Origin of the sequence: Streptomyces thermocarboxydovorans, assembly GCF_039524635.1 — a bacterium.
GTDB classification, from domain to species: Bacteria; Actinomycetota; Actinomycetes; order Streptomycetales; family Streptomycetaceae; genus Streptomyces; species Streptomyces thermocarboxydovorans.
The window spans coordinates 1-46,307 of the sequence record NZ_BAAAGU010000054.1; the positions used below are offsets into that span (position 1 = coordinate 1).

Consider the following 46,307-nt stretch of genomic DNA (forward strand, 5'->3'; position numbering starts at 1 on the left):
GGTGCCGGAGTCGAAGATCGTGGAGACGCTGATCGAAGAGGCCATGAAGCTGGCCGGGCAGATGGAGAAGGACGGCGCCGCGGCGGGGGAGCCGGCCGTCACCGTGAGCTGAACAGCACGGAAGTGAAGGGGGCCCTAGCGTGACGATCCTGGAGAGCATCCGGCAACCACGCGACCTGAAGGCGCTGTCCGAGGGGGAGCTCGTAGAACTGTCCCACGAGATCAGGGAGTTCCTGGTGAACGCGGTCGCCCGCACCGGCGGTCACCTCGGGCCCAACCTGGGCGTGGTGGAACTCACCATCGCCCTGCACCGGGTCTTCGAGTCACCGGTGGACCGCATCCTGTGGGACACCGGCCACCAGAGCTATGTCCACAAGCTGCTGACCGGACGTCAGGACTTCTCCAAGCTGCGCGGCAAGGGCGGCCTGTCCGGCTACCCCTCCCGCGAGGAGTCCGAGCACGACATCATCGAGAACAGCCACGCCTCCACCGCCCTCGGCTGGGCGGACGGCCTCGCCAAGGCCCGCGACGTGCTGGGGGAGAAGGGCCATGTGGTCGCCGTGGTCGGCGACGGAGCGCTGACCGGCGGCATGGCCTGGGAGGCGCTGAACAACATCGCCGTCGCCAAGAACCGGCCTCTGATCATCGTCGTCAACGACAACGAGCGCTCCTACGCCCCCACCATCGGCGGCCTCGCCAACCATCTGGCCACCCTGCGCACCACCGACAGCTATGAACGCGTGCTGGCCTGGGGCAAGGACGTACTGACCCGCACCCCCGTCGTCGGCAACACGCTCTACGAGGCGCTGCACGGCGCCAAGAAGGGCTTCAAGGACGCCTTCGCACCGCAAGGTCTCTTCGAGGACCTGGGCCTGAAGTACGTCGGCCCGATCGACGGGCACGACATCAAGGCCGTGGAGTCCGCGCTGCGCCGCGCCAAACGCTTCCACGGTCCCGTCCTGGTCCACTGCCTCACCGAGAAGGGCCGCGGCTACGAGCCCGCCCTCGCCCACGAGGAGGACCACTTCCACACCGTCGGCGTGATGGACCCGCTCACCTGCGCCCCGCTCGCCCCGTCCGGCGGACCGTCGTGGACGTCGGTGTTCGGCGAGGAGATGGTGCGCATCGGCGAGGAGCGGGAGGACGTGGTGGCGATCACCGCCGCCATGCTGCACCCGGTGGGCCTCGGTCCGTTCGCCGAGCGGTTCCCGGACCGGGTGTGGGACGTGGGCATCGCCGAGCAGCACGCGGCCGTCTCCGCGGCCGGACTGGCGACCGGCGGACTGCACCCCGTCGTCGCCGTCTACGCCACCTTCCTCAACCGCGCCTTCGACCAGCTGCTGATGGACGTGGCGCTGCACCGCTGCGGGGTCACCTTCGTGCTGGACCGGGCCGGTGTCACCGGCACCGACGGCCCCTCCCACAACGGCATGTGGGACATGTCCGTCCTCCAGGTCGTCCCCGGCCTGCGCATCGCCGCACCCCGCGACGCCGACCAGCTGCGCGCCCAGCTGCGCGAGGCGGTCGCCGTGGACGACGCGCCCACCCTGGTGCGCTTCCCGAAGGAGTCCGTCGGACCGGCGATCCCGGCGCTGGACCGGGCCGGCGGCATGGACGTGCTGCACCGGGCCGACGAGGCGCAGGTGCTGCTGGTGGCGGTCGGCGTGATGGCGCCCATCTGCCTGCAGGCCGCCGAGCTGCTCGAGGCGCGCGGCATCGGCTGCACCGTGGTCGACCCCCGCTGGGTCAAGCCCGTCGACCCTGAACTGCCCCGGCTGGCGGGCCGGCACCGGCTGGTGGCCGTGGTGGAGGACAACAGCCGGGCGGCGGGCGTCGGCTCGGCGGTCGCGCTGGCGCTGGGGGACGCCGAGATCGACGTGCCGGTGCGGCGCTTCGGCATCCCGGAGCAGTTCCTCGCGCACGCCAAGCGCAGCGAGGTGCTCGCCGACATCGGACTGACGCCGGTCGAGATCGCCGGCCGGATCAGCGCGAGCCTCGCCGTGCAGGAGGAGCTCGTGCAGGAGGGCGTGACAAGAGAGCTCGTCAAGGGAGAGTTGTCCGCGCCGTCACCGGACGGGCCGGCCGGCCGGGACCGACAGGAGCATCAGGCATGACCACCGCCCAATCCCCGTCGGAGTCCTCGCGGGCCGGGGACTTCGACCTCGGCGCGCTGCTGGCCGAGCGCGGGGCCGAGCGCTACGAGCTGCACCAGAAGTACCTGAACCACCAGCTCCCGCGCATGCTGCACACCATCGGCTTCGACAAGGTCTACGAGCGGGCCGAGGGCGCCTACTTCTGGGACGCGGACGGCAACGACTACCTGGACATGCTCGCCGGGTTCGGGGTGATGGGCCTCGGCCGCCACCACCCCGTCGTCCGCAAGGCGCTGCACGACGTGCTGGACCTGAACCTCGCCGACCTGACCCGCTTCGACTGCCAGCCGCTGCCCGGACTGCTCGCCGAGAAGCTGCTGGCGCACAGCCCCCACCTGGACCGGGTCTTCTTCGGCAACAGCGGCACGGAGGCCGTGGAGGGCGCGCTGAAGTTCGCCCGCTACGTCACCGGCCGGCCGCGCGTGCTGTACTGCGAGCACGCCTTCCACGGGCTGACCACCGGCTCCCTGTCGGTCAACGGCGAGACCGGCTTCCGGGACGGGTTCGCCCCGCTGCTGCCGGACACGGCCGTACCGCTCGGCGATCTCGACGCGCTGGAGCGGGAGTTGCGCAATGGCGACATCGCCGCGCTGATCGTGGAGCCGATCCAGGGCAAGGGCGTGCACGAGGCCCCGCCCGGCTATCTGCGGGCCGCGCAGGAGCTGCTGCACCGGCACAAGGCGCTGCTGATCGCGGACGAGGTGCAGACCGGTCTGGGCCGGACCGGCGACTTCTACGCCTACCAGCACGAGGAGGGCGTCGAGCCGGACCTGGTGTGCGTGGCCAAGGCGCTCTCCGGCGGCTACGTCCCGGTGGGGGCCACCATCGGCAAGGACTGGATCTTCAAGAAGGTCTACTCGTCCATGGACCGGGTGCTGGTGCACTCCGCCAGCTTCGGGGCCAACGCCCAGGCCATGGCGGCGGGCCTCGCGGTGCTGTCGGTCATGGAGAACGAGCAGATCGTCGCGGGCGTCCGGGCCACCGGCGAGCTGCTGAAGAACCGGCTGACGGCGCTGAAGGACAAGTACGAGCTGCTCGCCGATGTGCGGGGCCGGGGCCTGATGATCGGCATCGAGTTCGGCCGGCCCCGCTCGCTGAAGCTGCGCGGACGCTGGACCATGCTCCAGGCCGCGCGCAAGGGGCTCTTCGCCCAGATGGTCGTCGTCCCGCTGCTGCAGCGGCACCGGATCCTCACCCAGGTCTCCGGGGACCACATGGAGGTGATCAAGCTGATCCCGCCGCTGATCATCGGCGAGCGCGAGGTGGACCGGTTCATGGCGGCGTTCACCGCGGTGATGGACGACGCGCACGACGGCGGCGGCCTGATGTGGGACTTCGGCAAGACGCTGGTGAAGCAGGCGGTCGCGCAGAGGTGAGGCGGTCCGCCGCGCGGAGGTGAGGCGCGGTCCGTCGCGCGGAGGTGAGGCGGGCGCCGGGGTCGGGTCGGACTCCAGGGGCTTTGCCTGTGAGGCAAAAGATTTGCCCCACGGGCAAACCTCCGGCTGAATGGAGCCATGAGCTCCCCCGAGACGGGGCGGCCGGCCGGACCGGCCGCTGCCTTTCCCGCGGTCGCGCCCCAGCTCCGGGCGCTGCGGCGCCGCGCCTCGCTGACGCTGGAGGCCGCGGCCCGTGAGGCGGGTCTGTCGCCCGCGCATCTGTCCCGGCTGGAGACCGGGCAGCGCCAGCCCTCGCTGCCGGTGCTGCTTTCGCTGGCCCGCATCTACGGTACGACGGTCTCCGAGCTGCTCGGCGAGACGGCCGCCGGCCGGGACGCTGTGATCCGCGCCGCCCACATGGAGCCCACCGCCGCCGGCGGCTGGACGTACTGGCAGGCCGGTGCCCCCGGGCGCGGCATGCAGGCGCTGCGGGTGCGGGTGCCGTACGGCTCCCAGGGCGACATCGTGCGCGTCCACCCCGGCGAGGAGTGGCTGTACGTCCTCAAGGGGCGGCTGCGGCTGCGCCTCGGGGACGGGCTGCACCGGCTGGCGCCGGGCGACAGCGCCCACTTCGACTCGCTCACCCCGCACCGGATCGCGGCCGAGGACCCCGACGGGCTCGAGCTGCTGTTCGTCCACACCCTGCTGCAGAGCCCCACGGCCGCACTGTGCCTGGGCCCGACACGTGAAGAGGCACCGTGACCGACAAGAACACGAAGGACGCAGGCCGGAACACCAAGGACATGGAGGAGAGGTTCCCGCGCGCGCTGTGGGTGAGGCTGTTCATCTACATCGCGGTGGGGCATGTCTTCGCGGCCTTCATCTACCTGCTGTTCGAGGTGGGCGCCAAGTAGCGGGCGCCGGGGCCGACGGCACGTGCGCCGGGTGGCGGGCGGCGCTCAGTCCAGCAGGCGCTCGCGCAGCCGCTCCCGGTGCTCGGGGCTGAACGACAGCCCCTGCTCCAGGTAGGCGTCGACGCCGCCCCAGGTCTCGTCGATGGTCTCCAGGGCGGCCGACAGGTACTCGGCGCGGGCGTCGAACAGGGGGCTGAGCAGCTCCATCACCTCGGGCGAGTGGGCCGCCGGGGCGTCGCTGCTGCGGCGCACCTTGTAGCGCCGGTGCTTGGCGTTGGACTTCAGATAGTCCTCGTAGATCGCGTCCCGCTCGACGCCCAGCGCGAGCAGCGTCACCGCCACCGACAGGCCCGCGCGGTCCTTGCCCGCCGCGCAGTGCATCAGCGCGGGGACGCTGTCCTCGGCGAGCGAGTGCAGCACCCGGGAGTGCTCGGCGGTGCGCGTGACGATCATGGTCCGGTAGGAGTGGATCATCCGGGCCGCGCCCTTGCCGTCGTCGAGGATCTCGCGCAGCTGCTCCAGGTCCCCGTCGCGGACCATCTTCCAGAACTCGGCGCCGTCGGCCGGGTCGCTCAGCGGCAGGTTCACATTGCGCACGCCCGGCAGCTCGACGTCCGGCCCCTCCAGCTTCTGGTCGGCCGCGTTGCGGAAGTCGAAGATCGTGTGCAACCCCAGGGAGGAGAGGAAGGCCGCGTCCTCGGCCGTCGCGTGCGCCAGATGACCGCTGCGGAACAGCACACCGTGCCGCACCCGTCGTCCGTCCACGGTCGGCAGGCCACCCACGTCGCGGAAGTTGCGTACTCCGGCCAGCTCGGGCTCGGTCGACGGGATGTGCTGCGTCACGGGGGCTCCTCCCACTCTGCGCCGCCGCGCGGCTCGGCGGCGGGTTCTGTCGACGATACGACATGGCTGCCCTGGGCAACGAGAACGAGCTACCCCGTCGATATGGGCGATATGCCCTGATATGTCTGGCCGGGCGGGTGAGCTTCGCATGCCCTGTCGCGACGCCGGCGACACGGCGGCCAAATCACCTCTTAAGCCGTTCTGTCCGTTTAGACAATTTCGCCATAACGTGCCCCGAAAGAAAGGGAGATGGGAATGGGGTGCGTGAGCATCGTCATATTCGTGACGATGCGTTGTCGCCATGTTCACGTAATTCACGAGCTTTACAAGGGAATTCGCGGCCCGCGCGGATCCCGGTGCGACGCTCGGTGACCGCATTTGTGCCTGTGGATCACGGAAAAACGGCTTCGCAGGGAACCTCGTGCTTGTCCCATTGCGTCTTGCTCGCTTACGTTCCACACCGATCCGGACGGACGCCTAATCCTGCCGCCGTCCGGGGCCCGCACAGACCACTGACCCGTGTTCGGCAGGAGCGGGGGACCCACAGGTAAGACTGCCTGGACCGGTCTCCGGAACAGGCTTGGGGTTAAGTCGCGTTGAGGCGCGGCCGGGCATCTCCAGCCCGAACCCGACAGCTCACCTCGCAGGCGCCGGAGAGGAATTCGTCATGCCCGCGAAGGGTAAGCACCGTCGTCCCAGGACGCTTAGTTTCACCCGATCCATCGCCGTCGCCGGTACCGGTGGCGCCGCACTCGCGCTGCCGCTTCTCGGCGCCACCGGAGCCAACGCCGCCACCGCGCAGGTGGCCCCGGAAAAGACCGTCCAGACCCTTTCCGTCGCCGGCCAGAAGGCCGACGGCGACCAGGGCGGCGAGGCCCGCACGTACATCGTGAAGGCCGGCGACTACCTCGTCAAGATCGCCGAGAAGGAGGGCGTCGAGGGCGGCTGGAAGAAGCTGTACGCCGACAACCGCGAGGCCGTCGGTGACGACCCGTCGCTCATCCACCCGGGTCTGAAGCTCACCATCGACGGCAAGGCCGCCGAGAGCGCGCCGGAGAAGTCCACCGCCGCCGACCCGGCCGCCGCCAAGCCGGAGTCCAAGCCGGCCGCGAAGCCCAAGGCCGAGAAGGCCCCGGAGCAGTCCGCCCCCAAGGCGACCGGCGCCCAGCAGGCCGCCACCACCTCCGGCTTCACCTCGCCGGTGCCCGGCGGCGGCATCGGCACCGCCTACAAGGTGGCCGGCAGCATGTGGTCCAGCGGTTACCACACCGGTGTCGACTTCAGCGTCCCGACCGGCACCTCCCTGAAGGCCGTCGGCTCCGGCACCGTGGTCTCCGCCGGCTGGGGCGGCGCCTACGGCAACCAGGTCGTCATCAAGCTCAACGACGGCTACTACGCCCAGTACGCCCACCTGTCCTCGCTGTCCGTCTCGGCCGGCCAGACGGTGAGCGCCGGGCAGCAGGTCGGCCTCTCCGGTGCGACCGGCAACGTGACCGGCCCGCACCTGCACTTCGAGATCCGCACCACGCCGGACTACGGCTCCGACGTGGACCCGATCTCCTACCTGCGCTCGAAGGGCGTCGCCATCTGACGCCCGCGGCAACCGCTGCATCTCCCTGACACGCCGCCGAAGGCCGGACCCCGATCCCCGGGTCCGGCCTTCGGTGTTGCGCGGAGCACACCCGCCCCGTATTCCGGGGTTGGCGGATTCTTTGAGAGTGGCTTATCTCACCGCCCGTCAAGCTCTGCCTACGGTCGCGTAGGTCACATTCGAAGGTGAATCATGAGGGGCTGTGGCAGACGATTCGAAGAGTGACAGCGCAGCAGTGATCGGGTCGTACGTGGCGGTGGGGGACAGCTTCACCGAGGGCGTCGGGGACCCAGGCCCCGACGGGGCGTTCGTCGGCTGGGCCGACCGGCTCGCCGTGCTCCTCGCCGACCGCAGGCCCGAAGGCGACTTCCAGTACACGAACCTCGCCGTGCGCGGGAAACTGCTCGACCAGATCGTCGCGGACCAGGTGCCGCAGGCCGTGCAACTCGCCCCCGATCTGGTCTCGTTCTGCGCGGGCGGCAACGACATCCTGCGGCCGGGCACCGACCCGGACGAGGTGGCCGAGCGCTTCGAGCGCGCGGTCGCGCGGCTGACCGAGGCGGCCGGGACCGTGATGGTGACGACCGGATTCGACACCCGCGGCGTGCCGCTGCTCAAGCATCTGCGGGGCAAGATCGCCACCTACAACGGGCACGTCCGGGCGATCGCCGACCGGTACGGCTGCCCGGTGCTTGACCTGTGGTCGCTCAAGAGCGTGCAGGACCGCAGGGCCTGGGACGCGGACCGGCTGCACCTCTCGCCCGAGGGGCACACCCGTGTCGCGCTGCGGGCCGGGCAGGTCCTGGGGCTCGAGGTGCCGGCGGACCCGGAGCAGCCGTGGCCGCCGCAGCCGCCGCGCGGAACCCTGGAGGTCCGGCGGGACGACGTGCACTGGGCGCGGGAGTACCTGGTGCCGTGGATCGGCCGCCGCCTGCGGGGCGAGTCCTCCGGCGACCACGTCACACCCAAGGGCACGCTGTCCCCGGAGGACATCCGCTCGCGCATCGGCGCGGTGGCCTGAGTCCGCTGAGCCGGCCGCCGGTAGCGCGGGCGGCCGGCGCGGCCGGGGCCGTCGAGGTGGCGTCCGGGCACTTCGGCAGCGCCGTGGTGTCGTCCGCGCACGCCGGGGGCGCCGTGGAGTCGTCCGCGCACCCCCGGGGCGCCGTGGTGCCGTTCGCCGGACCTGAGCCAGCCGCACAAGCCGGACGTGCGCCCACCGCAGGAATCGGGGGCGGGCCACGCGGCCCAGGGTCGTCGAGGTGTCGTCCGGGCACTCCGGCAGCGCCGGGATGTCGTCCGTGCCCGCCCGCACGCCGGGCGGATCACCGGCCCGGCCCCGGAAGCTCCAGCTCCCGTGCCAAGGCCTCCTCGGCCCAGGTCCTGGCGCGGGAGCGCGGGATCGTTCCCGTGTAGGAGGTCAGCTGGACGGCGAGGCCGTCCAGCAGGGCGGTCAGGCGCAGGGCCGCCCCCGCGGGATCGGGGCAGGTGAACTCGCCCGCCTCCACGCCCTCCTCGATGACCTCCGTCAGCGCCGCCTTCCACTGACGGTCCAGGTCCCGGGCAACCTCGCGCAGCGCCGGATCGCGCAGGGACACCGCCCAGCCCTCGATCCACAGGCGCCAGCCCTTCGCCTGCCCGGTCGGCGCGTACCAGCGCACGGCCGCGCGCAGCCTGCGCAGGGCCGTGGTGCGGCGGCTCAGCAGCTTCCGCAGCCGGGCCAGGTCGGCCTCGGCCGCATGCGCGAACGCGGCGGCGACCAGCCGCTCCTTGGTGGCGAAGTGGTACAGCACCAGCGCGTTGCTCACCCCGAGCGCCGAGGCCACGTCGGAGATCCGTACCGCGGCCACACCCCGTTCCTCGATCTGCTCGATGGCAGCCCGCAGCATCTCCTCGCGCCGCTCCGCCACGCTCAACCGCACCCTCGTCACGGCGGTCACCCTAGCCCGTACATGTCACGGCGAGGGACGCCCGTACCAGCCGAACAGCACCGCCTCAGCCGATCAGCACCGGGTCGCCGGGACCGGCCGCACATAATGGAAATCCTGACCCATCCCAGCTGGAGGCACCGTGGCCGGATTCCGTACCCACAGCTCCGGGCTCCGCGCGCTGCGGCCCCCGGCCTTCGGCGCGGACCCCAGCGGTGAGCGCATGGCGCGCATCCGCAGATCCCCGCACTTCAAGGACGGCGTCTTCGTCAACCCCGGAGGCCCGGCGCGCACCCGCCCCGCGGGCTCCTCCCGGGACCTGGCGAAGGCCCTGCTCGACAAGGAGAGCCGCGCCCGCCGCGCCCCCAAGGGCACGGTGCCGGTCCACCCCACCACCCTCGCCGACATCGCCCGCCCGCCCGCCACCGGGCTGCGCCTGACCTGGATGGGGCACGCCAGCGTGCTCGCGGAGATCGACGGGCAGCGGGTGCTGTTCGATCCGGTGTGGGGCGAGCGCTGCTCACCCTTCCCCTTCGCCGGACCCCGGCGGCTGCACCCGGTGCCGCTGCCGCTGGCCGCCCTCGGCCCGGTCGACGTCGTGGTGATCTCGCACGACCACTACGACCACCTGGACCTGCCCACCATCAAGGCGCTGGCCGGCACCGACACCCTGTTCGCGGTGCCGCTCGGCGTCGGCGCCCACCTGGAGCGCTGGGGCGTGTCCGAGGGGCGGCTGCGCGAACTGGACTGGCACGAGTCCACCCGGATCGGCGGCCTCACGCTCACCGCGACCCCCGCCCGGCACTTCTGCGGCCGGGGCCTGCGCAACACCCAGCACACCCTGTGGGCGTCCTGGGTGGTCGCGGGCGAGCAGCACCGCGTCTACCACAGCGGCGACACCGGCTACTTCACCGGCTTCACGGACATCGGTTCGGCCCACGGGCCGTTCGACGCGACGATGATCCAGCTCGGCGCGTACTCGGAGTTCTGGCCCGACATCCATATGACGCCCGAGGAGGCCCTGCGCGCGCATCTCGACCTCCAGGGCGGGCAGCCGGGCGGGGTGCTCCTGCCGATCCACTGGGGCACCTTCAACCTGGCACCGCACGCCTGGGCGGAGCCGGGGGAGTGGACCAAGGACGTGGCCGAGGAGGCCGGCCAGGCGGTGGGGTTCCCGCGTCCGGGCGAGCCGTTCGAGCCCGCGGGCAAGCTGCCGGTGGAGGCCTGGTGGCGCGGGGTGTCCGGCCCGGTCGCCCGCCACTGGCGCAGGCCGGAAGGCGCCGCCGCCGAGTCCGGCGAGCCCGCGGAGCCGCCGGGGCGCGACCTCGACCTCGCGGGCGAGCGGTGACGGCGACCGGTCTCAGGCCTTGGTGACGCCGGCCGGGCGCAGGTTGTGGTGACGTCGGCCGGGCGCAGGCCTCGGTGACGGCGGGCGTGGCTCAGTTCCCGCTGCCGTGCTCGCTTCCGTGAGCCGAGCGGCCCGCGCCGCCCGGTGTGGAGGCGCCGGCCCGGTCGCCGTGCGGAAGGCGGCGGGCCAGCAGGCCGACGGCCGCCGCCAGGGCGAGCAGCAGCCAGGAGCAGCCCATCAGGGCCGCGGTGAAGTCCCGCTCGTCCAGCCCTGCCCCCGCTTCCTGGGGATCCGCGCCCAGCAGGGCGACGAACAGCGCACCGAGCACGGCGACCCCGAGCGAGGACGCGAGCTGGTTGGCGGTCAGCACCATCCCGGATCCGGCCCCGGCGTCTTCCCGGCGGACGGTGGCCAGGACCACCCCGATGAGCGGCGCCGACACGATGCCCTGCCCCGCCCCGGACACCAGCAGCGCGGGCGCGAGCAGGAGGGCCATGACCGGCCCGGAGTACGCCGGGTGCGGCGCAAGGGTCGCGATCAGGATGACGTAGCCGGCCACCATGACCGCGGCGCCGATGAGCAGCACCCGGCTGCCGTAGCGGTCGGTGAGGCGGCGGCTGAGCAGGGACGCGGCGGCGAAGCCGACGCCCAGCGGCAGGAAGCCGATGCCGGAGGCGAGCGGCGACAGGTGGAGCCCGTCCTGGAAGACATAGGCGAGCAGCAGGAAGAGCCCGTAGTTGCCGCTGTAGAAGATCAGGGCGATGGCAAGCCCGGTCCGGAAGCCGGAACCGCCGAAGAGGGACGGCGGAATCAGGGGCGAACCGCCCGCCCGCTCCCGCCGTCGCTCCACGAACCACAGCGCGACCAGGGTCAGGGCCGACCCGGCGAAGGCCGGCCACACCCAGGGGGGCCAGCCTTCGGCGCTGCCCTGGATCAGCGGGAAGATCAGCAGAGTCATGGCGACCGCGGTCAGCAGCAGCCCGGGGACGTCCAGCGGGCGGCGCTCGGCGGGGCGCCGCCGCGGGAGCAGGGCCGGCGTGCAGGCGGCCACGGCGAGTCCGATGGGCACATTGACCAGGAACACCGTACGCCACCCCAGCCCGAGGACGTCCGCGCGGATCAGGGCACCGCCGATGATCTGCCCGAGGACCGCCCCCAGCCCCAGCGTCGCCCCGTACAGGGCGAGCGGCCGCGCCCGCTGCTCCTTCGGGAAGAGCACCTGGATCAGCGCCAGCACCTGCGGCAGCATCAGCGCCGCCGCCAGGCCCTGGCCCAGGCGCAGGGCGATCAGCACGGCGGCCGAGGGCGCCGCCGCGCATCCGGCGGACAGCGCCGTGAACCCCAGCACGCCCAGCAGGAACACGCGCGCCGGTCCGTGCGAGTCGCCGAGCTGCGCCCCGGTGGTCAGCATCACGGCGTAGGCCAGGACGTAACCGCTGATCACCATCTGGATGGCGGAGAAACCCGCGTCCAGGTCCCGCTGGATGGAGGGGGCGGCGACATTGACGATCAGCACGTCGAGGATGCCCATGAAGGACGCGAGCAGCAGTACGGTCAGTCCGCCGCGTCGTCGCCGGGCCGCCGGGGCGTGCGTCATGGGAGCCTCTTCCGGATGCGCCGGTACCCGTCACACGCGTGTGATGCGCAGCGGGACGACATAGAAGGAGCGGGCCTCGGCGAACGCGAAGACCTGGGGCTCGTGGGCGTAGGAGCCGGGCGAGCCCAGGACCGTCGCGAACATGGTGTTGAAGTCGTTGGCGGGGATGTCGGTGTGCACCACCGTCACCGGGGTGTCCTCCCCGGTGCGTCCGCGGATCCCCTCCACCACCAGGCGCATGGGGTCCAGGGAGTTGGTCCCGGCCGCCACCCCGAGATCCGCCACCCGGAAGGGCTCCCCGTCCGGCGGGAGGGAGCCGCGTCAACGGCGCGGCGCAGCAGGGGCATTCCGTAGTCGTCGGCGTGGCGCTGTACCCGTGAGTGCCGTGCATAGCCGCGTCCCATGGCACCCTCGGCGCCGCGCGGAGTCGATCCGGTCATAGAGACCTCGCTCACCAGGTTCACCAGCAGTCGCGGCCCCTTCGACCACGATAGCCGCGGCCCGCATCCCCGCCACCTGCGCAACGGACGGCGGAACCTTGGCCTGATGATTACTGAAAGTGATGTCCACAAGGTGGTCGGGTCGGGGTCTCCTGGCGGGTTTCCCTCCCGGCCCCGCGCGCCGTACGGCCGGAACGAGGGAGTGAGGGGCGCGAGCCTCCTCGATCGCATCGATCGCCCGCGACCGTTTCTGAACAGGGCTGATCGGTTCGTGATCGAGCGTCGGTCGCCGGTCGACCGGGTTATCGGTCTGTCGTACGAGGCCTCATACCAGAGCGGGACGTAGGCCGGGGGAGTTTGTCAACTGCCCACCGCACATGATGCGGTGACGACTACGGTGAGTGTCGGTCGACAGCGTCGCAAGAGGGAGCGGGGACCGGTACGTGCAGGCACAAGTCGGACGAGGGAACCGGCCGGGAGGCATGAGTGCCGAGTCGGAGACCGGGCCGGCCGTGCGCGGGCGCGTGCCCCGGCGCGAGGGCACGCCCCGGCGCGAGGGCGGACGGCACGGGCGCCCGGGCGCCAGACCCGCCGCGCCCCTGGCCGAGACGCACATACGGCCGCAGCTGCTGCGGCTCGCCGTGCTGCCGCCCGTCGCCGTCGCGCTCAGCGCCTGCGCCGCCGTGCTGTTCATGGTCCGGTCCACCGGGGTGCGGCCGAGTCCCGCCCTGTGGGCCGTGCTCGGCGGCGCGGTGTGCGTGGCGCTCGCCGGCATCGTCCTCGCCGCCGTGGCCGCCGGCCGCACCGCGCGCGCCGTGCGCAACCGCATCGCCCTGCTGCGCCGGAGCACCGCCCGGCGCGAGGGCGAACTGCGCGCCCTCGTCGAGACGCTGCGCCGCGGCGACGGCCCGCCGCCCCGGGCCCGCTACGGCGGACCGCCCCGGGACGCCGACGACTTCGACCTGCTCGCCGCCGACCTGGCGCGCGCGCACGACGGTGCCGTGACCGCCGTGGTGCAGGCCTCCCGGCTGTCCAGCCAGGCGGGCAGCGAGCAGAAGCTCGAGGTGTTCGTCAACCTGGCCCGGCGACTGCAGTCCCTGGTGCACCGGGAGATCTCGACCCTCGACGAGCTCGAGAACGAGATCGAGGACCCCGAGCTGCTCAAGGGCCTCTTCCACGTCGACCACCTGGCCACCCGCATCCGCCGCCACGCGGAGAACCTGGCCGTGCTCGGCGGCGCCGTCTCCCGGCGGCAGTGGAGCAACCCCGTCTCCATGACCGAGGTGCTGCGCTCGGCCATCGCCGAGGTCGAGCAGTACTCGCGGGTCAAGCTGGTGCCGCCCATCGAGGGCACCCTGCGCGGGCACGCCGTCGCCGACGTCATCCACCTCCTCGCCGAACTCGTCGAGAACGCCACGGTGTTCTCCGCCCCGCACACCCAGGTGCTGCTGCGGGCCAACCGGGTCACCTCGGGGCTCGCCGTCGAGGTCGAGGACCGCGGGCTCGGCCTGCCGGTGGACGAACAGGAGCGGATGAACGCCCTGTTGAGCGACCCCGACCAGGTCAATGTGGCCAGTCTGCTGGCAGACGGGCGGATCGGGCTGTTCGTGGTCTCGCAGCTCGCCAAGCGGCACGGCATCCAAGTGAGGCTGCAGACCAACATCTACGGCGGTGTGCAGGCCGTGCTCGTGGTGCCGCAGACCCTGCTCGGCGCGCAGCCGGGCGCGGACCCGGCGGGCGGGCAGGACCACACGGGCGACACCGGTACGGGGACCGGCCCGGCCGGCACCGGTACCGGCCGGGCGACGCCGCCCGCCGGTGTGCCGCTGACCCCGGCCGCCACCCCGTCCGTACCGCAGTGGCAGCGGCCCGGTCCGGGCGGCAAGCCCTCGCCCTCGCCGGTGTCCGCGCCCGCCTCGCCCGCCTCATCCGCCGGGCACACCCGGTCCGCGGAGCACACCCGGTCCGCGGAGCACACGCGGCCGGCGGCGGCGTCCGTGACGCACGCGACGCCCTCCGCGCCCGCGCCGGCTGAACAGCCCGCCCCGGCCGCCCCGTTCGTGCCCTCGGCCCGGTCCGCGAACGGCCGGTCCGTCGCCCCGCCGCTGCCCGTGCGCGGCGCACGGCAGACGCGGCCCACCCCGGCCGAGGCCGTGCCCGGCATCAGCGCGGAGGACCGGCAGGTCCTCGCCGAGAAGGAGAACGAGCCGCTCACCCCGCGCACCGGCACCGTGCGGGGCACCATGGGCCGGCCCCAACTGCCCCGCCGCCGCGCCCAGGAGCACATCGCACCCCAGCTCCGCGACGGCCCCGTCCCGCGCCAGGACCCCGAGGAGGTCCCCGGCCACGACCCCAACCTCATGGCCGCCTTCCGGCGTGGCATCAGCCTGGCCGAGACCCAGCAGCACCCCGACGGCACCCACTCCGTCGAGCCCCGGTCCGCCGAGCGGGCCGCCGAACCCGACCGCACACCCCTTCCCGCACGGGACCCGGAACGTATCGAGCACACCCCCCGGCACGACGGGAGCGCATCCGCCGGATGACCACCTCCACCCCCGGCCCCAGTCCCAGCGCTCCCGCAGACCTTCGTACGACAAGGAGTCGATCCACCATGGCGAGCGATGCGCCGACCGCCCATGTATCCGATCTCGACTGGCTGATGAGCGGCCTCGTGCAGCGCGTACCGCACACCAGCAGCGCCGTTCTGCTGTCCTGCGACGGACTGGTGAAGTCCGTGCACGGCCTCGACCCGGACAGCGCCGACCACATGGCCGCCCTGGCCTCCGGCCTGTACTCGCTCGGCCGCAGCGCCGGCATCCGCTTCGGCGACGGCGGCGACGTGCGGCAGGTGGTCGTCGAGCTGGACTCCACCCTGCTGTTCGTCACCACCGCCGGATCCGGCACCTGCCTCGCGGTGCTGGCCGGCCGGGAGGCCGACGCGGCCGTGCTCGGCTACGAGATGGCGATGCTGGTCAAGAGCGTCCGGCCCTACCTGGTGACCGCACCCCGGCAGCACGCCGCCGAGCCCCAGGCATCTCCGGGTTCGCCGGCTTCCCCGGCGATGAGGTCTTGAGCGCGACGGCGGCCGGCGACGGACCCTGGTTGGACGACGCCGCCGGGCGGCTGGTGCGCCCGTTCACCGTCAGCAACGGCCGCACCCGTCCCACCGTCGCCCTCGACCTGCTGTCGCAGGTGATGGCCACGGGAGCCACCCCCCTCGGCTATCTCGGCCCCGAACACGCACAGGCCCTGGACCTGTGCCGCGCCCCCGTCCCCGTCGCCGAGGTCGCCGCCCATCTCAAGCTGCCGGTGGCCGTCACCAAGGTGCTGCTGGCGGATCTCGTCGACTGCGGGGCGCTGACCACCAAGCCCCCCGCGTTCCACCACACCCCGACGGACCGGGCCCTTCTGGAGGCAGTGCTCGATGGACTACGACGACAGCTCTGACTACGGCAACGGCACCGAGCACGGCGCCGACGTCTTCCCCACCGCGCTGAAGATCCTCGTCGCGGGCGGGTTCGGCGTGGGCAAGACCACCTTCGTCGGCGCGGTCAGCGAGATCGCGCCGCTCAGCACGGAGGAACTGCTCACCACGGTCAGCGCCGCCACCGACAGCCTCGACGGCATCGAGAACAAGGTCGAGACGACCGTCGCCATGGACTTCGGCCGGATCACCCTCGACCCGGAACACGTGCTCTACCTGTTCGGCACGCCCGGACAGGAGCGGTTCTGGTTCATGTGGGACGAGCTCTGCGAGGGCGCCCTCGGCGCCGTCATCCTCGTCGACACCCGGCGCCTGGAGGAGTGCTTCCCGGCCGTCGACTTCTTCGAGCAGCGCGGGCTCGGATTCATCGTCGCCGTCAACGAGTTCGACGGCGCCTTCCGCTACGACCCCGAGGAGGTGCGTGCCGCACTCGACCTGCCGGACGAGATCCCCGTGGTGTGCTGCGACGCCCGGATCTCCAGCTCCGGCGTCCAGACCCTGCTCACCCTCGTCCGGCACCTCATCGCCTACGCGCCGGCCACCGCCACCGGACATGGCGCCCACATGTGATCCCCGCACACCGTCACGGAGCCCGTACATGACTCTCGCCCACCTACAGGGAGCCCGCCCATGAGCTACGACCCGCCCCGCCCGGCCGGTCGTCTGCTGCTCACCCCCGAGGACAAGGAGGCACCCGCCCGCAGGCGCAGGCTGCAGCTGCTGGGACTGGGGGAGCGCCCCGAGCCCGCCCTCGACGCCTTCGCCCACCGGCTCGCCGAGCTCACCGGCGCCCCGTACGCCATGGTCAACTTCCTGCACGAGGAAGGGCAGTTCTTCGCCGGCCTGTACACCCCGTCCGTTCCGCCCGCCGTGCGCAGCGACGGCACAGGCACCCTGCTGGGCCGGTCGCTGCCGCGCGACCACGGCTTCTGCCCCCATGTGGTGGCGCGGCGCAAGGCGCTGGCCCTGCAGGACGTCGGCGACTACCCGCGGTTCGCGGGCAATCCGGTCGTCGACGAGTTCGGCATCCGCTCCTATCTGGGCGCCCCGCTGATCGACAGCACCGGCATGGTCCTGGGCACCGTGTCGGTCTGCGACATCCGGCCGCGGGCCTGGGGGCAGGAGGGCCTCGCCGCGATCAAGGAGCAGGCGGCCCGGCTCGTCGTACGCCTGGAGGGCCGGGAGGACGGCGGTCTGCTGCTCTGACCCGCCCGGAGCGGGCCTCGAACGCCCTGAGCGCGTTGCACCGCCGATGAGGTGACGCGTGAAGGAAAGCTGTGGCTGAGCTTAAGAAATCCTCGATGGACCGGTGATGGTGTTGTACGGCAGATTGCAGTGCGATTCCACTCCTCTCCCCGGTGCCGGGCCTCCTTCGCATGCCCTGGTGCCGGGACACACCCACAGGAGCCGTTGCGTTGAAGGCGCTCGTCAAGGAGAAGGCGGAACCCGGGCTGTGGCTCGCGGACGTTCCGGAGCCCGCCGTCGGACCCGGCGACGTACTGATCAAGGTGCTGCGCACCGGTATCTGCGGCACCGATCTGCACATCCGGAACTGGGACGGCTGGGCCCAGCAGACCATCAGCACCCCGCTGGTCCTCGGGCACGAGTTCGTCGGCGAGGTGGTGGAGACCGGGCGGGACGTCCCCGACGACATCAAGAACGGTGACCTGGTCAGCGGCGAGGGCCATCTGGTGTGCGGCAAGTGCCGCAACTGCCTGGCCGGCCGCCGCCACCTGTGCCGGGCCACCGTGGGTCTGGGAGTCGGCCGCGACGGCGCCTTCGCCGAGTACGTCACGCTGCCCGCCTCCAACGTCTGGGTGCACCGCGTCCCCGTGGACCTGGACATCGCCGCGATCTTCGACCCGTTCGGCAACGCCGTGCACACCGCGCTGTCCTTCCCGGTCGTCGGCGAGGACGTGCTGATCACCGGGGCCGGACCCATCGGTCTGATGGCCGCCGCCGTGGCCCGCCACGCGGGCGCCCGCCACGTCATGATCACCGACGTGAGCGAGGAGCGCCTGGAGCTGGCCCGCAAGATCGGCGTCAGCCTCGCCCTGAACGTCGCCGAGTCGAGCATCGCCGACGGCCAGCACACCCTCGGCCTGCGCGAGGGCTTCGACATCGGCCTGGAGATGTCCGGCCGCCCCGAGGCCATGCGGGACATGCTCGCCAACATGACGCACGGCGGCCGGATCGCGATGCTCGGCCTGCCCGCCGAGGAGTTCCCCGTCGACTGGGCCCGGATCGTCACCTCGATGATCACCATCAAGGGCATCTACGGCCGCGAGATGTTCGAGACCTGGTACGCGATGTCGGTGCTGCTGGAGGGCGGCCTGGACCTCGCCCCGGTCATCACCGGCCGCTACGGCTACCGCGACTTCGAGGCCGCCTTCGACGACGCGGCCAGCGGCAAGGGCGGCAAAGTCATCCTGGACTGGACCGCCTGACGCCCTCGCGGGCCGCACCGCCGCCCGCCCGCCGCGCCGACCGCTTCCGCGCCACCACCCTCAGGAGCATCCGCCATGTTCGCTTCCGTCCGCGACGACCTCCGCGCCACCCTCGACGAGATCCGCGCCGCCGGCCTGCACAAGCCGGAACGCGTCATCGGCACCCCCCAGTCCGCCACGGTGAACGTCACCGCCGGCGGCCGCCCCGGCGAGGTCCTCAACTTCTGCGCCAACAACTACCTCGGCCTCGCCGACCACCCCGAGGTCATCGCCGCCGCCCACCAGGCCCTGGACCGCTGGGGCTACGGCATGGCCTCGGTCCGCTTCATCTGCGGCACCCAGGAGGTGCACAAGGAGCTCGAGGCCCGGCTGTCGGCCTTCCTCGGCCAGGAGGACACGATCCTGTACTCCTCCTGCTTCGACGCCAACGGCGGCGTGTTCGAGACGCTGCTCGGCCCCGAGGACGCCGTCATCTCCGACGCGCTCAACCACGCGTCCATCATCGACGGCATCCGCCTGTCCAAGGCCCGCCGCTTCCGCTACGCCAACCGTGACCTGGAGGACCTGGAGCGGCAGCTGAAGGAGGCCTCGGACGCGCGCCGCAGGCTGATCGTCACCGACGGCGTCTTCTCCATGGACGGCTATGTGGCGCCGCTGCGGGAGATCTGCGACCTCGCCGACCGCTACGACGCGATGGTGATGGTGGACGACTCGCACGCCGTCGGCTTCGTCGGCCCCGGCGGACGCGGCACCCCCGAGCTGCACGGCGTGATGGACCGCGTCGACATCATCACCGGCACGCTCGGCAAGGCCCTCGGCGGCGCCTCCGGCGGCTATGTCGCCGCCCGCGCCGAGATCGTCGCGCTGCTGCGCCAGCGCTCGCGGCCCTACCTGTTCTCCAACACGCTCGCCCCGGTGATCGCCGCGGCCTCGCTGAAGGTCCTCGACCTGCTGGAGTCGGCGGACGACCTGCGCGTCCGGCTCGCCGAGAACACGGCCCGCTTCCGCCGCCGGATGTCCGGGGAGGGCTTCGACATCCTGCCCGGCGACCACCCCATCACCCCGGTGATGATCGGCGACGCGGCGCGGGCCGGCCGCATGGCGGAGCTGCTGCTGGACCGCGGCGTCTACGTCATCGGCTTCTCCTACCCGGTGGTCCCGCAGGGCCAGGCCCGCATCCGCGTCCAGCTCTCCGCCGCCCACTCCACCGAGGACGTCGACCGCGCCGTGGACGCCTTCGTCGCCGCCCGAGCGGAACTGGACGCGGCCTGAGCGGGAGCATCCCCCGTTCCCCGTTTCGCGTTTCGCGTTTCGTGACGATCGGAGCGCTTCGCCCTGCCCAGGGCGGGGTGCTCCGTCACGTTTGAGACAATCGGCCACATGATCGAGGCACGGCGGCTGCACATCCTCCGTGCGGTGGCCGACCACCGTACGGTCACGGCGGCTGCCGCCGCGCTCTACCTCACCCCGTCGGCGGTCTCCCAGCAGCTCACCGCGCTGGAGCAGGAGACCGGCCACAAGCTGGTGGAACGCAGCGCCAAGGGCGTACGGCTGACCCCGGCCGGCGAGATCCTGCTCAACCACACCAACGCGATCCTCGCCCAGCTGGAGCGGGCCGCGGCCGAGCTCGCCGCCTACAGCTCCGGTTCGGCCGGCACGGTCACCGTCGCCTCCTTCGCCACCGGCATCGCCGAGGTCGTCGCGCCCGCGGTGGCGAGCCTCGCCGGGTCGGCGCCCGGCATCCGTATCCGCGTCCAGGACGCCGAGGGCGACGCCAGCCTGCCGATGGTGCTGGACCGGCAGGTCGACGTGGCCGTCGCGGTCGAGTACCGGGGCGCACCGCCTGCCGACGACCCCCGGCTGGCCCATGTGCCGCTGTACGCCGAGCCGTTCGACGCGGTCGTCCCCGTCACCCACCGGCTCGCGGAGACCGCCGAGGTGCCGCTGTCCGAGCTGGCCAAGGACCCGTGGATCGGCCCCTACCCCGGCAACCCCTGCCATGACGTGGTCGTCCTGGCCTGCGAGAACGCCGGGTTCCAGCCGCGCCTTGAGCACTCCTCGGACGACTTCCGCGCGGTGGTCGCGCTGGCCGCCGCGGAAGCCGGGGTGGCGCTGGTGCCGCGGTCGGCGCTGCGCGGCATGGATCTCGCCGGTGTGGTGGTGCGGCCCGTCGACGGAGTGGCGCCCACCCGCCGGGTGTTCGCCGCCGTGCGCCGGGGCGCGGAGGAGCACCCGCTGATCAAGCCCGTCCTCGACGCGCTCCAGGAGGCCGCCCCCGCCTCTCCCACCAGGTGATGGTCAGTGGCGGGCGCTACGGTGCCTGCCATGCCGGATGCCGAAGACGTACGACGGATCGCGCTGTCCCTGCCGGACACCACGGAGAAGATCGCCTGGGGCATGCCCACCTTCCGGGTCGCGGGGAAGATGTTCGCCACGCTGCCCGAGGACGAGACGTCCATCGCGGTGCGCTGCCCCAAGGAGGAGCGCGACGAACTGGCCCTCGCCGAGCCGGAGAAGTTCTGGATCGCCGGCCACGAGGCGCAGTTCGCCTGGGTCAGGGTCCGGCTGGCCGCCCTCGAGGACGAGGGCGAACTGCACGACATCGTCGCCGACTCCTGGCGCCAGACGGCCCCGCCCCGCCTGCTGGAGGCCCACCCGACGCTGGGGCTGCCGCCCGCGAACCGACCTCCCGGCGGGGCCGCCTGACGCCAGGAGCCGCCTCACACACCCGCCGGTGCGGGCCGTCCTGCCAGGAAGCCGGTGATCCGCTCCCGCAGCGACCGCGCGTCGAGGCCGTGCGCGGCCACATGCTCCTCGATCGTGCCGTAGCGGCGCAGCTCGGCCCGGCCCACGCCCAGGCCGAGCACCCGGTGCGGCACGTCCGGCAGCGCGTCGTTCGCCGCCCTCGTCGAGGTGCCGACCAGGCAGGGCTCGACGAGCACCACGTCCGTCCCGGCCCCCTCGGTGGCCCAGCGCAGCGTGGCGGCGTCGAAGGGACGCACGGTCGTGGCGTAGAGGACGGTGACGTCGAGGCCCTCCGTCGCGGCGAGCACCGGGCCCAGCATCGGCCCGACCGCGACGACCACGCCGCGGCTTCCCTCGCGCACCGTGAGGAACCGCTCCCCGTCGACCGGCATGGCCTGCCCGTTGGACTGCACCGACAGCCGCACGTACACCTTGTCGTCACCGGCGCCCACCGCCTGCCGCAGCAGCGTCTCGGCCTCGTCCGGGTGCCCCGGCACATGCACGGTCCAGCCGTCCAGCGTGTCCAGCAGCGCCACGTCGCCCGGCGCCATGTGGGTGTAGCCGCCGGCCGGCCAGTCGAAGGACGCGGCGGCGCTCACCAGTACCGCCCCCACCCCCTGGTGCCCCAGGTCCAGCTTGACCTGCTCGAAGGGCCGCTCCACCAGGAAGCCGGCGAAGGTGTGCACCACCGGGCGCAGTCCCGTGAGCGCCATTCCGGAAGCGGCCCCCACCAGCAGCTGCTCACGGATGCCGACGTTCACCACCCGGTCGGGGTGCCGGCGCCGGGCGGCCTCGAATCCGGCCATGCCGACCTCGGCGAGTACCACGGCGACCCGGGGGTCCTCGTCGAGCAGCCGGGAGACGACAGGGGCCAGACGATCACGCATGGTGTCCACGGGGATCGCTCCTCTTCTGGTAAGCGTGTTGGGTGAGTCGGGCGGGTCGATCGGGCGGTGGTGGGGGGGCGTCAGGCGGGCTTCGGCTCGACCCGGGCCACCACCGCGTGCGGCCGGCCCGGGTGCGGTGCGGTGAACGCGGCGTACAGCGCCTCGTGGTCGCGTCCGTCGACGGTGCGCGTCGACCAGCCGGCCGCCTCGAAGCGGGCCGCGATGCCGCCGGGCCGGGCGTGGCTGGCGGAGGCGTTGTCGATGACGACCACGTGCAGCCGCTCCAGGCCGGCCGGCCCGGCGAAGGCGATCGCCTCGTGGTTGCTGCCCTCGTCCAGCTCGGCGTCCCCGATCAGCGTCCACACGCGCGGCTCGTTCAGCCCCTGCGCCCGCAGCCCCAGGGCCGTCCCCACCGCGATCGGCAGTCCGTGCCCCAGTGAGCCGCTGCCGATCTCCGCGCCCGGCACCAGCGTCCGGTCGGGATGGTGGCCCAGCGGGGAGTCGAAGGAGCCGAAGCCCGGCAGCCACTCCACCGGCAGGAAGCCTTTGGCGGCCAGCACCGCGTAGTACGCCATCGGCCCGTGTCCCTTGGACAGCAGGAACCGGTCGCGCTCCGGGGCGTCGGCCGTCTGCGGACTCACCCGCAGCACGCGGTCGTACAGCACCCACAGCACGTCCAGCGTGGAGGTGGCGGCCGGTCCGTGCTTCTCGTCGCCGGTCATGAGACTCATCAGTCCGGGCACGTCCGCGTAACCGTACACACGCCTGGTTTCCTCGGTCGTCGTCATGCCGACGATGCTGCAACCTCAACCAAACTTGAGGTCAAGCGCGAAAAGGAGTGCGCGATCACCATCGCGAGTGCGGTATGGTTTCCGTGCGCGTTCGGCCGGGGGAATTCCCAGGTCAGACGGGCAACGGGACGTGGCGCAGCTTGGTAGCGCACTTGACTGGGGGTCAAGGGGTCGCAGGTTCAAATCCTGTCGTCCCGACTTGCGAGAGTCGCAGTTCAGAGGCCGTACCGGAGTCTTCCGGGCGGCCTCTTCGCCGTTCCCGGGCGCACCGGTTCTTCGTTCTCCCGCCTGCCGGGGCGGGCAAGCCCTCTGCTGCAACCACGGTTGAGCCGGCCCGCCGGCATACCGCGAAGGTTTACCCCGACGATCAAACGGAGGTTTGACGATCCCGGGCGGCCGGCGGCGTAGCTTCTGTGGCGAGCGAGGGGAACACCTCGCCGACGGGGGGCCGCAAGGGGGGCGGGCATGTACTCGACCGTGAAGAGGAACGGGGGATTCAGGGCGAGGACACTGCTCGCCCCGCTCTGCGCGGCGCTGACCATGAGCACCGTCGTGCTGGCGGGGTGCGGTGGGCCGGCGGACCGGCCCCCGGCCGGGAAGGGGACGGCGGCCGCGGCAGCGCGTGCGGGGGAGGCCCGTGATCTGACGGACGCCGAGCGGATCACGGTCGAACGCGCCGAGGAGATCCTGGTCGCCAGGTGCATGCGCGAGCGCGGCTTCCGGTACTGGCCGGGCCCGGTCGCCGGTCTCGCGGACCGGCAGGGCCACGGCTATGTGCTCACCGATGTCGCATGGGCGAAACGGTACGGCTACGGCAGGGAACTCGAGGAGCGGGCACGGCGCGCGCGGCTGGAGGACCGCAACACCGCCTACACCGAGCGCCTGAGCCGGCGGGACCTCGCCCGTTACAACAAGGCCCTCGACGGCACCCTCGAGAAGGACCCGCTGAAGGTGGAGCTGCCGCGCGGCGGCACGGTGTGGATGCCCCGCGACGGCTGCCGGGCGCGGGCCATGGCGGAGCTGTACGGCGATCTGCCCACCTGGTTCCGGGTGAAGAAGACGGTGCAGAGCCTCACCGCCCTCTACGCCCCGGACATCCTGGCCGACCCCCGCTTCAAGCGCGCGGTCGGGGCCTGGTCCGCCTGCATGCGCAAGGCCGGCCACCCCTACGCCACCCCGCGCGAGATCCGCGAGCAACGGCCCCGGATCACCAGGGGCATGAGCCCGAAGGAAGCGCGGGCCGCCGAGGTGAGGCTCGCCGTCGCGGAGGCGACCTGCGCCGACCGCACCCCGCTGGCGCGCACCGCACGCAGCCTGGAGAAGCGGCTGCGCGAGGAGAAGCTGCGCCCCTACCGCGACGACATCGCCACCTTCCGGCGGATGAGCCTCACCGCGCTCTTCCGCGCCCGGGCCCTGGAGGCCGACGCGGCAACGCCCTGACCGGGACGAGGACTTCCGCGGCGCCCGCGCCGCGGAACGCACCACCGAACACCACACGCGTCACACACGTCGCATCCGCACGACCGACTCGAAGGGGGAACTCTCATGCGCAAGATCTCCGCCGTCCTGACGGCGCTCGGCATCGCCTCGCTGAGCCTGGCCGTCCCGGCGGCCACCGCCCACGCGGCCGCACAGCCCGTCCACACCTGCAAGGACGCCTGGTACGGCGCGACCTCCGGCTACTTCTACGCCTATGACGGCATCAACTGCGTCGGTTTCCTGGGCAAGGCCTCGGGCAACGACTCCAACTGGGGCAACGGCTCGGGCCCGTTCCAGGGCGGCGACACCAACAAGGCCGGCTCCGTGCTGAACAAGGGCACCTCCGGCATGGCCGTGGCCGTCTACAACGGCACCGGCACCGACTGGGGCGGCGGCTACAGCTGCCTGGCCCGCTCCGAGTACTACGCGAGCAACCTCAGCGACGACAAGTTCAGCAGCGGCGCCGGAGTCAACAACGGCATCAGCTCGCACCGCTGGGCGTGGAACTCCGAGTGCTACGGCCACTTCTGGGCCCGCTGCCGCATGCCGGGCATGGACGGCATCGCCGCCACCGAGCGCATCCTCGCCGAGGCCGCCGCCGGACCCGGGACCCCGGAGCAGGAGCCCGGCCTGCCGCGCGTGCTGGTGCTCACCACCTTCGACCTCGACGAGTACGTGTACGCCGCGCTGCGCGCCGGGGCGTCCGGCTTCCTCCTGAAGGACACCGGACCGGAACGGCTGCTGGAGGCGGTCCACGCCGTGGCACGCGGCGACATGCTCTTCGCCCCGAGCGTGACCCGCCGGCTCATCGAGGCCTACGTCCAGCGCGCGGAGCCGGTGCCGGACTCCCCGGCGTCCCTGGAGGCGCTCACCGCACGGGAGCGCGAGGTGCTGCGGCTGACCGCGCGCGGACTGTCCAACACCGAGATCGCCGAGCAGCTCTTCATCAGCGAGGCGACGGTCAAGACCCACCTGAACCGCACCATGACCAAGCTCGACCTGGACAGCCGCGCCCAGGCCGTCGTCGTGGCCTACGAGACCGGCCTGGTGGTGCCCGGGGGCTCCGCGGGCTGACCACGCGCATGCCCCGGGGGGGGCATTCGGGCGAATCCTTCGGTCTTGCACTTGATGTTGCGCTTTGTCCTGTTTAACGTTCGCCGGGTAAGCAGCACCGCGGGGTCTCACACCCGCGCCGCCGTCCCGGAAGCGAGGTGTGGAGCGCGTGCACGCGAGGTGCGGACGCCCCAGGAGGGCGCGGCGGATGCGGGCGGTCGTCGCGCTGACGCTGCTGGCCGCGACGCTCGCGGCCTGCGGCGACGACGAGGACTCCGGCGGCCGGCGCACCATCAACTGGTACAACTTCCCGGATGACTCCGGCGCCCTGCAGAAGGCCGCCGACCGGTGCAGCCAGGCCTCCGGCGGCCGCTACCGCATCGTCTACAACAAGCTGCCCCGCGCCGCCGACGGCCAGCGCCAGCAGTTGGTCCGCCGCCTCGCCGCCGAGGACGACTCCATGGACATCCTCGGCCTCGACGTCACCTGGGCCGCCGAGTTCGCCGAGGCCGGCTGGGTCCGCGAGTGGACCGGCGAGCGGAAGCGGCAGGCCATGGAGGGCACCCTGCGGGTGCCGATCCAGACGGCCACCTGGAAGGGCAAGCTGTACGCCGTCCCGTACAACACCAACACCCAGCTGCTGTGGTACCGCAAGGACCTGGTGCCAACCCCGCCGAAGACCTGGGCGGAGATGCTGGAGATGTCCCGCGAACTGGCCCGGCAGGGCAAGCCGCACTACGTGGAGATCCAGGGCGCCCAGTACGAGGGCCTCACCGTCTGGTTCAACACACTCATCAGCAGCGCGGGCGGCTCCATCCTCAACGCCAGTGCCACCGAGCCCTCGCTCGGCGCCCCGGCCGTCCGCGCCGCCTCGATCATGCGGGAGCTCGCGAACTCCCCGGCCGCCGACCCCTCGCTGCCCAACCAGATGGAGGACGCCAACCGCCTCGCCATGGAGGCGGGAGTGGCCGCGTTCCAGCTCAACTACCCGTTCGTCTATCCCTCGATGAAGGCGAACAACCCGAAGCTGTTCAAGAACTTCGCCTGGGCGCCCTACCCGCGCGTCGACGCCGGACGGCCCACCCGGACCACCATCGGCGGCATCGACCTCGCCGTCAGCTCCTACTCCCGCCACCCCGACCTCGCCTTCGAGGCCGCGCTGTGCCTGCGCAACCGGGAGAACCAGCTCACCGCGGCGCTCGAGGGCGGCCTGCCGCCCACCCTGCGCGCCCTGTACGACGAGCCGGCGTTCCAGAAGGAGTACCCCTTCCACCGGGAGGTGCTGACCGCGCTGCAGACGGCGAGCGTGCGGCCCCGGACCCCCGCCTACCAGAACGTGTCGATCGCCGTCTCGCACACGCTCTCCCCGCCCTCCGAGATCGAACCGGAGAGCTCCGTGGAGACCATCCGGGACCAGATCGACAAGGCCCTGCGATCCGAGGGTGTGATCCCGTGACCGACCGCCCACCGCGCGGCAAGGCGCTCTCGGAGGGTGCCCGGCAGGAGCGGCGCCTGGGCTGGCTGCTGTGCGCGCCGGCCGTGATCGTCATGCTCGCCGTGACCGCCTACCCCATCGGATACGCCGTCTACCTGTCCCTCCAGCGCTACGACCTGCGCTTCCCCGGCCGGGCCGAGTTCGTGGGCCTGGACAACTACGGGGCCGTGCTGTCCTCGTCGTTCTGGTGGGACGCCTTCTGGGTCACGCTGTTCATCACCGGCGTGTCCGTCGCCATCGAACTGGTCCTCGGCATGGGCCTCGCGCTGGTGATGCACCGCACCCTCTTCTGGCGGGGCACCGTCCGCACCGCCATCCTCATCCCGTACGGCATCGTCACCGTCGTCGCCGCGTTCTCCTGGCAGTACGCCTGGACACCCGACCTCGGCTACCTCGCCGAACTGCTGCCCGAGGGAGACGCCCCGCTGACCGAGCAGTGGCCCGCCCTGTGGCTGATCATCCTCGCCGAGGTGTGGAAGACGACCCCCTTCATGGCGCTGCTGCTGCTCGCCGGCCTCGCCCTCGTCCCCGAGGAGACGCTGAAGGCGGCGATGGTCGACGGCGCCACCGCCTGGCAGCGGTTCGTCCGGATCATGCTGCCCCTGATGAAACCGGCCATCCTCGTGGCGCTGCTCTTCCGCACCCTGGACGCCTTCCGGATCTTCGACAACATCTACATCCTCACCGCGGGCGCCCAGGACACCGGCTCCGTGTCCATCCTCGGCTACGACAACCTGTTCACCGCGCTGAACCTCGGCATCGGGTCGGCGATCTCGGTCCTGATCTTCATCTGCGTCGGGATCATCGCCTTCACCTTCGTCAAGCTGTTCGGCGCCGCCGCACCCGGCGCGGAGGTGAAGCGCTGATGGCCGCCGTCGGCAAGACCCACGCCACGCGATGGGCGATCGTCAATGTCGTCGTGGTGCTGTACGCCCTGTTCCCGGTGTGGTGGATCGCCGCGCTGTCGTTCAAGGACCCCAGCACCCTCACCGACGGCAGCTACATCCCCACCGACTGGACCCTGGAGAACTACAAGGGCATCTTCGACACGTCCGAGTTCACCCGCGCCCTGATCAACTCCATCGGCATCGCCCTGATCGCCACCGTGATCGCGGTCGGCCTCGGCACCATGGCCGCCTACGCGGTCGCCCGGCTGAGGTTCCCCGGCAAGCGGCTGCTGATCGGCATGTCGCTGCTCATCGCCATGTTCCCGCCGATCTCCCTGGTGTCGCCGCTGTTCAACATCGAGCGCATCATCGGCATCTTCGACACCTGGCCCGGCCTGATCATCCCGTACATGACCTTCTCGCTGCCGCTGGCGATCTACACCCTGTCGGCGTTCTTCCGGGAGATCCCCTGGGACCTGGAGAAGGCGGCCAAGGTCGACGGGGCGACGGCCGCGCAGGCGTTCCGCCTGGTCATCGTGCCGCTCGCGGCACCCGGCGTGTTCACCACCGCCATCCTCGTGTTCATCTTCTGCTGGAACGACTTCCTCTTCGCGATCTCGCTGACCTCCACCGAGTCCGCCCGGACGGTGCCGGCCGCGATCGCGTTCTTCACCGGCAGCTCCCAGTTCCAGCAGCCCACCGGGTCGATCGCCGCCGCCGCCGTGGTGATCACCATCCCGATCATCGTGTTCGTCCTGCTCTTCCAGCGGCGGATCGTCGCCGGCCTCACGTCCGGCGCGGTCAAGGGATGAGTCCGAAGGCAAGGAGGCGCCCCCCATGGCCGAGATCGTCCTCGAGGGAGTCAGCAAGCGTTACCCCGACGGATCCCTCGCCGTGCAGGGAGTGGACCTGGACATCGCCGACGGCGAGTTCGTGATCCTGGTCGGCCCGTCCGGCTGCGGCAAGTCCACCACGCTCAACATGATCGCCGGGCTGGAGGACATCACCGAGGGCACGCTGCGCATCGACGGCCGGGTCGTCAACGACCTCCCGCCCAAGGAACGCGACGTCGCCATGGTGTTCCAGAGCTACGCCCTCTACCCGCACATGAGCGTGCGGGAGAACATGGGCTTCCCGCTGCGCCTGGCCAAGGTCGACAAGGCGACCATCGACGCCAAGGTGGAGGAGGCCGCGCGGATCCTCGACCTCACCGACTTCCTGGACCGCAAGCCCTCGAACCTCTCCGGCGGCCAGCGCCAGCGGGTCGCCATGGGCCGGGCCATCGTGCGCGACCCCAAGGCGTTCCTGATGGACGAGCCGCTGTCCAACCTGGACGCCAAGCTCCGGGTGCAGATGCGCACCCAGATCTCCCGGCTGCAGCGGCGCCTGGGCACCACCACCGTGTACGTCACCCACGACCAGACCGAGGCGATGACCCTCGGCGACCGCGTCGTCGTGATGCGGCAGGGCGTGGTCCAGCAGGTCGGCACCCCCGCCGAGCTCTACGACCACCCGCGCAACCTGTTCGTCGCCGGCTTCATCGGCTCCCCGGCGATGAACTTCGTGCACGCCACCCTGGAGGCGGGCCGGCTGCGCACACCGCTCGGCGAGTTGCCGCTGCCGGACGCGGCGCGGCAGGCGCTGGAGCGGCAGAAGGCGCCCCGCGAGATGATCCTGGGGCTGCGTCCCGAGGCCTTCGAGGACATCGCCCTCGCCCCGGACACGGGCGGCCCCACCGTCACCGCCACCGTGGACGTGCTGGAGTCGCTGGGCTCGGACGCGTACGTCTACTTCAGCGCCGAGGGCGGACCGGTGAGCACCGCCGAGCTGGACGAACTGGCCACCGACTCGGGCGCCCGCGACACCGGCGCCGGGGGCGCACAGCAGGTCGTGGCGCGGGTGAACGCCGGCACCCGTGCCCGCGAGGGCGCGCCGATCGTGCTGCGGGTGGACATGGGCAAGGCGCATGTCTTCGACCCGGCCACCGGCACCAACCTCACGCACCCGGAGAAGACCGGAACCTGAGCCGGGCGCGTGCCGTGGTCAGATCGCGCAGCCCGCGTGCGCCAGTGCCTGCTTCAGCAGCACCCCGTGCCCGCCCGGCATCTCGCTCTGCACCGCCTCCGACACGGCCTCCTGCGGGCTGAACCACACCAGGTCCAGCGCGTCCTGCCGGGGCCGGCAGTCGCCCGTCACCGGCACGATGTAGGCCAGCGACACCGCGTGCTGGCGCGGGTCGTGGAACGGGGTGACGCCCAGCGTGGGGAAGTACTCGGCGACCGTGAACGGCTGGAGCGAGGCCGGCACGCGGGGCAGCGCCACCGGGCCCAGGTCCTTCTCCAGGTGCCGCAGCAGGGCGTCGCGCACCCGCTCGTGGTGCAGGACGCGGCCGGAGACGAGCGTCCGGCTGACCGTTCCGTCGGGGCCGATGCGCAGCAGCAGCCCGACGCTGGTGACTTCGCCGCTGTCGTCCACCCGCACCGGAACGGCCTCGACGTACAGGATCGGCATGCGGGCGCGGGCCGACTCCAGCTCGTCGGAGGTCAGCCAGCCCGGCGTGGTCTCGGTCATGTCAGACATTGCTTGATCATACTTTCGACGGTGCGGGACTGCGGTGAAGCCGGTCGTACACCCGGCGGCCGGCCGGTGCCCGGGCCCCGTGCGGGGCGCGGACCCGGCCGGAGCGGGGTCAGGGTTTCACGCCCACCGCCCCGTACTGCGGTACCACGACGGCCGAGTCGGAGGCGGCACGCCACCGGGAGCAGGACACCAGGCCCGGCTCCACCAGTTCCAGGCCCTCGAAGAAGGCGGCGATCTCGGTGCCGCTGCGGGCGGTGATCGGGGGAGTGGCGTTCTTGTTCCAGAACTCCATCGCGGGGACCTGGAGTTCACCGCCGACCTCGGGGTCGAAGGTCGGGTGGGTGAGCACCAGGAAGCTGCCGGAGGGCACCGCGGCCATGACCCGGCGCACGATGTCACGGGCCTCGGCGGTGTCGAGGACGAAGTTGAGGATGCCCAGCATCATCACCGCGACCGGACGGTCGAGGTCGAGGGTGTTCGCGGCCCGCCTCAGGATCGCGTCGGGGTCGTGCACATCGGCGTCGATGTAGTCGGTGGCGCCGTCGCGGGTGCCGGTGAGCAGGGTGCGGGCGTGCGCCAGCACGATCGGGTCGTTGTCGACGTAGACGATCCGGGCGTCGGGCGCGATCCGCTGGGCGATCTCATGGGTGTTGTCCGCGGTCGGCAGTCCGGTGCCGATGTCGAGGAACTGCCGCACTCCGCGCTCCGCGGCCAGGTAGGTCACGGCCCGGCCCAGGAATGCGCTCCCTGGTGACGCCGCTGCACAACCTCGGAGTCGTGGCCATCGCCTCCCAGATGTGCCTGGTGTACATGGTCTGAATCGACCCGGGTTTGATGGAGATCATCAAGACCCGGAAGGATGCCGATCATGGCTGCTCCCCGTAAGTACCCCGATGAACTGCGTGAGCGTGCGACGCGTCTGGCGGTCGAGGCTCGCAAGGACCCGGCCGGCCGGGCCGGTGCGATCAAGCGCGTCGCCGACCAGCTCGACGTACACCCCGAGGCACTGCGTGGGTGGGTGAAGCGGGCGGAGATCGACACGGGTGTCGTGGCCGGCACCACGAGCGCGGAGGCCGCGCGGATCGCGGAGCTGGAGCGGGAGGTGAAGGAACTGCGGCGGGCGAACGCGATCCTGAAGTCCGCCTCGGCTTTCTTCGCCGCGGAGCTGGACCGTCCACTGCGCTGAAGGTCGCCTACATCGACCGCCACAAAGAGGAGTTCGGCGTCCAGCCGATCTGCGATGCCCTGAAGGACACGGACGCCGCGATCGCGCCGAGCACCTACTACGCCGCCCACACCCGCCCCGAAGCCGCCCGCACCGTCCGGGACCGGGAGCTGACCGAGGAGATCCGCGTGATCCATCGCGACAACTACGGCGTCTATGGCGCCCGCAAGATCCACGCCGCCCTGCGGCGCAAGGGACGTCCGGTGGCCCGCTGCACGGTCGAGCGCCTCATGCGCGCGGACGGCCTGCGCGGCGTGGTCCGGGCCAAGAGCCCGCGCACCACCCGGCCCGCGCCCGAAACGGGCCGGCCCGCCGACCTGGTCAACCGCGAGTTCACCGCCGACGCGCCCAACCAGCTGTGGGTGGCCGATATCACCTATATCAAGACGCACTCCGGCTGGGTGTATGCCGCGTTCGTCATCGACGTGTTCTCCCGGATGGTCGTCGGCTGGCAGGTATCCACCAGCCTCTACATCGAACTCGCCCTGGATGCCCTGGAGATGGCGATATGGAGACGCCGACGCGATGGTGCGGACCTGGCCGGACTCGTGCACCACTCCGATCGCGGCGTGCAATACCGTGCCATCCGCTACACCGAGCGCCTGGAAGAGACCGCCGCGGTCGCCTCGGTCGGATCTCGGGGCGATTCGTACGATAACGCCCTCGCCGAGGCGTTCAACAGCTTGTTCAAAGCCGAGCTGATTCGCAACAAGGGCCCCTGGACCGGCATCAACGACGTCGAGATCGCCGTCGCCGAGTACGTCGACTGGTTCAACCAGCGAAGGCTCCACGGCGAGCTCGACCACACCCCGCCCGCCGAGTACGAGGCTCTCCACGCAGCATCACCCGCACCCCAGACCACCCCCTGAAAACCAGCTAACCGACTCTCCACGAAACCCGGGGCTTGACAGTCAGCGGCCTGTACAAGGTCCAGGGACGGATGTGGCAGGACGGCACTGCCCTGTTCTACGTGCTACGCGTGCCGGAGTTCACGTTTCCCGGCGTCTCGCACCTCGTCTACGACAACGACTTCCTGGTCGTCGCTGGGACGTACATCACCGTCTTCTTCCTCGTCTACTTCCCTCTCGGCGTGCTGGTGCCCGCACTGCGCCCCTGGGCCGCCACCATGTCGATCAGCTTCCACATCGCCATCGCGCTGTTCATGGGCCTGACCGGTTTCGCCTTGACGATGATCGCCTGCGACCTCGTCTTCCTCGACAAGGAACTCGGCAGGGCGGTCTCCACAGTCAGTGATCTGGCCGTCCGGCTGAGCCGGCGCGCGCGGCACAGACAGGAGCGGAAAGATCACGCCTTGGAAGGCGCGCTCACCGAGGAGTCCGCGTGACCATCCAGGCACCCGTGACTAGAAACGAAGCGTCGGTGCCAGACGCCGGGCAAGCTCGTTCCACCAAGTCGACGTAGGAGAGACAGCCAGGAAATGGAATCAACTGTTCCCCCTCAACCAGCCGACGGCACAACGGTGGGACTGTTCTGGGTCGCATCGGACGGCGTATACGTGGGAGCTCCGGCCATGGCACCGGCTCCCAACGTGATTCTCACGCCGTCGGGGCCCCGCGTCACCGGCCCGCACCCGTGTAGCTGGGCATGGTCGGACATTGCCGGCCTCGAGGTCACCGAAGTCCCGGTCCGCTCGACAGCGCGACGATGGGCCATCCATGCCGCGAGCTTCGCCGCTGCGGCCCTGGACGCCTGGGTGCCGAGCAGCCCCACCGAGATGACCGTGTCCCTCACCACGCCGGACGGCACATTCCAAACACCCGTCTACTCAAGCGCCGCCGTCGCCTACTCCCACCGCGAAGTTGCTCTCTCACGCCAGTTGATCAGCCGCTTCACCCAGGGCGCCGCCACGTCCGCCATCATGACCGAGTGGTGGGAACAGACGCGGCCCGTCAGGGTCCTCCGGTCACGCGAGCGGGAGGCCCTGCTCGAACTCTGGCTCACACGCAGTTGACACACCACGGAGACGAGGAAAAGCCTGTGCGCATCGCCCCCTCGGCACCCGGCAGTCCCGACGCGCCCATCCTGGGCTTCGACGGTGACTGCGCCTTTTGCCAGGCGACCATCGCCCGCCTGCAACGCCATGCCCGGCCCCGAATACAGGCCACGCCGTGGCAGGCCCTGCCCGACCACGTCACCCGGCCACACCGAGAACGCCTCGACAGGGAGGTGCTCCTCTTCGAAGGGACCGGGGTGACCAGTTCCGGAGCGCAGGCACTCGGCGCCTACCTCGCGTCGTCCCCGCGCTTGCGCTACCGGGCCGCAGGCCGGCTCCTGCGCATGCCCGCCATCAAGCAGACCGCTCGGCTCGTCTACCGCCAGATCGCCGCCCACCGGCATCGCATGCCCGGCGGCACAGCGGCATGCACACTGCCCCGAACACACGGGTGAAGATCATCATGACCCGAGTTCCCACCTGCATACTCAGCAGCTTCCAGGCACCCCAGATCCTCCACGGCCACAGCCCGGACCTGTTCGTACAGATCGGTTCCCTGACCAAGACGCTCACCGCGACCGTCCTGACCGCCCTGGCCGACGGCGGCATTCTGGGATTTGACGATCCGCTGGAACTGTTCCTGCCGGCTCCCAGGGGCACGGGAATCACCCTGCGCCACCTTGCCGAGCACACCTCGGGCCTTCCCCGACTGCCTCCCGGGATCCGCGGGCGCGACCCCTACGCGGGCTTCGACGCCAAGGCCCTGGATTCGGTTGTACGTCACCTCGACACCCTGGTCACGGCTCCTGCGGGCAGCATCGAGGAATACTCCAACCTCGGATACGCCCTCCTTGGCGCCGCTCTGGTCGCGGCCACCGCCACCCCGTACGAGGAACTCTGCACTGCCACCTCCTCAGCCCGCTCGGCATCACCGACGTCGCCGCCGACCGCCGTCCGACAGACGACTGTGCCGCCGGGGGCTGTTCGGACGAACGCGGCGCCCCTGGACTATGACCGGCGCGATCCTTCCCGCCGGGGGGCTGTGGGCCACCCCCCGGGCCACCGCCCGCCTCGTCACCGATCTGCTTGTCGACCGTAAACTCGGTGAGCCGGCGCCAGCCTGGCAGAAAGCAGGGCGCATGCTGTGGCACGACGGCGCGACACGCGACGCCTCCGTTTTCGCCGGCGCCACACCGCAGGGCTGGATCCTCGTGCACCGCCTGTCCGGTGAGAGTGCCGCAACGGACAAGTTGGCCCTGGACACATTGAGAGCCTTCATCGATTTCTGAATAACAGCGGCTAACCTTGGCGTTTAACATGGGCCGTTCACCTGACCCGCTGATCTTGGTTCGTTCCTGGGCGAACTGGGCGGATGCTTTATCGGCACCCGCAGTGTTCGAGCAGCAGCGGGATATCGGCGGAGCTGAAGTCGGTGCGCAGTACCCTGCGCGGTGCGCGCCGTCCACCAGGTCATCGAGGGCGGCCCGCAGGTGGGCGGCGGCGGCCACGATCTCGTCCGTGGCCGGCAGCCGGCCGCCGACCAGGGGAACAGCGGAGCGCCCGCACCCTGGGCCGAGCGCGCGTCGGCAGGAGCGGGTGAAGGCCGCCCAGGGGCCGGGCTCCTCGGCGAGAGCGGCGCGTGCCTGGGCGACGAGCTGTTCCGGCTTCCGAATGTGCCGACTCCGCACGATCCGACGTACTGCCACGCTGCGTGTGCGAAGCGGACCCCGACTATGTCCTGGCAGGGCCGCGGTCCATGGCCCGGTAACGCTCAATGGACCATGACGTGAAGGGCCGCGCGCCGTACGGCGCGCGGCCCTCGGTAGTACTTGCCCGGTGAACCAGCGGTTCCGGTGCGCTGCGATCAGAGGGCGGCCTGGGCCCGGCTGGCCTGGGCCCGGCTGCCTTGGACTTCGAGTGGTTCGAGTCCAAGTACCCGGGCTGGTACGCGGAGTACGGCGCCTGGTGGGAGGCGTACAACCGGCTCAAGCACCCCGGTGCCAACAAGCCGATCGCCTTCGAGGAGGTCGGCTACCAGTACCCGCACCGCTGCTGGACGTGCATGGTGCCGTGCCTGGTCCGCCAGGACATGGTGGTCGACAAGGTCGACGGCCAGTGGCGCACCTACTGCTCCGAGACCTGCGCGTGGACGGACACCACCGCGTTCAGGCCGGAGTACGAGGGGCGGGCCACCCCGTCGATGGGCCGGCTCACCGGCAAGCGCGAGTGGGAGACCTGCTACCACGGGCAAGACCTCGCCGACATCGTCAAGGACCTCGGCTACGTGCGCGACGACGGCAAGACCCTCGTCCCGCAGCCGCACCTCGACCTCGACGACCCGAAGAAGCCGTGGACGCTCGACGACATCCGGGGCAACACCTTCATCAGCCCCAACGTGTCGCTCAACGAGATGTCCGACGAGGAGCGCGAGGCGCACGTCGCGGACTACCGCAGCCGCAGCAACATCACCCCGTCGATGCTCCGACCCGTACCGCCAGGGGCCGAAACCCTGCCCCCTACCGCCAGGGAGGGAACAGCGGGGGCGCGCCGCCGTCGCGGGCACCACCAGGTGCGGCGCGACCCTGCCGAACCCCCTCCCGGAAGGCTGGTCTTTGTGGGCGACAAGCACCGCATCCGATTCGAACCGGTCGGCATCGAGATCGAGGCCGACGAGGACGAGACCGTACTCGACGCCACGTTCCGCCAGGGCGTCAGTCTCATGCACGGCTGCAAGGAGGGCCAGTGCTCCTCCTGCAAGTCATTCCCGCTCGACGGCGACCAGCAGATGGAGCGCTACTCCACCTTCGCGCCGGCCGACTACGAGAGTGAGGAGGGGTACGTCCTGCTCTGTCGGACGCACGCCTACGGCGATCTCAGCGTCGAACTCATCAACTACGACGAGGAGATGCTGCTCTCCGGCATCCCGCCCCGCCAGGCCCGCGCCACGGTCGCCGCCGTGCAGTCCCTCAGCCACGACATCACCCGACTCGTGCTCGATGTCCACCCCGCCGACGAACTCCCCTACCGGACCGGGCAGTACGTGGACATCGAGGTGCCCGGAACAGACCAGTGGCGATCCTTCTCCATGGCGGGTCTGCCCGCCGAGGGGCCGGGCGGCAAGCTGGAGTTCATCATCAAGCGCTACCCGGGCGGAAGGCTCTCCGGGATGCTCAACGGCGCCCTGCGCCCCGGCGACCCGCTCACGGTCAAGGCCCGTACGGCACCTGCGTGATGCGCGACGCGCCGGACCGCGACCTGATCCTGCTCGCGGGCGGCGCCGGCATGGCCCCGATCATGGCCCAGCTGCGCGGCCTGGCCGCGACCGGCAGCACCCGGCGCATCCGGTTCTACTACGGGGCGCGCACCGAGCGGGACCTGTTCGCCCTCGACGAGATCGCGGAACTCGGGTCCGGACTGGCGGACTTCGCGTTCGTGCCCGCCCTCTCCGAGGCCGCCTCGGGCAGCTACGAGCAGGGGCTGATCACCGAGGTCGTCGACCGGCACGAGGGCGACCTGTCGAGCGCCGACGCGTATCTGTGCGGACCTCCGCCGATGTGCGACGCCGCGATGGAACTGCTCACCGGCAAAGGCATGCCCGAGGAACGGATCTTCCTGGACAAGTTCACCACGTCCACCGGCACCTGACATGCCAGCAGCTGATCACCCAGTACCGAACCTCACTTCACCCGACCGACGCGAGGAGCCGTACGCATGACCACGCAAGCCGACGGACTGGTCAAGGGGGAACGCAGCTTCCCCAAGCCGCAGTTCACCGACGCCGAGGCGGGAGCACTGGTCTTCCCCAGTTCCGGCAGCCGGGCGTTCACCTACTACAAGCCGCAGAAGATGCGGGCCACCATGTACGAGGACGTCACCTTCGACGTCCAGCCGGACCCGGAGCGCCACCTGCTCCAGGGCTGGATCTACGGCTTCGCCGACGGATCCTCCGGCTACCCGCAGGACTGGACCGAGCAGCGCTCCTGCGACTGGCACCGCTTCCGCGACCCGAACGAGGAGTGGGAGCAGACGATCTTCCGCAACAACGCCAACGTCGTGCGGCAGATCCAGCAGAACCTCGCCAACGCCCGCAAGGCCGACGCCTACCAGCAGTGGACGCCCACCTGGACGCACTTCGTGGAGCGAAACGTCGACGCCTGGATGCACGCCGAACAGGGCCTGGGCATGCACGTGTTCGTGGCGATCCAGCGGTCCGCCCCCACCAACATGATCAACAACGCCCTCGCGGTCAACGGCACCCACAAGCTCCGCTTCGCCCAGGACCTCGCTCTCTACAACCTGGACATCGAGGAGGAACTGCCCTCCTTCGACGGCTCCGCGCACATCCAGGCGTGGCAGAGCGACCCGGTCTGGCAGGGCGTGCGCGAGACGGTGGAGCGGCTGACCGCTGTGCAGGACTGGGCGGAGGCCGCCTTCGCCACCAACCTCGTCTTCGAGCCGCTCGTGGGCGAACTGTTCCGCAGCCAGTTGGTCATGCAGATCGCCGCCCGCAACGGCGACTTCACCACCCCGTCCGTGATCGGCGCCGGCGAGGGTGACTACGACCGCGACCTGCGCTGGACCCGCGCCCTGTTCGAGCTGCTGCTCGGCGACGAGAAGCACGGCGAGGCCAACCGCGCCACCGCGGAGCGCTGGCTGTCCCAGTGGCTGCCGCCCACTCTCGACGCCGCCCGCCGCCTCCAGCCGCTGTGGTCGCAGGCCGACGAGAAGGTCCTGCGCTTCGAGGACAGTCTCGACCGGGCCAAGGACCGGTTCGTACGACTCATGGACGGCCTCGGCCTCTCCGTCGCCTCCGCAGAAGGGACCCGCGGTGAACACCAAGCCCTCCTCCGCCTTCTCCTCCGACCGCAGCTCCTCCAACCGGTGCGGCGTCACGCTGATGAACAACCAGAACGGCCATGTCGTGGCCGACGTGATGCGCACCAAGGAGCACGTCACCGTCACCGACTACCCATCCTTGATCCGGGTGGACGGCGAACGCCTGCTTACCTTCGACTTCGAGGAGATCTCCGACGCCCTCGGCTTCGACTTCGGGGTGAGCGACTTCGAGGAGATCATGTCCACCCACTACGGCCGGATGGTCCACCTCGACGACCGCACCATCCTCTTCGCCAACCCCGAGGACGCGGCCGAGTACATCGACTTCGACCTTGTCCCCGTCGGCTGACCGCCACGGGCGCAGCCGCACTCAGCAGGAAGGCAGGCAACCGGTCATGTACCGCAAGGACGGCGTCGACTACTTCATCGTCGACGGGCACATCCACTTCTGGGACGCCAGCGAGGAGAACATCGCCAACAAGTACGGCGAGGGCTTCATCCGCTGCTTCTACGACTACCAGCGCAACCTCAGCCCGTAGGAGTGGGTCTGGCCGCTGGAGAAGTTCCGCAAGTACAGCGAGCAGGACCTGATCCACGACATCTTCGACACCGGGTACGCGGACTGGGCGATCTTCCAGCCGACGTATCTCGGCGAGTTCTACCGCGAGGGCTTCAACACCATCGAGCGGAACGGCGCGTTGGCCCGCAAGCACCCCGACCGGCTGATCGTCAACGGCGCCTTCGACCCGCGCGAGGGCGAGGCGGGCCTGGAGCGCCTGGAGGAGCTGCACGCCGAGTGGAACCTGCGCGGCGTCAAGCTCTACACCGCCGAGTGGCGTGGCTCCTCCAAGGGCTGGAAGCTGTCCGACCCGGAGGCCCAGGACTATCTGGCGCTGTGCGAGCGGCTCGGCATCCGCAACATCCACGTCCACAAGGGCCCCACCATCTGGCCGCTGAACCGGGACGCCTTCGACGTCGCCGACATCGACCACGCGGCCAGCGCCTTCCCCGGCCTGAACTTCATCGTCGAGCACTCCGGGCTGCCCCGTCTCGACGACTTCTGCTGGATCGCCACCCAGGAACCGAACGTCTACGCCGGCCTGTCCGTCGTGATGCCGTTCATCCACACCCGCCCCCGATACTTCGCCCAGATCATCGGCGAACTGCTGTACTGGCTCGACGAGGACCGCATCGTGTTCGGGAGCGACTACGCGATCTGGAGCCCCAAGTGGCTCATCGAACGGTTCGTCGACTTCCAGATCCCCGAGGACCTCCAGCCCGAGTACGGCGTCCTCACCACCGACGTCAAGCGCAAGATCCTCGGCCTCAACCACGCGCGGCTGTACGACCTGAAGGTCCCCGAAAGCGCGCAGGTCCCCGCCTCCGACGCGGCGGCAGCGGCATGACCGCTGTCACCGAGGCGGTGGACCGGGTCACCGCCGTCAACGCGGCACTGGCGGCGGTGCTCGACCCTGAACTCGACCGGCCCATCACCGACCTGGGCTTCGTGCGATCCGTCAGCGTGGGCTCCGACGGCTCGGTGGAGGCCAGACTCCGGCTGCCCACCTACTTCTGCGCCCCCAACTTCGCCTGGCTGATGGTGGAGGACGCCCGGCGCGCGCTGGCCGGGCTCTCCTGGGCGGGGGAATGCCGGGTGATCCTGGAGGACCACTTCGCCTCCGACGAGATCAACGAGGGCGTGGGCTGCGGCAAGACCTTCGCCGACGGTTCCCCGGCCTCGCCGATCCGGACCGCATGCAGGAACTGCGCGCCGTCTTCCTGCGCAAGGGGCACCTCGCCGCGCAGGCCCGGCTCGGCCGACGGCTCCTGGAACGCGGCTGGACCCTGCGACAACTCGGCGACGCGGTCCTCGGGGACCTGCCCGAGCGCCTCACGGTCACGGTCCGCAAGCGCCGCTCGCTGCTGGGCCTGCCGGCGGACCCCGGCGCCCCGCTGTTCGCGGACGACGCGGGGAAGGCCGTGCCCACCGTGGCGCTGGAGGGACACCTGCGTCGGGGTCGTATTGCGGGCGTCGGCATCGAGGCCAACACCCAGGTCTGCGAAAGCCTGTTGGTCACCCGCTACGGGCCGGACGACTGCGATACGGCAGCGGGCGGCGGCAGAAAGGAGGCAACGGCATGAAGGCCGTACGACTGCACGGTTACGAGCGCACCCCGGTACTCGACGACGTACCCGACCCGGTGGTCGCCGGGCCCCTCGACGTGATCGTCAGGATCGGCGGCGCCGGGGTGTGCCGCACCGACCTGCACATCATCGAGGGCCAGTGGGCGGCCAAGAGCGGGGTGGCCCTGCCGTACATCCAGGGGCACGAGAACGCGGGCTGGGTGGCTGAGGTCGGCGCGGCGGTCACCGGTCTCGCACCCGGTGACCCCGTCATCCTGCATCCGCTGGTCACCTGCGGGCTGTGCGCGGCCTGCCGGCGCGGCGACGACGTGCACTGCGCGGCGAGCATCGTCCCCGGCATCGACGCGGACGGCGGGTTCGCGGAGTACCTGCGCACCAACGCCCGCGCGGTCGTCCGGCTCGACCCGGGACTCGCTCCGGCGGACGTGGCCGCGCTCGCCGACGCCGGGCTCACCGCGTACCACGCGGCGAAGAAGGCGGCCCGCAGGCGGCGCCGCGGTGGTGGCGACGATCGCGATCACGATCGAGAGTGCGACCAGATCCCTCGAATAGCTGATCGATCCAGGCACCCGCAGGGCTGCCATGCCTAGGTGGTGCATGGCAGCCACTCCAAGGCCGGAGACGAGGCCACCGCACACGAGGGAGAGCGTAGTTCCGTCGCGCCCCGCGATGAGCATGCCGACTCCCACGGTCAGGACGGCCAGCACCCAGCTCACGATGGTCAGGGTGACGCCGTACCGCACGGTGACTCCATCGACCGTGAACCCGAGCATGGCGATGAAGTGCATCCCCCAGATCCCGGAGCCGAGTGTCAAGGCCCCGCCGACGAGCCATCCGAGGCCGTCCGGGAGGCCTCTGGCACGGTAACGCCCCGCGCAGCCCAGGCCGAGAGCGGAACCGATGCAGGCCGTGCTGTAGGCCAGCAGGGGAACGAAGGCATGGGAAAACAGATGCTGGTTGTGCGTCATCTCAGGCATGGATGGCCGCCGTTCGCATACATGTCAACAACTACGGGTCGCTGCCTCCGCGCCGCAGGCCCGCGGGGAGGGGGATCGGCGGCCGCGCGGCGTCAGTGATGAAGGCCCGGCGGGGTCGGCGGTGAGGACCGGGCCGGGCCCTGATCATTCATGTGCGCGTCAGGAGGGGCTGTATTCCCTCCCGACGCGCATCAACTCCTGCCTGGTGCGCGTGATCCGCTGGAAGTACCCGCTTCGGCCGGCTCGGTGGAGAACACCCGGCTGGCGAGGAAGTCCTCGGGCTCCAGCCGTATGAGATCGTCCTTCGACAGCGGTTCGGCGCCGCGGTCGACCAGCCGGTTGGCGTGCCGCAGCCGGGCGCGCTCCACGGCGTTGCGGACGCTGCGGGCGTTGGCGAACCGCGGCTGCTCGCGGCGTCTTTCGAGGTAGTCCCGGAAGGTGCTGCGCGCCTTTGGGGACAGCGCGTAGCGCTGCTCGCCCACGATGAGCTCGCCGATCTGCGCCAGCTCGTCGAGGGTGTAGTCGGGGAAGTCGATGTGGTGCGCGATCCGCGAGCTCATTCCCGGGTTGGACTGGAAGAAGGTGTCCATCCGGTCCTTGTACCCGGCGAGGATGACGACGAGGTCGTCGCGCTGGTTCTCCATGACCTGCAGCAGGATCTCGATGGCTTCCTGCCCGTAGTCGCGCTCGTTCTCCGCCCGGTACAGGTAGTAGGCCTCATCGATGAACAGCACGCCGCCCATCGCCCGTTTGAGGACCTCCTTGGTCTTGGGCGCGGTGTGTCCGACGTACTGCCCCACGAGGTCGTCGCGGGTGACCGCGACCAGATGACCGCGCTCGAGGTAGCCCAGCCGCTTGAGGAGCTCGGCCATGCGCAGCGCCACCGTGGTCTTCCCCGTGCCGGGACTGCCGGTGAAGGACATGTGGAGGTTGGGGCGGCTGGCCGAGAGGCCGAACCGTGCCCGTTGCCGGTCGACGAGCAGTAGCGCTGCGATCTCCCGGATGCGGGTCTTCACCGGGCGCAGCCCGACCAGGTCCCTGTCCAGCGCATCCAGCACCTCGTCGACACCCGAGTCCCGGCGCTCCGCATTGAGGTCGACGGTCGCGTCCTCGGGCAGGATCAGCTCGGCCGGATCCGGCGGCTCAGGCGGCCCGTCCGCTCCGGGCACCAGGCCGGGCGCGGACGGACGCATCCCGAAGACCGGACGCTCGTTGTCTGCACCGGTCATGTGCAACGTCGCCTCACTGGTTGGGGGCGTAACGCCGGCCGGCCGGGCTGTCGGTGGCGTACGCGTGCGTCGTGTACTGGATCCGACGGTCGCTCATCTCGTGCCGGTCAAGCCGGAAACCGGGCTCCTCGGCAGGCCGGTTGACGATGAACGACAGCGCGGTGGTCTGCCGGCCCAGCCGTGCGTCGTAGGCATTGACCCGGACGTAGCGGTTGGGGTACGCCTTCCGGCACTCGTTGACCTCGTACATCACGCCGGCGGCGTCCTTCAGGTCGAACATCGGCAGGCCCCACATCTCCCAGTAGTTGTTGCGGGGGTGAGGGTCGTCGGTGAACTCCACCGACAGCGGCCAGCCGTTGTCCAGCGCGTACTGGATCTGCTTCTCGATTTCCTCGTCGCTCAGGTCGGGCAGATAGGAGAAGGTGCCCTGGGTGATCCGCATGCTGTTCCTCCCAGCCGTCAGGCCGTCGTCGGGGTCGCGATGACGTCCGGCGTGTCGGTGGACTCATAGTTGAAGGTGATGTCGCCCCACGTGGACAGCGCGACCTCGAGCTCGCGGTTCTGCTTCGCCGCGGCCCGGAGGATGTCCGGACCCTCGGCGAGGTAGTCCCGGCCCTCGTTGCGCGCCTTGATCATCGCCTCGAGTGCGACGCGGTTGGCTGCGGCGCCGGCGGCGATGCCCATGGGGTGGCCGATCGTGCCGCCGCCGAACTGCAGGATCGTGTCCTCGCCGAGGTAGTGCAGCAGCTGGTGCATCTGCCCGGCGTGGATGCCGCCGGACGCGACCGGCATGACGCCGGCCATGGAGGCCCAGTCCTGCTCGAAGTACAGGCCCTTCACCGGGTCGGGGTCGACCTTGTCGAGCCGCAGCGTGTCGTAGAAGCCGCGCACCGTATTGGGGTCGCCCTCGAGCTTGCCGACGACCGTGCCCGCATGGATGTGGTCGACACCGGCCAGGCGCATCCACTTGGAGATGACCCGGAAGCTGACGCCGTGGGTCTTCTGCCGGGTGTATGTCCCATGGCCGGCGCGGTGGAGGTGCAGCAGAACCCCGTTGCGGCGGGCCCACTTCGCCATCGACTGGATCGCGGTGTAACCCACCGTCAGATCGATCATCACGACGACGCTGCCGAGCTCCTTGGCGAATTCGGCGCGCTCGTACATGTCCTCCATGGTCGCCGCGGTGACGTTGAGGTAGTGGCCCTTGATCTCACCGGTCTCCGCCTGCGCCCGGTTGACCGCCTCCATGCAGAACACGAACCGGTCCCGCCAGCGCATGAACGGCTGCGAGTTGATGTTCTCGTCGTCCTTGGTGAAGTCCAGACCGCCGCGCAGGGCCTCGTACACCACCCGGCCGTAGTTGCGCGCCGACAAGCCGAGCTTCGGCTTCACCGTCGCACCCAGCAGCGGGCGGCCGTACTTGTTGAGGTACTCCCGCTCCATCACGATGCCATGCGGGGGACCCTGGAACGTCTTGGTGTAGTGCGGCGGGATTCGCATGTCCTCGAGCCGCAGCGCCTTGAGCGGTTTGAACCCGAAGACGTTGCCGATGATCGACGAGGTGAGGTTCGCGATCGAGCCCTCCTCGAACAGGTCGAGGTCGTACGCGATGTAAGCGATGTACTGGCCCTCTGTGCCCGGCACCGGATCCACCCGGTAGCACTTGGCCTGGTAGTGGTCGTACGCCGTGAGACGGTCCGTCCACACCACCGTCCACGTGGCCGTCGAGGACTCGCCCGCCACCGCGGCGCCGGCCTCCTCGGGCGGCACGCCCGGCTGCGGCGTGATGCGGAACGCTGCGAGAACGTCTGTCGGCTTCGGCTCGTAGTCGGGCTGCCAGTAACCCATTTCGGCGTAGGGAATGACCCCGGCGCCCCAGCGTTCCGTCATGTTTCCTCCTGACGATGGGGTGTATCGGAATGTCCCCATGATGACCGGAGACATTTCGCATTTCCATCAAGTCTTTTTGCGGACACCTAAGTAATCGTTCAGGTGTTGACGCGGTGCTGGGTGGCAGCTCAGACGCGGGTGGGCCGAGCCATGGACGGTGTGCCCGGCCTGTGACTACTCCGATCGCGGGGCGACGGGCACGCCGAGGGTTGCGCACACCTCGACGTAGTCCTCCCATGTGTCGATGTCACGGGGGAGCGGCCGGTCCACCGCGAGTCGCTGCAGGCGGTCCGGAGGCGCGTGGTCGACGATCTTCCACACCGCCTTGTCGCCGTGCAGGCCCCGCAGGGTCGCGAAGGCGTCGGCCGAGAAGATGAACGGATGGCCGAACTGGCCCCGGTAGCTGGTGATCGCCGCCCAGCTGGGCATTGCCCGCCAGCGCACCAGAAGTTCGTCGATGACCGCTGTGTCGATCTCCGGCATGTCGCCGAGGAGGAGCATGACAGCAGCGCACTCGCCGGCCGCGTCGAGGCCCGCGAGCAGCGAGGACGCGCACCCGGAGCCGTAGGCGTCGTTACGCACGACACGCGCCCGTCCGGGATGCAACGACCGGACGACGTCGTCGCCACCACCGCCCACCACCACGACGACACGATCGAGCGAGGAGCGTTCGACGCGAGCGACCACCCGGGCGAGCACCGTGGTGTCGCCCAGCGGGAGCAGCTGCTTGGGGCGCCCCAGCCGGGTGGACGCGCCCGCCCCGAGCACGATGCCGACGACCGCTTGGGAGGCCGGCACGCTCGGGCCCGGCGCCACGCTCATGCGTGGATCGGTCCGTGCCCGTCGCGGAGCGGCCCCACCGCACCCGTGCGCCCGGCGCGGGCCGCGATGATCTCGGCGCAGATGGAGACGGCGGTCTCCTCGGGTGTCCGCGCCCCGAGGTCCAGGCCGATGGGTGCCAGGACCCGGGCGATGGCGGCGTCGTCGACGCCTTCCTCCTTCAGTCGCCTGACCCGGTCCGCGTGGGTCCGCCGGGAGCCCATCGCGCCGAGGTAGCCGACGTCGGTGCCGAGGGCTGTGACGATGGCCGGCACGTCGAATTTGGCGTCGTGCGTGAGCACGCAGACGGCGTCGCGGGGGCCGAGCGTGGGGCCGACCTCCTGCAGCAGCCGGTGCGGCCACTCGGCGACCACCGCATCGGCCATCGGGAACCGCTTCCGGGTGGCGAACACAGGTCGGGCGTCGCACACCGTCACGTGGTAGCCGAGAACCTTGGCGACCCGGGCGAGCGCGGCGGTGAAGTCGACTGCCCCGAAGATGAGCATGCGGGGGGGCGGCACGAACGACTCGATGAACACAGACACCGTGCTCCCGCAGGAATCGCCGTGCTCGCCGTAGTGCCGTACTGCGGTCGTCCCCGCGGCCAGCCCGAAGCGGGCGTCGAGGGCGACGACGCGGTCGAGGTCCGGGTCACCCAGGGAACCGACCGGCTCGACGGTCTCGTCGTGGCGAACCAGCAGCTTTGCGCCGGTGTTCGGCCCCTTGATCACCGTGGCCAGCGCGAACGGCGTGTTGTCGAGCTGCAGTCGGCGGACCTCGTCGTAGAGCGTCCACCAGTCGAGCGGTTCGACGTAGAGGTGGATCGTGCCCCCACAGGTGAGGCCCACGGCGAAGGCGTCGTCGTCGCTGTAGCCGAACGTCACGACGGTGCGGTCACCGGACGAGATGGCCTCAAGGCCCTCGGTCACGACCGCGCCCTCCACGCACCCGCCCGAGACCGAACCCGCCACCTCGCTGTCCTCGCTGACGGCCATGGCCGCACCCGGGAGCCGGGGGCCGCTGCCATCGACGTCGATCACCCGTGCGATGGCGACCCTCTTGCCCTGGGCTCGCCATCGGTCGAGGTCGTCCAGGATCTCCTTCACGGACTCTTCGCCTACCGGGTCAGCCAGAAGATGACAGCGGCGAGGACGACGAGGACGGCGGCCGGTGGGAGGGCACGCTTGAGGACGGCGC

Annotated in this window: 45 protein-coding genes, 1 tRNA gene, 7 pseudogenes and 1 riboswitch; of the genes and pseudogenes, 39 read left to right on the forward strand and 14 right to left on the reverse strand. The window is 70.9% G+C overall.

All coding sequences use genetic code 11. The features are described 5' to 3' along the window. The 5 genes and pseudogenes from ABD198_RS23485 to ABD198_RS23505 form a co-directional block, all read left to right on the forward strand. A pseudogene (locus ABD198_RS23485) lies at window positions 1–112 on the forward strand (flavodoxin-dependent (E)-4-hydroxy-3-methylbut-2-enyl-diphosphate synthase); the annotation flags it as partial. A gap of 28 nt (window positions 113–140) precedes the next feature. After that, a complete protein-coding gene (dxs, locus tag ABD198_RS23490; RefSeq protein WP_344005389.1) occupies window positions 141–2,114 on the forward strand; it encodes a 1-deoxy-D-xylulose-5-phosphate synthase in 1,974 nt (657 codons plus the stop codon). Continuing rightward, window positions 2,111–3,529, forward strand: coding sequence for an aspartate aminotransferase family protein (locus ABD198_RS23495; RefSeq protein WP_344005391.1), 1,419 nt, complete (start codon window positions 2,111–2,113; stop codon window positions 3,527–3,529). The genes dxs and ABD198_RS23495 overlap by 4 nt, the downstream gene beginning before the upstream one ends. A 138-nt stretch (window positions 3,530–3,667) precedes the next feature. After that, window positions 3,668–4,291 carry a helix-turn-helix domain-containing protein gene (locus tag ABD198_RS23500; protein WP_344005393.1) on the forward strand — a complete coding sequence of 208 codons (624 nt, stop codon included), beginning with the start codon at window positions 3,668–3,670 and terminating at the stop codon, window positions 4,289–4,291. A 41-nt stretch (window positions 4,292–4,332) separates the two neighbouring features. Then, window positions 4,333–4,443: a DUF6126 family protein gene (locus ABD198_RS23505; protein WP_344005465.1), complete on the forward strand. Its 111-nt coding sequence runs from the start codon at window positions 4,333–4,335 to the stop codon at window positions 4,441–4,443. 45 nt (window positions 4,444–4,488) lie between these two features. Here ABD198_RS23505 and ABD198_RS23510 read toward each other — a convergent pair whose 3' ends face one another. Further along, complete coding sequence (locus ABD198_RS23510) at window positions 4,489–5,286, reverse strand: tyrosine-protein phosphatase (protein WP_344005395.1); 798 nt, start codon at window positions 5,284–5,286, stop codon at window positions 4,489–4,491. A 500-nt stretch (window positions 5,287–5,786) separates the two neighbouring features. Continuing rightward, window positions 5,787–5,951: riboswitch (cyclic di-AMP (ydaO/yuaA leader) on the forward strand. Window positions 5,952–5,953: 2 nt separating this feature from the next. On the opposite strand from ABD198_RS23510, the gene ABD198_RS23515 reads away from it, so the two are divergent. Then, window positions 5,954–6,877 carry a peptidoglycan DD-metalloendopeptidase family protein gene (locus ABD198_RS23515; protein WP_344005397.1) on the forward strand — a complete coding sequence of 308 codons (924 nt, stop codon included), beginning with the start codon at window positions 5,954–5,956 and terminating at the stop codon, window positions 6,875–6,877. Window positions 6,878–7,112: 235 nt separating this feature from the next. Continuing rightward, entirely contained in the window at window positions 7,113–7,898 is a 786-nt protein-coding gene (locus tag ABD198_RS23520; RefSeq protein ID WP_344005467.1) for an SGNH/GDSL hydrolase family protein, read from the forward strand. A 301-nt stretch (window positions 7,899–8,199) separates the two neighbouring features. Here the strand turns inward: ABD198_RS23520 and ABD198_RS23525 are convergent, their stop codons facing one another. Then, window positions 8,200–8,805, reverse strand: coding sequence for a TetR/AcrR family transcriptional regulator (locus tag ABD198_RS23525; RefSeq protein ID WP_344005399.1), 606 nt, complete (start codon window positions 8,803–8,805; stop codon window positions 8,200–8,202). A 139-nt stretch (window positions 8,806–8,944) separates the two neighbouring features. On the opposite strand from ABD198_RS23525, the gene ABD198_RS23530 reads away from it, so the two are divergent. Beyond that, the gene (locus tag ABD198_RS23530) at window positions 8,945–10,150 is read left to right on the forward strand and encodes an MBL fold metallo-hydrolase (RefSeq protein WP_344005401.1); all 1,206 of its coding nucleotides are present in this window, start codon (window positions 8,945–8,947) and stop codon (window positions 10,148–10,150) included. 91 nt (window positions 10,151–10,241) lie between these two features. On the opposite strand, the gene ABD198_RS23535 is transcribed toward ABD198_RS23530, so the two are convergent. Further along, complete coding sequence (locus tag ABD198_RS23535) at window positions 10,242–11,747, reverse strand: MFS transporter (protein WP_344005402.1); 1,506 nt, start codon at window positions 11,745–11,747, stop codon at window positions 10,242–10,244. A 30-nt stretch (window positions 11,748–11,777) separates the two neighbouring features. After that, window positions 11,778–12,032 (reverse strand): class I SAM-dependent methyltransferase, encoded by a 255-nt coding sequence (locus tag ABD198_RS23540; RefSeq protein WP_344005403.1) that lies wholly within the window; start codon window positions 12,030–12,032, stop codon window positions 11,778–11,780. Between the two features lie 637 nt (window positions 12,033–12,669). On the opposite strand from ABD198_RS23540, the gene ABD198_RS23545 reads away from it, so the two are divergent. The 9 genes from ABD198_RS23545 to ABD198_RS23585 all read left to right on the forward strand — a co-directional run bounded on the left by ABD198_RS23545 (window position 12,670) and on the right by ABD198_RS23585 (window position 20,824). Continuing rightward, window positions 12,670–14,730: a sensor histidine kinase gene (locus ABD198_RS23545; RefSeq protein ID WP_344005405.1), complete on the forward strand. Its 2,061-nt coding sequence runs from the start codon at window positions 12,670–12,672 to the stop codon at window positions 14,728–14,730. Window positions 14,731–14,798: 68 nt separating this feature from the next. Beyond that, a complete protein-coding gene (locus ABD198_RS23550) occupies window positions 14,799–15,260 on the forward strand; it encodes a roadblock/LC7 domain-containing protein (protein ID WP_344005407.1) in 462 nt (153 codons plus the stop codon). Further along, window positions 15,257–15,634 carry a DUF742 domain-containing protein gene (locus ABD198_RS23555; protein WP_167996948.1) on the forward strand — a complete coding sequence of 126 codons (378 nt, stop codon included), beginning with the start codon at window positions 15,257–15,259 and terminating at the stop codon, window positions 15,632–15,634. The genes ABD198_RS23550 and ABD198_RS23555 overlap by 4 nt, the downstream gene beginning before the upstream one ends. Next, window positions 15,612–16,241: a GTP-binding protein gene (locus tag ABD198_RS23560; RefSeq protein ID WP_344005410.1), complete on the forward strand. Its 630-nt coding sequence runs from the start codon at window positions 15,612–15,614 to the stop codon at window positions 16,239–16,241. The genes ABD198_RS23555 and ABD198_RS23560 overlap by 23 nt, the downstream gene beginning before the upstream one ends. A gap of 60 nt (window positions 16,242–16,301) precedes the next feature. Then, window positions 16,302–16,877: a GAF domain-containing protein gene (locus tag ABD198_RS23565; RefSeq protein WP_344005412.1), complete on the forward strand. Its 576-nt coding sequence runs from the start codon at window positions 16,302–16,304 to the stop codon at window positions 16,875–16,877. 209 nt (window positions 16,878–17,086) lie between these two features. Continuing rightward, window positions 17,087–18,118 (forward strand): L-threonine 3-dehydrogenase, encoded by a 1,032-nt coding sequence (gene tdh / locus ABD198_RS23570; RefSeq protein ID WP_344005414.1) that lies wholly within the window; start codon window positions 17,087–17,089, stop codon window positions 18,116–18,118. A 75-nt stretch (window positions 18,119–18,193) separates the two neighbouring features. Beyond that, window positions 18,194–19,390, forward strand: a complete 1,197-nt coding sequence (locus ABD198_RS23575; protein ID WP_344005416.1) for a glycine C-acetyltransferase — start codon at window positions 18,194–18,196, stop codon at window positions 19,388–19,390. A 108-nt stretch (window positions 19,391–19,498) separates the two neighbouring features. Further along, window positions 19,499–20,413, forward strand: a complete 915-nt coding sequence (locus tag ABD198_RS23580; RefSeq protein WP_344005418.1) for a LysR family transcriptional regulator — start codon at window positions 19,499–19,501, stop codon at window positions 20,411–20,413. Between the two features lie 30 nt (window positions 20,414–20,443). Then, window positions 20,444–20,824 carry an MmcQ/YjbR family DNA-binding protein gene (locus tag ABD198_RS23585; protein WP_344005420.1) on the forward strand — a complete coding sequence of 127 codons (381 nt, stop codon included), beginning with the start codon at window positions 20,444–20,446 and terminating at the stop codon, window positions 20,822–20,824. A gap of 14 nt (window positions 20,825–20,838) precedes the next feature. On the opposite strand, the gene ABD198_RS23590 is transcribed toward ABD198_RS23585, so the two are convergent. Beyond that, window positions 20,839–21,759 (reverse strand): transketolase family protein, encoded by a 921-nt coding sequence (locus ABD198_RS23590; RefSeq protein ID WP_344005422.1) that lies wholly within the window; start codon window positions 21,757–21,759, stop codon window positions 20,839–20,841. A 71-nt stretch (window positions 21,760–21,830) separates the two neighbouring features. After that, the gene (locus tag ABD198_RS23595; protein WP_344005424.1) at window positions 21,831–22,538 is read right to left on the reverse strand and encodes a transketolase; all 708 of its coding nucleotides are present in this window, start codon (window positions 22,536–22,538) and stop codon (window positions 21,831–21,833) included. A 127-nt stretch (window positions 22,539–22,665) separates the two neighbouring features. Here ABD198_RS23595 and ABD198_RS23600 point away from each other — a divergent pair. The 7 genes and pseudogenes from ABD198_RS23600 (at window position 22,666) to ABD198_RS23630 (ending at window position 29,480) form a co-directional block, all read left to right on the forward strand. Then, a tRNA-Pro gene (locus ABD198_RS23600) sits at window positions 22,666–22,739 on the forward strand. Between the two features lie 267 nt (window positions 22,740–23,006). Then, window positions 23,007–23,981, forward strand: coding sequence for a hypothetical protein (locus tag ABD198_RS23605; protein WP_344005426.1), 975 nt, complete (start codon window positions 23,007–23,009; stop codon window positions 23,979–23,981). A gap of 579 nt (window positions 23,982–24,560) precedes the next feature. Further along, window positions 24,561–25,094: pseudogene (locus tag ABD198_RS23610) on the forward strand (LuxR C-terminal-related transcriptional regulator); the annotation flags it as partial. 187 nt (window positions 25,095–25,281) lie between these two features. Beyond that, entirely contained in the window at window positions 25,282–26,529 is a 1,248-nt protein-coding gene (locus tag ABD198_RS23615) for an ABC transporter substrate-binding protein (RefSeq protein WP_344005428.1), read from the forward strand. Further along, a complete protein-coding gene (locus tag ABD198_RS23620; RefSeq protein WP_344005430.1) occupies window positions 26,526–27,434 on the forward strand; it encodes a carbohydrate ABC transporter permease in 909 nt (302 codons plus the stop codon). Before ABD198_RS23615 ends, ABD198_RS23620 begins: the two co-directional genes overlap by 4 nt. Then, on the forward strand, window positions 27,434–28,267 hold the full coding sequence (locus ABD198_RS23625) for a carbohydrate ABC transporter permease (RefSeq protein WP_344005432.1): 834 nt from the start codon (window positions 27,434–27,436) through the stop codon (window positions 28,265–28,267). The genes ABD198_RS23620 and ABD198_RS23625 overlap by 1 nt, the downstream gene beginning before the upstream one ends. Before the next feature lie 25 nt (window positions 28,268–28,292). Then, window positions 28,293–29,480, forward strand: coding sequence for an ABC transporter ATP-binding protein (locus tag ABD198_RS23630; RefSeq protein ID WP_344005434.1), 1,188 nt, complete (start codon window positions 28,293–28,295; stop codon window positions 29,478–29,480). Window positions 29,481–29,498: 18 nt separating this feature from the next. On the opposite strand, the gene ABD198_RS23635 is transcribed toward ABD198_RS23630, so the two are convergent. Further along, window positions 29,499–30,026, reverse strand: coding sequence for an NUDIX hydrolase family protein (locus ABD198_RS23635; protein WP_344005469.1), 528 nt, complete (start codon window positions 30,024–30,026; stop codon window positions 29,499–29,501). Between the two features lie 118 nt (window positions 30,027–30,144). Continuing rightward, window positions 30,145–30,807: pseudogene (locus ABD198_RS23640) on the reverse strand (SAM-dependent methyltransferase); the annotation flags it as partial. A 96-nt stretch (window positions 30,808–30,903) separates the two neighbouring features. On the opposite strand from ABD198_RS23640, the pseudogene ABD198_RS23645 reads away from it, so the two are divergent. From ABD198_RS23645 to ABD198_RS23715, 15 genes and pseudogenes are all read left to right on the forward strand, one after another. Then, window positions 30,904–32,129 (forward strand): annotated as a pseudogene (locus tag ABD198_RS23645) (IS3 family transposase). A gap of 35 nt (window positions 32,130–32,164) precedes the next feature. Further along, a complete protein-coding gene (locus ABD198_RS23650) occupies window positions 32,165–32,605 on the forward strand; it encodes a hypothetical protein (protein WP_344005436.1) in 441 nt (146 codons plus the stop codon). Window positions 32,606–32,791: 186 nt separating this feature from the next. Then, window positions 32,792–33,232, forward strand: coding sequence for a hypothetical protein (locus ABD198_RS23655; protein WP_344005438.1), 441 nt, complete (start codon window positions 32,792–32,794; stop codon window positions 33,230–33,232). A 26-nt stretch (window positions 33,233–33,258) separates the two neighbouring features. Continuing rightward, entirely contained in the window at window positions 33,259–33,669 is a 411-nt protein-coding gene (locus tag ABD198_RS23660) for a thiol-disulfide oxidoreductase DCC family protein (protein ID WP_344005440.1), read from the forward strand. Beyond that, complete coding sequence (locus tag ABD198_RS23665) at window positions 33,666–34,313, forward strand: serine hydrolase domain-containing protein (RefSeq protein WP_344005442.1); 648 nt, start codon at window positions 33,666–33,668, stop codon at window positions 34,311–34,313. The genes ABD198_RS23660 and ABD198_RS23665 overlap by 4 nt, the downstream gene beginning before the upstream one ends. A 40-nt stretch (window positions 34,314–34,353) precedes the next feature. Beyond that, window positions 34,354–34,503, forward strand: coding sequence for a hypothetical protein (locus ABD198_RS23670; protein WP_344005444.1), 150 nt, complete (start codon window positions 34,354–34,356; stop codon window positions 34,501–34,503). Between the two features lie 617 nt (window positions 34,504–35,120). Then, entirely contained in the window at window positions 35,121–36,446 is a 1,326-nt protein-coding gene (locus ABD198_RS23675) for an FAD-binding oxidoreductase (protein WP_344005446.1), read from the forward strand. Continuing rightward, window positions 36,446–36,859 carry a ferredoxin reductase domain-containing protein gene (locus ABD198_RS23680; protein WP_344005471.1) on the forward strand — a complete coding sequence of 138 codons (414 nt, stop codon included), beginning with the start codon at window positions 36,446–36,448 and terminating at the stop codon, window positions 36,857–36,859. The genes ABD198_RS23675 and ABD198_RS23680 overlap by 1 nt, the downstream gene beginning before the upstream one ends. 213 nt (window positions 36,860–37,072) lie before the next feature. Next, window positions 37,073–37,765, forward strand: a pseudogene (locus ABD198_RS23685) (ferritin family protein); the annotation flags it as partial. 277 nt (window positions 37,766–38,042) lie between these two features. Then, window positions 38,043–38,399: a propane 2-monooxygenase effector subunit MimD gene (gene mimD / locus ABD198_RS23690; protein ID WP_344005448.1), complete on the forward strand. Its 357-nt coding sequence runs from the start codon at window positions 38,043–38,045 to the stop codon at window positions 38,397–38,399. 46 nt (window positions 38,400–38,445) lie between these two features. Next, window positions 38,446–38,589, forward strand: a complete 144-nt coding sequence (locus ABD198_RS23695; RefSeq protein WP_344005449.1) for a hypothetical protein — start codon at window positions 38,446–38,448, stop codon at window positions 38,587–38,589. 15 nt (window positions 38,590–38,604) lie between these two features. Next, window positions 38,605–39,456: an amidohydrolase family protein gene (locus ABD198_RS23700; RefSeq protein WP_344005473.1), complete on the forward strand. Its 852-nt coding sequence runs from the start codon at window positions 38,605–38,607 to the stop codon at window positions 39,454–39,456. Further along, window positions 39,453–39,686: pseudogene (locus ABD198_RS23705) on the forward strand (iron-sulfur cluster assembly protein); the annotation flags it as partial. The gene ABD198_RS23700 and the pseudogene ABD198_RS23705, both read left to right, overlap by 4 nt. 119 nt (window positions 39,687–39,805) lie before the next feature. Continuing rightward, the gene (locus tag ABD198_RS23710; RefSeq protein WP_344005451.1) at window positions 39,806–40,192 is read left to right on the forward strand and encodes a hypothetical protein; all 387 of its coding nucleotides are present in this window, start codon (window positions 39,806–39,808) and stop codon (window positions 40,190–40,192) included. After that, window positions 40,189–40,785: an alcohol dehydrogenase catalytic domain-containing protein gene (locus ABD198_RS23715; protein WP_344005453.1), complete on the forward strand. Its 597-nt coding sequence runs from the start codon at window positions 40,189–40,191 to the stop codon at window positions 40,783–40,785. Before ABD198_RS23710 ends, ABD198_RS23715 begins: the two co-directional genes overlap by 4 nt. Here ABD198_RS23715 and ABD198_RS30780 read toward each other — a convergent pair. From ABD198_RS30780 to ABD198_RS23740, 6 genes and pseudogenes are all read right to left on the reverse strand, one after another. Further along, a pseudogene (locus ABD198_RS30780) lies at window positions 40,747–41,172 on the reverse strand (MHYT domain-containing protein); the annotation flags it as partial. The gene ABD198_RS23715 and the pseudogene ABD198_RS30780 sit on opposite strands and share 39 nt — an antisense overlap. Window positions 41,173–41,363: 191 nt before the next feature. Further along, on the reverse strand, window positions 41,364–42,401 hold the full coding sequence (gene cbbX, locus ABD198_RS23720; RefSeq protein ID WP_344005455.1) for a CbbX protein: 1,038 nt from the start codon (window positions 42,399–42,401) through the stop codon (window positions 41,364–41,366). Window positions 42,402–42,414: 13 nt separating this feature from the next. Then, a complete protein-coding gene (locus tag ABD198_RS23725) occupies window positions 42,415–42,843 on the reverse strand; it encodes a ribulose bisphosphate carboxylase small subunit (protein ID WP_344005457.1) in 429 nt (142 codons plus the stop codon). A gap of 17 nt (window positions 42,844–42,860) precedes the next feature. Then, window positions 42,861–44,291, reverse strand: coding sequence for a form I ribulose bisphosphate carboxylase large subunit (locus tag ABD198_RS23730; protein ID WP_344005459.1), 1,431 nt, complete (start codon window positions 44,289–44,291; stop codon window positions 42,861–42,863). Window positions 44,292–44,465: 174 nt separating this feature from the next. Continuing rightward, window positions 44,466–45,113 (reverse strand): nucleotidyltransferase family protein, encoded by a 648-nt coding sequence (locus tag ABD198_RS23735; protein WP_344005461.1) that lies wholly within the window; start codon window positions 45,111–45,113, stop codon window positions 44,466–44,468. Continuing rightward, the gene (locus ABD198_RS23740; RefSeq protein ID WP_344005463.1) at window positions 45,110–46,216 is read right to left on the reverse strand and encodes an XdhC family protein; all 1,107 of its coding nucleotides are present in this window, start codon (window positions 46,214–46,216) and stop codon (window positions 45,110–45,112) included. The genes ABD198_RS23735 and ABD198_RS23740 overlap by 4 nt, the downstream gene beginning before the upstream one ends. Between the last annotated feature and the right edge of the window lie 91 nt (window positions 46,217–46,307).

Bases quoted from the DNA above. Each gene is read 5' to 3' on its own strand.
- ABD198_RS23560 (WP_344005410.1), top strand. From the start codon at position 15,612: ATGGACTACGACGACAGCTCTGACTACGGCAACGGCACCGAGCACGGC.
- ABD198_RS23605 (WP_344005426.1), top strand. From the start codon at position 23,007: ATGTACTCGACCGTGAAGAGGAACGGGGGATTCAGGGCGAGGACACTG.
- ABD198_RS23635 (WP_344005469.1), bottom strand. From the start codon at position 30,026: ATGACCGAGACCACGCCGGGCTGGCTGACCTCCGACGAGCTGGAGTCG.
- ABD198_RS23725 (WP_344005457.1), bottom strand. From the start codon at position 42,843: ATGCGGATCACCCAGGGCACCTTCTCCTATCTGCCCGACCTGAGCGAC.
- ABD198_RS23550 (WP_344005407.1), top strand. From the start codon at position 14,799: ATGGCGAGCGATGCGCCGACCGCCCATGTATCCGATCTCGACTGGCTG.
- ABD198_RS23680 (WP_344005471.1), top strand. From the start codon at position 36,446: ATGCGCGACGCGCCGGACCGCGACCTGATCCTGCTCGCGGGCGGCGCC.
- ABD198_RS23585 (WP_344005420.1), top strand. From the start codon at position 20,444: ATGCCGGATGCCGAAGACGTACGACGGATCGCGCTGTCCCTGCCGGAC.
- ABD198_RS23495 (WP_344005391.1), top strand. From the start codon at position 2,111: ATGACCACCGCCCAATCCCCGTCGGAGTCCTCGCGGGCCGGGGACTTC.
- ABD198_RS23580 (WP_344005418.1), top strand. From the start codon at position 19,499: ATGATCGAGGCACGGCGGCTGCACATCCTCCGTGCGGTGGCCGACCAC.
- ABD198_RS23535 (WP_344005402.1), bottom strand. From the start codon at position 11,747: ATGACGCACGCCCCGGCGGCCCGGCGACGACGCGGCGGACTGACCGTA.
- ABD198_RS23730 (WP_344005459.1), bottom strand. From the start codon at position 44,291: ATGACGGAACGCTGGGGCGCCGGGGTCATTCCCTACGCCGAAATGGGT.
- ABD198_RS23515 (WP_344005397.1), top strand. From the start codon at position 5,954: ATGCCCGCGAAGGGTAAGCACCGTCGTCCCAGGACGCTTAGTTTCACC.
- ABD198_RS23500 (WP_344005393.1), top strand. From the start codon at position 3,668: ATGAGCTCCCCCGAGACGGGGCGGCCGGCCGGACCGGCCGCTGCCTTT.
- ABD198_RS23655 (WP_344005438.1), top strand. From the start codon at position 32,792: ATGGCACCGGCTCCCAACGTGATTCTCACGCCGTCGGGGCCCCGCGTC.
- ABD198_RS23505 (WP_344005465.1), top strand. From the start codon at position 4,333: ATGGAGGAGAGGTTCCCGCGCGCGCTGTGGGTGAGGCTGTTCATCTAC.
- ABD198_RS23565 (WP_344005412.1), top strand. From the start codon at position 16,302: ATGAGCTACGACCCGCCCCGCCCGGCCGGTCGTCTGCTGCTCACCCCC.
- ABD198_RS23630 (WP_344005434.1), top strand. From the start codon at position 28,293: ATGGCCGAGATCGTCCTCGAGGGAGTCAGCAAGCGTTACCCCGACGGA.
- cbbX (WP_344005455.1), bottom strand. From the start codon at position 42,401: ATGACCGGTGCAGACAACGAGCGTCCGGTCTTCGGGATGCGTCCGTCC.
- ABD198_RS23625 (WP_344005432.1), top strand. From the start codon at position 27,434: ATGGCCGCCGTCGGCAAGACCCACGCCACGCGATGGGCGATCGTCAAT.
- ABD198_RS23545 (WP_344005405.1), top strand. From the start codon at position 12,670: ATGAGTGCCGAGTCGGAGACCGGGCCGGCCGTGCGCGGGCGCGTGCCC.
- ABD198_RS23735 (WP_344005461.1), bottom strand. From the start codon at position 45,113: ATGAGCGTGGCGCCGGGCCCGAGCGTGCCGGCCTCCCAAGCGGTCGTC.
- ABD198_RS23595 (WP_344005424.1), bottom strand. From the start codon at position 22,538: ATGACGACGACCGAGGAAACCAGGCGTGTGTACGGTTACGCGGACGTG.
- ABD198_RS23615 (WP_344005428.1), top strand. From the start codon at position 25,282: ATGCGGGCGGTCGTCGCGCTGACGCTGCTGGCCGCGACGCTCGCGGCC.
- ABD198_RS23670 (WP_344005444.1), top strand. From the start codon at position 34,354: ATGCTGTGGCACGACGGCGCGACACGCGACGCCTCCGTTTTCGCCGGC.
- ABD198_RS23695 (WP_344005449.1), top strand. From the start codon at position 38,446: ATGTACCGCAAGGACGGCGTCGACTACTTCATCGTCGACGGGCACATC.
- ABD198_RS23715 (WP_344005453.1), top strand. From the start codon at position 40,189: ATGAAGGCCGTACGACTGCACGGTTACGAGCGCACCCCGGTACTCGAC.
- ABD198_RS23575 (WP_344005416.1), top strand. From the start codon at position 18,194: ATGTTCGCTTCCGTCCGCGACGACCTCCGCGCCACCCTCGACGAGATC.
- ABD198_RS23710 (WP_344005451.1), top strand. From the start codon at position 39,806: ATGCAGGAACTGCGCGCCGTCTTCCTGCGCAAGGGGCACCTCGCCGCG.